The organism is Micromonospora sp. DT31 (assembly GCF_049841795.1).
GTDB lineage: Bacteria > Actinomycetota > Actinomycetes > Mycobacteriales > Micromonosporaceae > Micromonospora.
In genome coordinates, this window is record NZ_JBNCKZ010000005.1 from 1 (window position 1) to 56579 (window position 56579).

The window sequence follows — 56579 nt, forward strand, 5'->3', positions numbered from 1 at the left end:
CGGCACGACGCCGCCGGGCCGACAGGCCGCGCGGCGTGTCAACCAACACCGTGAACGTTCGTGGTCACGGCACTAGCTGGCGCGGCGCATCGCGGCGTAGACGTGGTTACCCTCGCCCACGCTGAGCACGTTCACCAACTCCCAGCCGTAGTTCGACAGATGCTCGACCGCCTCCATCAGCGGCGGGAACCCGCTGCTGCCCCACTTGTGCCGCGCGATGATCATCAGGTGCCGATGCGGGTAGGCACGGAGGTCGACCTGGCCGCCGAGGACGGCGTCGGCCTTGATGACGCGCTCCTGGGCGAGCTTCTGCGGGGGTACGAGAGCCATGCCCCGCAGGGTAGGCGGGGCAGTCGAGCAATGCTCGGTGAAGGTGCGCGACCAGCGAGCGCAGGCCTCGGGGGCGAAGATGAGACCCGGGCCGGACGGGTCCTTGCTGTCCCGAACCAGCACCACCCCGGGCAGACCGGCGTGCTCGTCGACCGCCAGCGGCACCACATGTAGTCGCACGGCCGGTAGCTCGGCCAGCTCCAGCAAACCGCGCGAGCTGACCCTCCAGTACCGCCGTCCGCCGACCGGCCGGCGGACGGCCGTCTCGTCCAGCAGGAAGACGCAGTGTGGTGGCTCGTCGCGGTGGAGCAGTTGCTGCCGCTCCATCCGGAGGGCCACAAGTTCGTCCATCATGGTCGGCGAATGAAGGCCACCGGTGGACCTAACAGCACGGGCGTACTCCTCCGTCTGGAGCAAACCTGGAACCAGACATGCCTCGAAGGCGCGCAGTCTGACCGCCTGCTGCTCGTACCCTCGCCAGGGGCACGAACCACGACGGACCCTGCTCCTGGTCGGCGGTCTTGAGCAGGCTTGCCAGGAGGCCGCCGGTGCCGAGGGCCTGGTCGGCGGCGGCCAGGGTTCCATCGTGGGCCGACGGCGGCCGGTCTCGATGGCGGCGACCGTTGACGGACTCCACCGGATCGCCGCCAGCGCCTCCTGCGAGACCTCGGCCCCGGCACGGGGGCCTTCAACGCCCGGATCCACACCTCGATGCCCATCCTCGCCCCCTCCGGTAAGTACGCGACCGCGCTCCGTAGTAACCCCTGGCATCCTCCCCCGCCGGGCGCCCCTTTCCCAGGGAGGCGCACGTGCGAGGAGAGCGCGGAGATCTTGGAAGGAAGGTGCCCCCGGAGGGATCGGATCTTCCAAGATCGGGACAGGGCGGGCACACCTGCCGAGCCGGACGGCACTGCTGTTTCACCTCGGCGGGCTGCTGGCCGAGGCGAACACGCAGCTCAGCGACGCCAAGAACCGGCACGGCGCTTCCGCGGCTGGGTCCGGGGCCGGGGCGGCACAATGTTTCACGTGAATCATGAGCAGCCGGGTGCCGAGATCCACCACATCGATCCGTTCGCGGTGCCGACGGGGCAGCGCTCGCCGGTACGCCGCCTGCGCGGCCGGCTGGCCGCCTCGGTGACGCTCTGGACCGCGCCCGGCCCGGCCGGACTCACCGTCTCCTCCACGCTCGTGGCCGAGGGGGAACCGGACCGGCTGCTCGGCCTGGTGGACCCGGAGTCGGAGCTGTGGGCGGCGGTCGAGGACGCCGGGCGATTCGCGGTCGCCCCGCTGGGCCCGCGCCACCGGCAGCTCGCCGACCGCTTCGCCGGCCTGTTCCCGTCGCCCGGCGGCCTGTTCGCCATCGACGCCTGGACGGAAACGCCCTACGGGCCGGTGCCGTCCGACGCGGGCGGGTGGGCCGGCTGCCGGCTCGACGCCGCCCGGGAGTACGGCTGGGGGCTGCTGATGGAGGCCACCATCGAGACGGTCGACCTGGCCGGGGACACCGCGCCCCTGCTGCACTACCGTGGCCGCTACCGCGACCTGACCGACTAGTCACCTGGCCCCGACTCCAGCAGGCCGCGACCGGCGTGAGCCGGTTTGTGGTCCTGGATGCCGCCGGCCGGCGGCGGCCGTGGTCGGCACCCGGCAGACGGCTGACCCCGCGGCGGAGGTCGAGGTAGCCCGGTCCGTTCTCGCCGGCGCCCTCCTCGATGCAGCGCGCGATCAGCCTGCTGGTGCCCGCTACGGGCCTCGGTCTCCGGCTGCGGAACACCGGTCTGCGACTGGCGGCGCTGCTCGCCCGTCCCTGACGAACGGGTACCCGCTAACGATCATCAGGTTGACGGTGCTCGTCGTCCGACCTGTCGTCACCAAGTTCATGATCAGCGCAGGCGGGTGAACCGGTTAGCGGAGTGACCTGGGTCACTGGGCGCAGTGGAGGCGCCATTGGGCGCACCGGACGACCGGCACCCGTCCGAGCCTTTCGCGACGGGTTCCGCACTCCTAGCGTGCGCGGAAATCCCCCATGCCTGCGAAGGTGGTGATCCACAGATGTCCACGGACACACCCGCGTCCGCACCCGCCGAGTCGACGGCGGAACGGTACGTCGCCGTCCAGCGGTCCGACGAGTTCGCCGGTTTGCGGCGCGCGCTGCGCGGTTTCATCTTCCCGATGACTGTCGCGTTCTTCCTGTGGTACGCGCTCTACGTCATCCTCTCCGCGTACGCGCGGGGATTCATGGGCACCAAGCTCATCGGCAACATCAACGTCGCCCTGGTCTTCGGCCTGCTCCAGTTCGTCTCCACGTTCGTCATCGCCTGGCTCTACTCGCGGTTCGCCAACCGCCGGATCGATCCGGTCGCCGACCGGATCCGCGACGAGATGGGGGAGGTGACCCATGAACACGGTCCTCGCGGCTGAGGCGGGCAGCACCACCGCCCGGAACCTCACCATCACGCTGTTCCTGGTGTTCGTGGCGATCACGCTGGCGATCACCGTCTGGGCCAGCCGGCAGACCAAGACCGCCACCGACTTCTACGCCGGCGGTCGTTCCTTCTCCGGCTTCCAGAACGGCATGGCGATCGGCGGCGACTACATGTCGGCGGCGTCCTTCCTGGGCATCGCCGGCATCATCGCGCTGTACGGCTACGACGGCTTCCTCTACTCGATCGGCTTCCTGGTCGCCTGGCTGGTGGCGTTGCTGCTGGTCGCCGAGCTGCTGCGGAACTCCGGCCGATACACGATGGCGGACGTGCTGGCGTTCCGGATGCGGCAGCGGCCGGTCCGGACCGCGGCGGCGGTCTCCACCATCACCGTTTCGATCTTCTACCTGCTGGCCCAGATGGTCGGTGCGGGCGCGCTCGTCGCCCTGCTGCTCGGCATCAAGCCGGGCACCACGTTCCTCGGCATGGACGCCGACACCGCCAAGGTCGCCACCATCATCCTGGTCGGCGCCCTGATGATCATCTACGTGACGGTCGGCGGCATGAAGGGCACCACGTACGTGCAGATCGTCAAGGCGTTCCTGCTGATGAGCGGCGCGCTGCTGATGACGCTGCTGGTGCTCGCCAAGTACAAGTTCAACCTGTCGTCGCTGCTCGGCGACGCGGCTGCCGCGTCGGGCAAGGGCGCCGCCTTCCTCGAACCCGGGCTGCGCTACGGCGTGGAGACACCCGGTGACGCGCTGAAGACGTTCTACAGCAAGATGGACCTGCTCTCGCTGGGCATCGCGCTGGTCCTCGGCACGGCCGGCCTGCCGCACATCCTGATCCGCTTCTACACCGTGCCGACCGCGCGGGCGGCCCGCAAGAGCGTGCTCTGGGCGATCGGCATCATCGGCGCGTTCTATCTGCTCACCCTGGCACTGGGCTTCGGCGCGGCGGCGATCGTCGGCGGGCCGGCGATCACCGCGCAGGACAAGGCCGGCAACACCGCGGCCCCACAGCTCGCCGAGGCGTTGGGGGTGGACTTCTTCGGCGGGAACCTGGGCGGGGCGACACTGCTGGCGATCATCGCGGCGGTCGCGTTCGCCACGATCCTCGCGGTGGTCGCCGGCCTCACCCTGGCGTCGTCGTCGAGCCTGGCGCACGACTTCTACGCCAACGTGATGAAGAAGGGGGAGGCGTCGGAACGGCAGGAGGTGAACGTCGCCCGGATCTCCGCGCTGGTGATCGGCGCGGTCTCGATCGTCCTGTCGATCTTCGCGCAGAACCTGAACGTGGCGTTCCTGGTGGCGTTGGCGTTCGCGGTCGCCGCCTCGGGCAACCTGCCGGCGATCCTCTACAGCCTGTTCTGGAAGCGGTTCAACACCTCCGGGGCGGTCTGGTCGATCTACGGCGGCCTCCTCGCCGCCGTGGTGCTGGTCTTCTTCTCCCCGGTCGTCTCCGGCGCGGCGACGGCGATGTTCCCCGACCACGACTGGCAGTGGTTCCCGCTGTCGAACCCGGGCATCATCTCGATCCCGTTCGGTTTCCTGTGCGGCTGGCTCGGCACGATCCTGTCGAAGGAGAGCGACGAGGAGAAGTACGCGGAACTGGAGGTGCGCTCGCTCACCGGAGCCGGCGCCCACTGAGCACGGCGGTTGTGCGGGGCCCTGCCACAGGCGGGGCCCCGCCTCGCGTGTATAGGCTGACCGCCATGAAGGTCGCTCCCCGCTTCGGTACCGGACACCGCATCCTCGTCACCGGCGGCGCCGGTTTCGTCCCGTCCCACCTGGTCGACCGGCTCGTCGAGCGTCGCTGCACCGTGGTGGTGCTGGACAACTTCGTCACCGGCTCCAAGGACAACGTGGCCCACCTGCTGGACACGCCGACCTTCACCCTCGTCGAGGCGGACATCTCCGAGGGCGTGCCGGCCCACCCGGCGATGGCCGAGCGGTTCGACGCGATCCTGCACATGGCGTCCCCGGCCAGCCCGACCGACTTCGAGAAGCTGCCGGTGGAGATCCTCCGGGTGGGCTCGGTGGGCACGCTGGCCCTGCTGGAGCGGGCCACCGACGACGGCGCCCGGTTCCTGATGGCCTCCACCTCCGAGGCGTACGGGGACCCGAAGGAGCACCCGCAGCGCGAGACGTACTGGGGCAACGTCAACCCGATCGGCATCCGGAGCGTCTACGACGAGGCGAAGCGCTTCTCCGAGGCCGCCACCATGGCCTACCACCGCAGCCGGGGCACCGACACCGCGATCGTGCGGATCTTCAACACGTACGGCCCGCGGATGCGCCCGGACGACGGCCGGGCCATCCCGACCTTCATCTCCCAGGCGCTGCGTGGGGAACCGATCACCGTGCACGGCACCGGCAACCAGACCCGTTCGATCTGTTACGTCGACGACCTGGTGCGCGGCATCCTGCTGCTGCTCGACTCCACCCAGACGGGGCCGATCAACTGCGGTACCGAGCACGAGATGTCGATGCGGCAACTCGCCGAGACGATCGTGTCACTCACCGAAAGCACGTCCGAGGTGAGCTACATCACTCGATCATCCGACGACCCGGAGATGCGTCGCCCGGATCTGACGCTCGCCCGCGACCTGCTCGGATACGAGCCGAGCGTCACACCCGAAGACGGTCTCCGGCGCACGATCGACTACTTCCGGGGCCGGCTCGGCTACTGAAACCGGGCGGCTGCCGGCTGACATCGGCGCGCGTACCACGGCATCGGTGGCTCGGCCGACCTACCCTCGGTTACATGTCCGCCACTTCGTCTGCCGGCGCCCCGCTTCCCCGCCCCCTCAACCGGGGCGCGGGGCGTGCCCAGGTGCCCGACTCCGGTCGGGCCACCGCGCGCGCTCGCGCCACGGATGCCCGCTGGTACCCCCCGTCCGACGAGGCACCGCGTTCGGGCGGCCCGGGCGGCCCGGGTGGGCCGAGCGGCCCCGGCCGCCCCGGCGGCGGTCCGGGTGGCTCGGGCCGCCGTGGCCCGCGACCGCGCTGGGGGCGCATCGCTCTGGTGACCGGCGTCGCGGTGCTGGTGCTGGCGCTGCTCGGCGGCGTCGGCGCGTGGTTCTACGCCCGCAACCTCGACGACGACCTGGCCCGCACCGACCCGTTCGCCGGGCTCACCGGGGGACGGCCGGTCAAGAAGGTCGACGGCGCGTTCAACATCCTGCTCGTGGGCAGCGACTCGCGGGATCCGGACGCCCCGGTCGACGGGAGCGGAAAGTGGCGCGCGGACACCGTGATCGTCATGCACATCCCGGCCGACCACAAGAGCGCCTACCTGGTCTCGGTGCCGCGTGACCTGTACGTGCCGATCCCGGAGAACGCCGGCGCGTCCTGCGACTCCGGCTCCCGCAACAAGATCAACGCCGCGTTCGCGTTCGGCGGGTTGCCGCTCGCCGTGAAGACCGTCGAGTGCTTCACCGACGTACGGATCGACCACGTGATGGCCATCGACTTCGGCGGCTTCAAGGAGGTCACCGACGCCCTGGGCGGGGTCGACCTGAAGGTCGAGCGGACCGTCACCTCGATCCACAAGCCGTACCGGACGTTCACCAAGGGCGTGAACCACATGAACGGCGCCGAGGCCCTGGACTGGGTCCGGCAGCGCAAGCAGTTCCCGGACGGCGACTTCGCCCGGATGCGCCACCAGCAGGATTTCCTGAAGGCACTGATGGACAAGGCGGCGAGCACCGGCACGCTGACCAACCCGAAGAAGCTGAACGACTTCCTCAAGGCGGTGACCGCCGCCGTCACGGTCGACCAGGGATTCTCGTTGACCGACATGGCAGTGCAGTTCCGCAGCCTGCGCGGCGAGAACCTGACGTTCGTCACCAGCCCGCACCTGGGCGGTCAGACCGTCGACGGCCAGTCGGTGGTGGTGTCCGACCGGGCGAAGGCGCTGACGATGTATCAGGCCATCGCCGCCGACAAGATGGCCGAGTGGATGCAGGCCAACCAGAAGGGCTCGGGCGACAACACCGGCGGCTGACGGCAGCGCGCGGCACGGCGTAAGCCCACGGTGAAACGCTTCGTACCACCGAGGCCAACCGCCGACCAGGCCCTTACCCCTACCCCTACCCATTCGGCCACATCCCTGGGGGGTAGGCCGGTATTGACGGGAATGACCGCCTCGCGAGGTCGCCAGAACGCGAGCAGATACGTAAAGTGGTCCCGCCCCCGATCACCGAGCTGGAGCACGCATGTCGGTCCAGACCAGCCGTCGCCCGCACTCACCGGTACCCGGATCATCCGGGCGGGTCCCTCCGGTCGTTCCCTCGCAGCCCGGTCCCGGCGGTCGCGGTCCCGGCGGCGGGAAGAAGAAGCGCACCAAGCGCAAGGACCCGCTCTGGGCGAAGCTCACGCTTGTGCTCGGCGCGGTGCTGATGGTGACCAGCGGCGTCGCGATCGTCGGCAGCAAGGCGGTCATCGGCCAGGCCACCAACAACATCGCCCAGCGTGACCTGCTCGGCGGGGCCGGCAAGAGCCAGGCCGAAGGTGGCAGCAGCCTGGAAGGCCCGATCGACATGCTGCTGCTCGGCGTGGACGCCCGGGAGCGCTGGGCCGCCGACGACGTCCGCTCGGACACGATCATCATCCTGCACATCCCGGCCAGCCACGACCAGGCGTACCTGATCTCGATCCCCCGGGACACCGAGGCGCGCATCCCGGCGTTCCAGAAGAGCGGCTACCGGGGCGGCACCGACAAGATCAACGCGGCCTTCTTCCACGGCGCCCAGAACGGCGGCGGTTGGGAGGGCGGTGCCCAACTGATGGCCAAGACGATCAAGTCGATGACCGGGATCGGCTTCGACGGCGCGGCGATCATCAACTTCGGCGGCTTCAAGAACGTGATCGACGCGCTCGGCACGGTGCGGATCTGCGTGAGCCACGAGGTCCCGTCGCACCACATGTCGTACGTCGACGGCAAGCCGATGTGGAACGCGGACGCGAAGAAGACCGGCAAGCCCTACAAGACCGTGGTGCACAAGAAGGGCTGCCGGGAGATGGAGGGCTGGGAGGCGCTCGACTACTCCCGCCAGCGCTACGGCCTGCCCAACAGCGACTACGACCGGCAGCAGAACCAGCAGCAGCTGATCAAGGCGATGGCGAAGAAGGCCACCGACGGCGGCATGCTGTCCAACCCGATCAAGCTGAACGGCCTGATGAAGGCCGCCGGCAAGGCGTTCGTCCTGGACACCGGCGGCGTGCCGATCGCCGACTTCATCTACACCCTCAAGAACCTCAGCGGCAACGACCTGGTCACGTTGCGCACCAACGGCGGGACGTTCGCCGGCAACAGCAACGGCCGGGAGACGTTCAACCAGACCAGCATGGAGATGTTCCAGGCCGTCAAGAACGACAAGCTGGCCGACTTCGTGATCACCAACCCGGAGGTCCTCTCCACCCGCAAGTGACCCGCTGACCTGCGCGAAAGCGGCACCGGCCGGCCGATCCCCCCGTAGCGTGGACGTGAGCGAGTCTCATGCCGCGGCTACGGGGGGATCGTCACGTCCAGACCGGCACGGAACCGACGCGGGCGGGGTAGATCCGCCCGCTGGCCCCGGTTCCTGCTCGGCACCGGCCTCGTCCTGATCCTGCTCGCCGCGCTCGGCGTCGCCGGCCTGAACTGGCTCACCCACCGCTACGACCGCACGGTCGCCAAGGAGCAACTGCTCGACCCGGCCGCCCGCAAGCAGCGGACCGACCTGGACGGCGCGCTCAACTACCTGCTGATCGGCTCCGACCAGCGGCCCGGCGCGCGCGCCGAGGACCAACGCTCCGACACCATCCTGATCGTGCACGTGCCGGCCGGGATGCGGCAGGCATACCTGATCTCCGTACCGCGCGACCTGCTGGTGGCGCTCCCCGCGGCCCCCGGCTTCCCCGGCGGCCAGGACAAGCTCAACGCCGCGTACGAGCACGGCGGCGGCGGCGAGGGCGGCGCACGGCTGCTCAGCACCACCCTGAGCCGGCTCACCGGCATCCGCTTCGACGGCGCGGCGCTCGTCGACTTCTCCGGCTTCAAACAGGTCATCGACCAGCTCGGCGGCATCCGGATGTGCGTGGACACGCCGGTGCGCTCGATCCACACCCAGACCCAGTTCAACCCCGGGTGCCAGCAGATGGACGGGGCGCGGACGCTCGACTACGTGCGGCAACGTTACGACCTGCCCGGCGGCGACTACGACCGGCAGCGGCACCAACAGCAGATGCTCCGGGCGGTGCTCGACCGGGCCGGGGAGACGCGCCTGCGCACCGACCCGGTCAAGCTGGACCGGGTACTGCGCGCGGCGGGCGGGGCGCTGACCGTGGACACCAACGGCGTACCGCTCGACGACCTGTTGTTCGCGTTGCGCGGGCTGCCCGCGGACGCCCTGCACGGGGTCCAGGTGCCCTCCTACCCGCAGACCATCGACGGGATCTCTTTCGTGGTGCTCGACAACGGCGGCGGCGGGCTCTTCGCCGCGGTGCGTGACACCCGGATGCCGGAGTGGGCCGGGGCGAACCCACGCTGGGTCAACCGACTCTGAGCCGCCCGAGCGACTAGGCTTGGCTACCGTGTTCGGAGCCCAACTTCCCAGCGTCCCCGCGTCGGCCGTGCCCGACGACGTCTACCTGCTCGACGTCCGGGAGGACGACGAGTGGGCCGCCGGCCACGCGCCGGCCGCCCACCACCTGCCGATGACCGAGTTGCCGGCCCGCCTCGCCGAGATCCCTGACGACCGCGACGTCGCGGTGATCTGCCGCTCGGGCGGCCGATCCGGGCAGGTCGTCGGCTACCTGCTGCGCAACGGCTGGGACCAGGTACGCAACGTCGAGGGTGGGATGGGTGGCTGGGCCACGGCCGGTCGCCCGGTGGTCACCGACGACGGGCAGCCGGGCCGGGTCCTCTGAGGCGTGGCACGGCCATGACCACCCCGCTGGTCTTCGCCCACCGGGGCGCCTCGTACGACCTGCCCGAGCACACCCTCGCTGCCTACCTGCGCGCCCTCGACGAGGGCGCGGACGGGCTGGAGTGCGACGTCCGGCTGACCCGCGACGGGCACCTGGTCTGCGTGCACGACCGGCGCCTGGACCGGACCAGCAACGGTCACGGGCTGGTCAGCGCGCGTACGCTCGCCGAGCTGGACGCGCTCGACTTCGGCTCCTGGCACCGGGCCGACGCACCCGCCGACGACGACCCGCTCGACGAGTCCCACACCCGCCTGCTCACGCTGGAGCGGCTGCTCGACGCGGTGCGGTCCGCCGGGCGGCCGGTCCGGCTGCTGATCGAGACCAAGCACCCGTCCCGCTACCGGGGCGAGGTCGAGCGGAAGCTGGTCGCGCTGCTGCGCCGGCACGGGCTGGCCGAGCCCCGGCCGGACCACCCGGTCCAGGTGACGGTGATGTCGTTCTCCCCCCTGGCCGTACGCCGGATCCGGGAACTCGCGCCGGCGCTGCCCACGGTGTTGCTGCTGGAGGTGCTGCCGCGCTGGTGGCCGGTGGGCCGGCTGCCCTTCGGCAGCCGGATCGCCGGCCCGGGCGTGGATCTGGTCCGGAACCGCCCGCGCCTCGTGCCCGCGCTGCGGGCCGCCGGCAACTCGGTCTACGTGTGGACCGTGAACGAGCCCGCCGATCTGGAACTCGTGCTGGCCACCGGGGTGGACGGCGTGATCACCGACCGCCCGGCGCACGCGTTGGCGCGGTTGGGCCGGTGAGCCCCGGCGACCGGACTTCGAGACGTTCGCCCGGCCGGGGGTGTCCGGGAAGCGGACCGCGCGGCACACTCGGGACATGCCGGAGCTCACCGACTACCCCGCCCTCATCGCCGGCCACACCACCGCGATCAAAATGATCAACTCGGGTGAGTCGGGCCTGGCCGTGCTCACCCGCCTGCTGCGTGAGGTCGAACCGGCGGTCGGGGCGACAGGCATCGTCTTCGTCGAGTTCACCCAGGCGGGCGGACGGGTGATCGCGGCGACCGGCACCGCCGAGTTCCTGCTCGGCCGTCCGCTGCCCGCCACCGACCCGGCCACCGTCTGCCTGCTCGCCGGCCCTCCGGTGCGTGAGGTCCGGGTCGACACGGTCCCCGGCGCGCTCGCCGACGAGGTGGCCGGCCGAGGGCTGCACCGGATGATCGTGGCACGTGCCGAGATCGGCGGTCTGACGGTGGGCAGCCTGCACGCGCTCTACCCGGCGGCCGAGCCGCTGCAACCCGCGCAGCAGGCCGTCATCGGCTACGTGGCCGCCTGCGTCGCGCACATGTACGGCGGCCAGGCCGGCCTGCCCGTGCACGGCGACGGCCCGGTCGTGTCCGCGCTCGCCGACGGGCTCGCGGTGGTGGACCGCGACGAACACGTCCGGCTGTGGAACCCGGCCGCCGCCCAGCTGACCGGTCGGACGGCCGACGAGGCGCTGAGCCGCCCGCTGCCGTTCCCGCTGCCGCCCGCCGGTCAGGCGCTCGACCACCGGACACCGGACGGCCACTGGCTGCGGATCACCTCGGGCGGGCCCCCCGGCCCGAACGCGCTGCGCGTGGTGACCTTCCGCGACATCACCGACCAGCAGCGGCGCGACCACGGCCGGGACCTGTTCGTCGCGGTGACCAGCCACGAGCTGCGTACCCCGGTCACCGTGATCAAGGGGTACGCGGACACCCTCACCGACCATTGGGAGTCGCTCAGCGACGAGGACCGGCGGCAGGCCGCCCGGATCATCGGCCAGCGGGCCAACGAGCTGGCCCGGCTGGTCGACCGGCTGCTCACCGCCGCCACCGAGAACCGCCCCGGCGGCGAGCCGACCGCCCCGTTCGATCTGGCCGACGGGCTGCGGGCCGCCGTGGCTGACCTGCCCGCGGACATCCGCCACCGGGTGGTGCTCGACCTGCCGACCGACCTGCCCAAGGCGCTCGGCGACCGGCACACCCTCACCACCGTGCTCACCGAACTGGGCACCAACGCGGGAAAGTACTCGCTGCCGGACACACCGATCGAGATCAGCGCCGAGGCGGACGAACGGACCGTCTCGTTCCGGGTCGCCGACCGGGGCATCGGCATCCGCCCCGAGCACGTGGAGCGGGCATTCGACCGGTTCTGGCAGGGCGAGTCCGGCGACCGCCGGCGCTACCCGGGCGCGGGGCTCGGTCTCTATCTGGTCCGCCGGATCGTTGAGCAGCAGAGTGGGTGGGTGTCCCTCCGGCCCCGCCCCGGTGGGGGTACGGTCGCAGAGGTGCGGCTGCCCCGGGGTTGACCGAGGGCCCCGCGGGTGGAAGGAACGACGTGTCGACTGGTCCCGCCCAACGCTCGTGGTGCCTGGTGGTGCCCCACGATCCGACCGGCGCGCGCCTCGCCCGGCACCGGCTCGCCGACGAGTTGGCCGGTGTCGTCGCCCCGGCCCTGCTGGCCGACCTCGTCGCGGTCCTCGCCGAACTGGTCGGCAACGCGGTCCGGCACGCCGACGCCCTGCCCGGCGGGGTGATCCGGGTCGCCTGGCGGTTGCGGCTCACCGAGCACGGTCCCAGCGTCCAGGTGCGGGTCACCGACGGCGGCTCCGGCGCCGGTCCGCGCCTGCGGACCGCCTCCCCGGACGCGTGCGACGGGCGCGGGCTACACATCGTCTCCGGCCTGGCCACCCGGTGGGGCGTCGAGCGGGACGGCCTGGGCCAGAGCGTCTGGGCGCAGTTCGACCCGGCCTCCGCGCAGCGGCCGGACCTGGTCACCGCCGGCTGACCACCGGCGGCCCGACGGCTCGCGGGCGGGTCCCGGCCTCGCCCCGCCGCCCCGGCATCTAGGCTGTCTCGCCATGAGCAAGCGTCGGAAGAACCAGCGGGCGGGCGAGGCCACCGGCAAGCGGGAAAAGGTACGCGACGTCTTCGTGCCCCGGCCGTTCGAGGGCCTGACCGACGAACCGGAGTGGATCGCCCTGCGCGAGTTGGTGCCGGCCGCCTCCGCGCCGCTGCGGCTCACCCCCGAGTTGGTCGAGGAGTACGGGGACCGGCCGGTCATCCTGGCCACCGTGCTGCCGATGGCCGCGCCGGCGATGACCAAGCCGGACGGGCGGATCCTCATCGGCCTGCAGCGGCACCAGCAGTCCGGTGACGTCTCGCGGGACATCGCCGACGCGCTGCTGTGCGCGCTGAGGACCGAGCCGGGCGGCCAGGTGACCGTGCCCCCGTTGCCCGGACCCGGTCCCCGCCTCCAGGACGTCCTGGTGGACGGCCCGCTGGAGATCAGCATGCACGACGGGTTCGAGTTCTGGCTCGACCCGGGGGCCGCCGACGACCCGAACGTGCAGGCGTCGCTGGATCGGGCCAACTCGGCGGTCTACCCGACGGTGAAGCTGACCGCCGCGCGGGCCGCGTACTGGTGTCAGGTGCCGGAGAAGGCACACGTGCGCTGGGTGCTCCCGGAGGACGAGGACGTGGCGCTCGACGCGCTGTCCCGGCTCGGTGCGGCCGGCGCGCTGACCCTGGGCGACGACACGAAGTTCGCCGGCATGTTCCGGGCGCACGGACGGCTGGCGCCGGTGTGGGACCTGCCGGAGGGTACCCCGGCCGCCGACTGGGAAGGGCCGGTCGCCGACTTCGGCAAGCGCTACGCCGAGGCGGTCGCGGACCCGGAGCCGTTGGACGCGGCCGGGCGCCGGTCCCGTCAGGGTCTGCTCGGCCGCCAGTTGACGCTGCGCTGAGGCTCGCGCCGGCCGGCGGTGGTCAGGCGGCGGCCCCGCCGGGCTCCCGCACCAGCGGGCAGGACATGCACCGCGGGCCGCCCCGGCCGGAGCCCAGCTCGGAGCCGGCGATGGCGATCACCTCGATGCCGGCCCGCTCCAACTGCGCGTTGGTCTCGACGTTGCGTTCGTAGCCGACGCACAGCCTGGGTGCCAGGGCGAGGGTGTTGTTGCCATCGTCCCACTGCTCGCGTTCGGCGGTGACCGGGTCCAGGCCGGTGTCGATCACCCGGACCTGGTCGAGGTCCATCGCGTCGGCGGCGGCCCGCAGGAACGGCGCCGGGCCGTCGACCCGCAGCTCCTCGCCGTCCGCGCCGGCGATGACCGTGTACGCGGACAGCTCGTCGGCGACGTTCGCGTACATCAGCACGGTGTCGGCGTCGACCATCGTGCAGATCGTGTCCAGGTGCATGGTGGCGCGTTCCTGGGCGATCGGCACCACCAGGATGGTGTGTGCCAGCCCGGCGGCGAACACCTGCCGGGCCAACCGTTCCGCGCCGGCCGGGGTGGTGCGCTCACCGACGCCGACGGCCAGGACCCCCGGGGCGAGCAACAGCACGTCGCCACCCTCCAGATGCTCCATGCGGGGGTGGTAGACGAACTCGGTGCCGACGAAACGCGGGTGGTAGCGGTAGATCGCGTCGGTGAGTGTGGTCTCCCGCCGCCGCGCCGGCATGGCGAGGCTGGTCACGCCGACCCGGTCGCCGATCCAGACCGACGAGTCGCGGGTGAACAGCAGGTTGGGCAGCGGGTCGATGACGAAGTCGTGCCGGTTCATGAGTGTCCAGACGAGACCGCCCGGACGGTCGGCGCCGAGCCGCAGCTCCTCGTGGGCCAGCCCGGCGGTGAGTACGTCGGCCAGCCCGGCCGGGTCGAGGTACGTCAGGTGGTCGGCGACCCGCCGTCGCAGGGTCTGACCGAGCCGGCGGGAGCGCAGCACCTGCTCGGTCAGCTCGGCCCGGGCCTCGGGCACGGCGAGTGTCTCGGTGAGCAGGTCGGCCAGGTAGAGCACCTCGACGCCGCGGGAGCGCAGGGCCGCCGCGAAGGCGTCGTGCTCCTCCTGCGCACGTCCCACCCATGGGATAGCGTCGAACAGCAGACTGTCGTTGTTGCGCGGGGTGAGGCGGGCCAGTTCCGGTCCCGGGCGGTGCAGGAGCACCGTCCCGAGTTGGGCGACCTCGCTGTCCACATAGTGGGTCACCCTCGCAGCGTAGGGCAGGCTGGCGCACCATCCGGAAAAGTAGTGGGAATGAATATGGCATTCATCCGCACTCACTCCGGTGCTGCAACTTGCCGAGCCCCCGGGTGGGCAACGTAGGGTAGTGGAGACATAACTTCGAGAGACCTTTTGCCGGAGGTCGCGATGACTGTCTTTCCCGCTCGTCGGGCCGTACCGAGTCGGGCGCTGCCGCCCCACCCGGCGCCGCCCCCTAGGGTCGAGACCACCTCGGTGCTCGAACCGGCGCGGCCGACCCCACTGGAGTGGGCGCGACGCCGCCGGGCCGAGCGCGGTGCCCGCCGGTTGGAGGCCGCCGGGGCCCGCGCCCTGGGCCAACTCGACCACCTCGGCCCCGCCTGGCACGTCATCGAGTGGCCCCGGACGGACCCGGCGGACATGCTCCCCCTCGACCAGGGGCGCGACGATCGGGCCGGTTTCCTGGCCATCGGGCCGAGCGGTCTGTTCGCGGTCACCATCGCCGACCACGGCCGCGCCCGGGTGCTCGTCGCCGGTGACGTCGTGCAGATCAACGGGAAACGCCCGCCGTACGTGGCCGAGGCCCGCCGGGACGCCAAGCGGGCCAGCAAGGCCCTCTCCGAGGCGGTCGGCCTGCCCATCCCGGTCAGCCCGGTGCTGACGTTCGTCGGCTCCGGCGTGATCAGCGTCTACGGACTGCCGAAGGACTGTCTCATGGCCACCCACCGGGAGCTGGACCGGCTTCTCGTGGCCGGTGGCAACCGGATCAGCCCGGCCACCGCCGAGAAGCTCTCCCGGGTCGCCCAGACGCCGTCGACCTGGCTCAACGGCACGTACCGTCCCACCGCCGACTACCGGTGGTACGACGAGGGCCGAACGGCCGCTGACAAGCGAGCCGCCCGCCGGTAACGTCTCCGGCGACGCCACGCGGCCCACGGCTCCGCCCCCGACTGGTTCCGTCCGTCCGCGTCGTCGCCGGCCGCCCGGGCAGCCGAGGGCTCGCACCACACCGACCGGCTAGCGTGGACAGACCGTCGGTGTACATAGGAGGCGCGGTGGCCCACGTCGAACTCTCAATCTCGGACGTGTTCGTGCCCGCGGCGGAGACACCCACCGAGCCGGGGTCCGACAACTTCGGGCAGTGGTCCGCGATGGTTTTCCGGGCCGCCGAGCCGTGTCTGCTGATCGACACTTACACCACGGTCGTGGCGATCTCCTCGTCCGGCTGCGGCATGCTCTGCCTCGGCGCGCCCGAGGACGTGATCGGCCTGCCACTGCTGGAGGGCAGCCTGCGCCTGGTCGACTTCACGGCCAGCCCGAGCGAGCTCACCGAACAGGAGACCGACAAGATTCCACCGCTCCTGGCACTGCACTCCGGCCGCCTGGCCCGTGGGCTGCTCCGGGTCCAGGGGCCGGGCTCCGACGCCGGCCGGACGGTCGACGCGATCTCCACGCCGGTGCTCACCGACGGGACGGTCGCCGGCTCGCTCACGTTCCTCTCCGTGGTGTGAACCGACACCCCTCGACGCGGAGGACATGACACGTGCCCCGCACCCCTCACCACCTCGCGGTGGCGCTACTCGTCCCGCTCACGCTCGCGGCCTGCGGCACCCCGCCGGAACTGCGGACGCCACCGGCGAGCCCCACCGCCGCGGTGACCACCGCACCGGCGTCCGCCACACCGACGGCCGCACCGAGCACGACACAGGTGACGCCTGTCGTGCCGGCGCCCACCGTCTCCCCGTCAGGCCTCCCGGCGACGCCCTGCCGAAGCGGGCCGTCCGCCGATCGGATCGTCGCGGTGCTGCGCGGCTCCGCCGGAGTGCTGCCCCGCGGGGTACGCGTCACCGTGACCACCGGTCCGCTCTGCGCCGAGGACTGGCACTACACCGTGCTGGCGATCGCCGGCCACGAGGAACTCCAGGTCGTCACCCGGGGCGGCCGCGGCACGCCGATCCTGGTGACCGCCGGCACGGACGTGTGCGGCGTCGAGGTGCGGACCGTGGCCCCGGCCGGCATCCGCACCCTGGCCTGCGACGCCGGCCCGGGTGCGTAGGCTGGCCGGTATGCCGGGAACACCACCGACCCGCTTCGTCTACCTCGGTCCCGAGGGCACCTTCGCCGAGCAGGCGTTGCGGACCGTGCCCGCCGCCGAGCGGGGGGACCGCAGGCCCGCCCGCAGCGTCGGTGAGGCGCTGGACGCGGTACGCGCCGGCGAGGCGGACGCGGCGCTGGTGCCACTGGAGAACTCCATCGGCGGGGCGGTCGGGGTGACGCTTGACGAGCTGATCGAGGGCGACCCGTTGGTGATCACCCGGGAGGTGGTCCTGCCGGTGGAGTTCGTGCTGGCCGCCCGGCCCGGGATCGCGCTGGCCGACGTGCGCGGCGTCGCCGCCCATCCGCAGGCGTCCACCCAGTGCCGGGGCTGGCTGCGGGACCACCTGCCCGACGCCGCCGTGGTGGACGTGCTCTCCAACGGCGCCGCCGCGGCCGGCGCGGCGACAGGCGAGTACGACGCGGCGATCTGCGCCCCGATCGGGGCGATCCGGCACCGGCTGACCGTCCTCGCCGACAAGATCGCCGACCACCCGGACGCGGTGACCCGGTTCGCGCTGGTGTCCCGCCCGGCGCCACCTCCGCCACCGACCGGGGACGACCTCACCTCGCTGGCGGTCTGCCTCGCACACGACCGGGTGGGCGCCCTGTTGGCGGTGCTCATGGAACTGGCGGTACGCGGGGTGAACATGACCCGGATCGAGTCCCGCCCGACCGGGGAGGCGCTCGGCAGGTACGTGTTCTTCCTGGACTGTGCCGGGCACGTCGCCGACGTGCGCTTCGGCGAGGCGTTGCAGGGGCTGCGCCGGGTCTGCGCCGACGTGCGCTTCCTCGGGTCGTACCCCCGGCACCGGTGGAGCGCGGCGGCCGGTGACCGGCCCGCCCCGGCGCCGGCCGGGCTCTCCGACGGCGACTACGCCGACGCGGCGGCGTGGGTGGCCCGGCTGCGATCGGGCGAGTTGAGCTGACCTGCCCGGGGCGGCCCGCACGGGCGCCCCGGGCACCGTACGGTCACTGCAGCAGGCCGCCGAGCATGCCACCGCTGGACTGCTGGGAGCCGCTGCCGGCCGTCGGCGGCTCCTCCGAGGGCTGGACCACCACGAACCCCTGGCCGGCGAAGCTCATCGTGAACGCCTCACCTGTGGTGCGGCCGAGGAGCGTGCCCAGACCCAGTTGCTCGGCCCGGTGGTAGCCGGTCTGCAGGTTCGCCGACCAGCAGACCGCCGCCTGCGGGTCGACGTACGTCGGTGCGTCCACGTTGAGCACCACCGGGTGCCCCTTGGTGGTGATCGCGATCCGGCCGTGGCCGGTGAAGACGCAGTTGAACAGGCCAGCGGAGGAGGCCATGCCGGCGCCGCCGACCATCTTGATGTCGTACTTCAGGGTCGAGTCGAACGCCAGCACGCTGGAGCCATTGATGGACAGCGCGTCGCCGGGCTCCAGGTCGATGATGTGCACCTCCTTGGCGAAGTCGGCGAGGAAGACGTCGCCGCGCCCGGAGACCTTCATCAGCGGCACGCCCTCACCGGTGAGGCGCTGCTTGATGAACTTGCCGATGCCGCCGGAGCCGAGGGCCTGGAACTGCACCTGCCCCTGGTAGGCAACCATCGAACCGACCCGGGCCATCGCCTCGCCGTTGAGCTCGATCTTCAGCATTTTGGAGTTCTGCAGCCGCATGCCCGGCTGCTGGGACTCCTTCTCGAGGTTCTCCGCGGAGAACAGGGCGCTGCGCATGGGTTTCCTTCCCGGGTCAGGATGTGCCTGACCAGCAGGTTAGTGCACCGACGCAACCGCAGGTCAGCCGAAGCGTGGCGTGCCGGAACCGGACGAGTCAGCCCCAGCCGAGCTCGTGCAGCCGCTCGTCGTCGATGCCGAAGTGGTGGGCGATCTCGTGCACCACCGTCACCGCGACCTCCTCGACCACGTCGTCGTCCGTGTCGCAGATCGCCAGGATGGGGTTGCGGTAGATCAGGATGCGGTCGGGCAGCACGCCGGAGTAGTCCCAGCCGCGCGCGGTGAGCGCATGACCCTCGTAGAGCCCGAGCAGGTTCTCCCCCCGCGGCGGGTTGTCCTCGACCAGGATGACCACGTTGCTCATCAGCCCGAGCAGTTCCTCGGGCACCTCGTCGAGCGCCTCGCCGACCAGTTCCTCGAACCGGTCCCGGCTCATCTCCACGGCCACGCGCCCGGTCACTCCCTCACGATCGGCACGCACCACGGCCGGGGCGTCCGCGCGGAACGCCCCGCCGTGTCGTACGTGGTGTCAGGCCAGACGGGCGGTGAGTGTGATCTGCGCGCCCGGCGAGAGCAGGCGGGAGATCGGGCAGTTCTCCTTGGCCGCCTCGGCGAGCTTGGTGAACTGCGCCTCGTCGAGGCCGGGAACCTGACCCACGGTCTCCAGGTCGATGCGGGTCACGGTCATGCCCGCGTCGGTCTTGTCGAAGTGCACCTTGGCGGTCGTCTCCACCGCCGTGTCGGCGGCGCCCGCGTCGGCGAGCTGCTTGGACAGGGCCATCGAGAAGCAGCCGGCGTGCGCGGCCCCGATCAGTTCCTCGGGGTTGGTGCCCTCGCCCTCCTCGAACCGGGACTTGAAGGAGTAGTTGCCGGACAGGCCGCCCTTGCCGGTGCGGAGCGTTCCGGCACCCTCGGTGAGGTTGCCCTGCCAGCGTGCGGAAGCGGTACGGATAGGCATGGCACCGACGCTAACCGAAAGCCCGCCGCCCCGCACCGTACCCGCACGCCTCGATCCGGGCGGGCGGGTGCCGGCTGTGCCATGATTTCGACGCAGGCCCGCGTACGGGAAGGGTGGCCATGTCGCAGGATCTCCCCGTCCCCCGGCAGAACGAGCGGATCTCCACCCGGGACGACCGGCCCGACGACACCACGGTCGTCCAGTGGGGTGACGCAGAGTCGGCCCGCCCGGGCCGGGTGAGCCGCTCGCTGACCGCGCTGGGCCGCGACCGTCGCCTGCCGGCGGTGCTGGCCGGGCTCGGCGCGGTGGCTGCGGTCGCCTCGCTGATCGGCGAGTGGGTGGTGATCACGGTGCCGGTCCCCGAGAACCCGAGCGACGGCGACGCGCCGAGCCGGTTGACCAACGGGGTCTCCGAGATCGGCGGTTTCGGGGCGGCGTACCTGGTGGGGCTGCTCGGGCTGGCGGCCGTGCTGGCGCTGGCGTTGCGCGGCGCACCCGGGGTGCGACGGCATGCCCGGCTCGCCGGGCTGGGTCTGGTGGTGGGCCTGTTCGGCGTGCTCGGCGCCACCGCCTCCGCACTTGAGCAGATCGCCCGGCGGATCCTCTACTTCCTGGCGGACCAGCCGATCGAGGCCGAGCACGGGCGCGGGCTGGTCACCGGCTTCCTCACGGTCGCGCTGCTGGCCGCCGCGCTGCACCTGGCCGGCCGGGATGCGGAGCCCAGCGACGGACGGCCGACGGACGGCGAACCGGCCGACGACCGGCCCGCCCGGCGGCTCCGGGCGGCCGACGACGACCTCCCGCCGGCACCGGCCGATCTGACCGTGCAGCCCACGGTGCCGTTCGCCGGCCCCGAGCGGACCCGCTGAGCCGGCCACCGTCGCGCTTGAACCGGCCGCCGTCGCGCGACGGCCGTGGACCCGGCCGCGGTGGTCATCGGATGGCCGCCACCGGTTGGCCGCCGATTCGCCGGAAAGCCGTGGTTGCCGCCTCTGGGGCGAGATACGGTTGCTGCCCGCCGTTCGACGGTCGCGGCACCGAGGACCTGACCGACCGGTGTGACGGCGGCGGGCGAAGGAGGAACGATGACCCGCCCGGGGCTGCCCAAACTGATCGCCACCGACCTCGACGGCACGCTCGTGCGCAGCGACGAGACCGTCTCCGCGTACACCCACCAGGTGCTGGACCGGGTGCGGTCGGCGGGCATCCCGGTGGTCGGTGCGACCGGGCGCGGCCCCCGCCTGACCGAACTCACCCGTAACGACATCCGGGCCGCCGACTTCCTGGTGCTGGCCGGCGGTGGGCGGGTGGTGGACCAGAGCGACCCGGACGGGCCGGTGGTGCTGCGCGACGAACGCCTGTCCGGCGCGGTGCTCGCCCGGATCCTCGCCGACCTGGAGGCCGCCGTCGGGCCGCTTACCGTCATGGTGGAGGCATCGGACGAACACGACGCGCCCCTCTGGGGCGACTACCACCCGAGTTGGCCGTACCCGGACCGGTTCGAGGCACGCACCCGGGCCGACTGCCTCTCCGGTGAGGTGATCAAGGCGTTCGCCCGGACCGCCGACCACCACGTCGACGAACTGCTGGCCGCCGCCCGCCGGATCGTGCCGCCGCAGGTGGCCACGCTCACCCAGGCCGGGCTGGGCTTCGTCGAGATCTGCCCGCCCGACACGGACAAGGCCAGCGGGCTGACGGTGATCGCCGAGCGGCTCGGGGTGGACCCGGCCGACGTGCTCGTCTTCGGCGACCAGCCCAACGACCTGCCGATGTTCGACTGGGCCGGGTGGGCGCGGGTGGCCGTGGCGAACGCCCACCCGCAGGTGCGCGCCGCCGCGGACGAGATCACACTGCGCAACGACGACGACGGCGTCGCCGTCTACCTGGACCGACTACTCTCCCGGTGATGGGAGATCAACCTCGGCTCGTCGCGAGTGACATCGACGGCACGCTGCTCCGCGACGACCGGACCCTCAGCTCGCGTACCGCGGCGGTGCTGGCCCGCATCTCCGCCGCCGGCACGCCTGTCGTGCTGGTCACCGGCCGCCCGATCCGCTGGCTCCAACTGGTGTACGACCAGCTCGCCGCGCCGCTGCCGGCGATCTGCGCGAACGGCGCGGTGGTGTACGACCCGGCCACCGACGAAGTGTTGCGGGCCGACCCGCTCGCCCCGGAACTGCTGGCCGAGGTGGCCCGGCGGCTGCGCGCCGAGGTGCCCGGGGTGAGTTTCGCGGTGGAGATCGTGGACAGTCGACAGATGCGGCACGAGACCCACTACCCGATGCGGTGGGACGCCGACGCGGAGGCGATCCGGGCCATCGAGTCGCCTGAGGAGCTGCTGGCCGCGCCCGCGGTGAAGCTGCTGGTCCGGGCCGGTGAGCAGGACCCGGACGTGTTCGTCCGGGTGGTGGCCGGCGCGTTGGAAGGGCTGGCCGAGGCGACCCACTCGTCGTACAGCGGGCTGATCGAGATCTCCGCCGCAGGCGTGACCAAGGCCGCCGGCCTGGCCTGGTACGCGGCTCGGCTGGGCATCGACGAGCGGGACGTGCTGGCGTTCGGCGACATGCCCAACGACCTGCCGATGCTGACCTGGGCCGGACGGGCGGTGGCGGTCGCCAACGCCCACCCGGCCGTGCTGGAGATCGCCCACGAGGTCACCGGGCCGAACACCGAGGACGGTGTGGCGGCGTACCTGGAGCAGGTCTTCGAGGTGGACTGACCGGCGGCGCGCCCCGGCCGGCGGGGGTCACAGGTACTGACCGGGGGTGTGGCCCTCGGCGGCGCCGGGCATCCCGGGCATGCCCGGCATCATCGCGCCGGGCCCGCTGGGCAGCGCCTGGCGACCCGAGCGCATCTGTTCGAGCTGGACGCGGGCGGCCATCTGCTGGGCCACCAGCGCGGCCTGGATGCCGTGGAACAGCCCTTCCAGCCAGCCGACCAGCTGGGCGTGGGCGATGCGCAGCTCACCCTCGCTCGGCGCCTGCTCCTCGGTGAACGGCAGCGAGATCCGTTCCAGCTCCTCGCGCAGCTCGGGGGCGAGGCCGTCCTTCAGCTCGACGATCGAGCGTTCGTGGATCTCCCGCATCCGGTGCCGGCTCGCGTCGTCGAGCGGCGCCGCCTTCACCTCTTCCAGCAATTGCTTGATCATGCTGCCGATCCGCATCACCTTGGCCGGCTGCTCGACCAGACGGGTGGGATCCTCACCCTTGCCCTCGTCGGTCTGCATCGTGCCGACCGGGCGGCCGTCCGGCCCGACCACTACCACGGTGCCGGGGATGCCGTCGTTGCCCTGTTCGTCGTCGTGTCCGGCGGAATGCGCTTGGGTCATGGCTCCCATCTTTGCCCACCCCGCCGACGCCCACGCGCCGGGTCCGCCGGGCACGCTACGGTCGCCGCATGCCCACCGACCCCCGCGAGGTGCTGACCCGACCGTCCCCGCCCCCGGACGCGACCGTCGTCTACGGCGACCACCCCGACCAGTGCGCGGACCTGCGGCGGCCGGCCGGCGAAGGGCCACCCCGGCCGCTTGTGGTCGTGGTGCACGGCGGCTTCTGGCGGGCCGAGTACGACCGCGGGCACACCGGTCCGATGGCGGCGGCGCTGGCCGCGCTCGGTCATCCGGTCGCCCAGCTCGAATACCGCCGTACCGGCCGGCCGGGCGAGGGCTGGCCACACACCCTCACCGACGTGCGCGCCGGGATCGCGGCACTGCCGGCACTGGCCGCCGCGGCGCTGCCCGGCGTGGTGTCGCCGGTCCCTCCGATCGTTGTCGGCCACTCGGCCGGTGGGCACCTGGCGCTGCACGTGGCCGGGCACGCCCCGGACACGGTGGGCGGGGTGCTTGCCCTGGCACCGGTGGCCGACCTCGCCGAGGCGTACCGGCTGGATCTGGACGGTGGGGCGGTGGCCGCGCTGCTCGGCGGCGGGCCGGCCGACGTGCCGGACCGGTACGCCTTCGCCGATCCGTCGGCATCCGTGCCCATTCGATCACGCATCGTAGTCATGCACGGAAAGTTGGACGCCCAGGTGCCGGTGACGATCAGCCGCTCCTGGGGGGCTGCGGACCGGGCGGCGGGTGGCAGCGCCACGCTCGTGGAGCTGTCCGAATGCGAGCATTTCGGGCTGATCGCACCGGACTCGGCGGCGTGGCCACGTGTGGTCCAGGCGTTGCGGTCCCTTCACTATGCTCTTCCCACCATTGACGCAGCGTCGCCCAGCAGGTAGAACGCCGAAGGGGCGTGCACCATGGCCGCCCCGTCGGGAAGGAAATCGGTGGCACAGATGAACCGCAGGCGGGCCCTGCAACTGCTGGCCGCGCTGGGCACCACCGGGCTCGCGGCGGGTTGCGGCCCGGGCGACGACGCCGACGAGGAGGCCGGGTCCGGCAAACCGATCAAAATCGGCCTGATCGTGCCCGGTAGCGGGGCGAACAAGGCCATCGGCGACGATCTCGCCAACGGCCTCCAGCTATTCCTCAACATGCGCGACGAGCGCATCGGCGGGCACCCGGTCACCGTCGTGACCGCCGAGGAGGGCACTACCGCCGCCAGCGGCAAGGCCGCCGTCGACCGGCTGGTCAAGGAAGGCGTGCTCGCGCTCACCGGCGTGGTCAACCCGGTCGTGATGGACGGCATCAAGAACGCCGTCGAGCAGGCCCGGGTGCCGCTTCTCGGCTCCAACGCCTCCCCCTCGACCCTGCAGGGCGCCTTCTACATCTGGCGCACGTCGTACGTGCTGACCGAGCCCGGCGAGGCACTCGGGCAGTACCTGCGGGAGAAGCTCGACGAGTCCAGCCGGATCGCCGTCTTCGGCACCCGCGGCCCCGGCAGCGAGGACGTCATCGAAGGGCTGCGCCGCGCGTACGAGCAGGGTCGGCGGCTCACCGGGGACCCCGTCCTCACCGAGGACGACCCCAACCCGCCGCGCACCCTCTACTCTGGACCGATCCGCAAGGCGCTGGAACGCAAGACCGACGCGGTCTTCTGCCACTACTCCGGCGCGCAGGCCGTGCAGTTCGTCAGACAGCTCTACGCCCAGGGCTACCGGGGGCCGATCTACGCCCCCGGGTTCCTCACCGAGGGCGCCACGCTCGAACAGCTCGACGACGGCGAGAAGGGCCGGGAGCGAGGGCTGATCCAGGCGAACGGCATCGAGACGGCGCTGAACTACTCGGCCGACCTCAACAACACCGCGAACCGGATCTTTGCCTCGGCGTACCGGAAGACGTTCAACGCCACCCCGACCACGTACGCGATGGCCTCCTACGACGCCGCGCTGGTGCTGGACAAGGCGATCCGGCTGGCCGGGGTGAACCCGTCGGCGCAGCAGGTCAACCTCGCGCTCGGCAAGATCGGGCAGGTGGACAGCCCGCGTGGCACCTGGCAGTTCAACCAGACCCGCACCCCGCAGCAGAAGTGGTACCTGCGCCGGGTGCAGACCGACGGCCGGCTGCTGGCGAACGTGGTCATCAACGAGTTGGCCACGCTGGGCTGACCGGACCGGCGGCCGCCCGCCGGTCCGCGGTGGGCGGCGCGACGACGTCGGTCAGTGGCGCAGCTCCGCGATGCAGCACTTCACGCTGCCGCCGCCCTTCTTCAGCTCGGTCAGCTCCACCGGCAACGGCTGGTAGCCGGCTGCTTTCAGCTTGCCGGCCAGTCGGCTCGCCTCGTGGTTCAACACCACGTGGAGGCCGTCGCTGACCAGGTTCAGGCCGAACGCCAACGCGTCCTCGTCGTCGGCGACGAGCGCGTCCGGGAAGAGCTGCGCCAGCACCCGCTGGCTGGCGGCGGAGAACGCGCCCGGGTAGTAGGCGATGTTCCCGTCGTCGATCGACGCGAGCGCGACATCCAGGTGGTAGAAGCGCGGATCGACCAGCCGCAGGGAGACGACCGGACGGCCCAGCGCCTCCTGCGCCTCGGCGTGCGCGGCCGGATCGGTCCGGAAACCGTGACCGGCGAGGACCAGGCCGCCGTGGGCGCCCGGCAGGTAGGCGAAGTCGCCCTCGCCCTCGTTCGTCTCGCTCGGCGCGATGAACCGCCAGCCCCGCGCCTCGTAGAAGGCCCGGTGCACGCCGGCCTCGGCGGTCCGCTGCTCGTGCTTGAACCGGGCGCCGTAGACGGTGCCGTCGACCACGAACGCGCCGTTGGCCGCATAGACCATGTCCGGCAGTCCGACCCCCGGGGTGAGCACGTGCACCTCGTGACCCAGCCCGAGCAGCGTCTCCCGCAGCCGGTCCCACTGCTTGACCGCCAGGTCGGTGTCCACCGCGGTGGTCACGTCCATCCACGGGTTGATCGCGTACTCGATCGTGAAGTGCTCGGGCGAGCACATGAGATATGTCCGCTTTCGCGGGACTCGCTGCTGGTTCACGGTCACCAAGGGTAGGTAGGGTACAACTTTGGTAACAGCCACGAGCATTGCTTCCCCGGAGCGGAACGTTGCAGATAGACGCGGTCGACCAGCGAATCATTGCGTTGCTTGTGGCAGACGCCCGAGCCTCGTACGCGGACATCGGCACCCGGGTGTCACTCTCCGCCCCCGCCGTCAAACGACGGGTCGACAGGCTCCGCGCGACAGGCGTCATCCGCGGATTCACCGCCGTCGTCGACCCCGCCGCCGTCGGCTGGACCACCGAGGCGTTCGTGGAACTGTTCTGCGCCGGCCGGACCACCCCGGCGCAGATCGGCGCCGCCGCCCGCCGACACCCCGAGGTGGTCGGCGCGTACACCGTCTCCGGCGAGGCGGACGCGCTGGTTCACCTGCGCGCCGCCGACATCTCGCACCTGGAGGACGCGCTGGAACGGCTGCGGGCGGAGTCGTTCGTCACGTCCTCCCGCAGCACGATCGTGCTCTCCCGGCTGGTCGAGTCCCCCGGCGTCGGGCCGTCCACCACCTGACCTCACGCCCGCGGCGTCGACGGTGAGCGGCGTCGACGGTGGGGCCGCATCGGCGGCCGCCGACGGCTCAGAGGTACATGCCGGTGCGGGGCTCCTGCTCCGACGACCGGGCCGGCTTGTCGCCCTCGCCGAAGAAGCGCTTGCCGCCGAACTCCCCGTGCAACCGGTCGTCCAGTTCGTCGGCCAGACCGGTCATCACCTGCACCGCGAGCATCAGATGGGTGGCCTGGAAGTTGCGGCCGAACACCGGAATCGACGCCCACACCGTGTCGTCGGCGCAGTAGAGCCGGCCGATCGGCATCCGGTTGGTCAACTCGGACAGCTTCACGTACAGCCGCTCGGTCGGCTCCACCTCGGTCAGCACCGGCGAGAACACGTCGACGAGCGGCGGATTGTCGCGGACCCGCACGAACACCATCGCCGAGCCGGCCCGGATGTTGATGTCACCGTCGGAGTCGACCTGGATCTGGTCGGACTTCGACTTCAGCATGGTCGACACCACCGTGCGTACCCGTTCCTCAAGGGCCAGCACGTCGTTCTCGTCCGCCTGGGCCGCCGCCGCGGCGGCCAGCGCCTCGTCCAGGTCGGCCTCCACGTCCGAGTCCGGGCCGAACTCGCTGCGGGCGGTGCCCAGCGCCTCCACCGGCAGCGGCTCGTCCTCGGCGTCGTGCACCAGATAGACCAGGAAGGCCGGATGCGGTGCGCCGTAGACGTCGCGCAGGGTCCGGGACAGCACCGCCGACAACCGGGTGGCCTCGTCGACGCCGCAGTCCAGACCGAACCGTTCGCCCGAATCCGGCACCACGCCGGGCGGCGACCAACCCAACGCGACCATGTCCGCCACCGCCGCCCGGTCCAGCCGGTAGCCCTGCGGCAGGGTGGCGTTGCCGACCGCCCGAGCCGAACGACGCCCCTCCTCGCCCGCGTCCACGCTCACCGAGTAGACGGCGTCCCCGGTGCCGGAGGCGGTCGGGTCGAGCGTGACCTCCAGGTGCGCCCCGGCGGGCAGCTCACGCAGCCGGTCGGCCAGCGCCCGGGCGAACTCCCGCCAGGCCTCCGTCACCTTGGACCGGAGGTCGGCCGTCGTCGGTTCGTCAAGCAGGATCGACTCGTGATGCTCCGGCGTACCGCCGGAAGGCTGCTCGACCGGCGCCGAGGGGTGGTCTGCCGTCATGATCGCCTCCGTCCGTTCCCGTCACCCTACCCACGCGCGGTGGTCACGGACCCCCTGCGCTCGGCGACACGGCCGGGCCGGGCGCGCGGCGCGGTCAGGGCGGCTCCACGAGGCGGCCGGAGCCCTGTCGGGGTGACCGGGCGGCCGCTACTCGGCCGGGGTCGTCCCGTCCAGGCCCACCGGCCAGGAGCCGGCCAGCCCGCTGAGCCGGTCGGCCACCACGGCCGGGTCCGCACCACGCCCCACGGCCAGCCCCAACAGGTACGCGGTGACCGGCGCTCCCGGGCGGGCCACCTGATGCGCCACGTCCCGGGCCACATCAAGCACCGTCGACACGGGCACCTCGGCCCGATCCAGTTCCAGTTCGGCGCAGACCGCCGTGACCCAGTCGTCCAGCACCGTCATTGCGCCCACTCCTCCGCCCGGCGTACGTCCTCGTCAGTGTCGCAGTCGAACCAGGGCGGCGGCCCCGAGCCGGGCCAGGACAGTTCGCGGACGGCGGCACCGGCGAGCAGCCCGCGCACCGGCGCTCCGTCGACACCGCCACCGCGCTGTGCCGCGAGCCGGCCCAGGGCGGCCCGCAGTTTTGGCGCCCGCCACACCGCGCAGAGCTGCTGCCGGCGACCCTCGCCGTCCACGTAACAGGCCAGCGCGGCGGTCGACGCCTCCAGCGCGTACCGCAATTCGGCCAGCGCGGCGGTCGTGAGCAGGGGCAGGTCGGCGGCGAGCAGGGCGACCACGCGGATGCCAGGGTCGACAAGCGCCAGCCCGGCCGCCGCCGCGGCCACCGGGCCACCACCGGGCGGCACCTCACGAGTCACCCGGACGCCCTGCGGCACCGGCCCGACCGGGCCGACGACGATCCGCTGGTCCGCGTCGGCCACCGCGGCCAGCACCCGGCGCAGCATCGGTCGGCCACCGACCGGGCGGGCCGGTTTGTCCACACCGCCCATCCGTCGCGCCGCCCCACCGGCGAGCACGACCGCCGCGTACGCCGTCACCGCCCCACCCTATCGACGGCCGGCACGCCGGACCCGAGGCGCGGCCGGGCCGCCACGCCCCGAAGGCGGCGGCGCGAGAGCGGAACAGGCCGGGTGCGGGTGCGGGGTGGGCGGGGCCGGGGAAGGATGGCGGCATGGGACGGGCGACTGACCAGCGGGGCGTACTCCGGATCGACCTCGACGCGGCGGGCGGCGGCGGCCGGACGCGGATACGCCGGCAGGACACGCTCGCGGTCGAGGAGCCGCTGGAGATCCGGGTCGGGGCCGCCGGGCCGGGTCGACGCCGGCCGCTCGCCGTGACGATGCGTACGCCCGGCGACGACCTGGACCTGGCCATCGGGTTCCTGCTCACCGAGGGACTGATCCGGTCGGCGGAGGATGTGCACACCGCGCAGCTCTGCGCCGGGGCGGAAACCCCGAACACCTACAACGTCGTGGACGTCGTGCTGTCCCCGGGTGTGCCGGAACCGGCCACCGACCCGGCGCGCAACTTCTACACCACCAGTTCCTGCGGCGTCTGCGGCAAGGCCAGCATCGAGTCGGTGCGTACCCGGTCGCAATTCGCGGTGCGGGACGACCCGCTTGTGGTCACCGCCGAACTGCTGGCCGGGCTGCCGGACCGGCTGCGTGCCGCCCAGCGCGCGTTCGACCGCACCGGGGGACTGCACGCGGCGGGTCTCTTCACCGCCGACGGTGAACTGGTGGTGCTGCGCGAGGACGTCGGGCGACACAACGCGGTGGACAAGGTGCTCGGCTGGGCCACCCGGGAGGGCCGGCTGCCGCTGGCCGGGCACGTGCTGCTGGTTTCCGGCCGGGCCAGCTTCGAACTCACCCAGAAGGCCTGGATGGCCGGGGTGCCGCTGCTCGCGGCGGTGTCCGCGCCCAGCACGCTCGCCGCGGAGCTGGCCGAGGAAGCCGGGATGACACTCGTGGGGTTCCTGCGCGGCCCCACCATGAACGTCTACGCGGGTGCGCAGCGCCTCGCCGAGTGAACCGAGGACACCCGCCGGCTCACCGGCGGGGGCGTCGGCGGCGAGGTCGCAGCACCCCGTCACCGGCCGACGCGGGCCAGTCGTCCAACCGTGACGGTGCCACCCCGCGACGCAGCACGTCATCGAGCAGCACCGCCAGGGAATAGGTGGGGTGGGCGGTCAGCACCCGTTCCAGGGCGACCGCGGCCAGCGCGCCGTGCCCGGCGCGCCAGGCGGCGAACGCGAGCAACGTGCCGGGCGCGTCGATCAGGTCCGGCTCGGCGCGACGCAGCACGTCGGTCCAGAGGCTGATGTCCTCGTCCCGACCGTCGGTGCGGGACCAGGCGTGGTCGCGCACCGGAACGTGGGTGAGCAGCACGGTCAGCCACGCCACCTCGTCGTCGTCGAGCCGCTCGCCGCGCCGCTGCCGGCGGAGGGCGGCCCGCACCGCCGCCGCGCCGGCGGCCCGCACGGCACGCGCCTGCCCGCCCCGTCGGGGGTCGTCGGCCGGTCGGGGGTCGTCACCCGGTCGGGGGTCGTCACCCGGTCGGGGGTCGTCACCCGGTCGGGGGTCGTCGCCCGGGCCGCTGCCGGGCAGGGTCCCGGTCAGCGCGGCCAGGCGGCGGCGGGCCCGACCGGTGGCCCGGCGCATGGCGAGTCGGACCGGCCCGTCGATCGGGGACACCTGCGCCGCCAGCGCCGCCCGGTCGGGCAGGGCGACCTGGCCGGCGAAGACCGCGGCGGCGCTGACCTGGCTGGCCGACGGGTCGTACGGGGTGCCCTCGGCGGGGCAGCAGGTCGGCTCGGCACAGAGGTAGGACCACCACCGGCCGTCGGTCACCCGCAGGACGTCGAGGACGACGAGCCCGGCCGCGTCCAGCGCCTCGCCCAGGGCGTCCACGGCACTGGTCACCCGGGTCGCCGGACCGTATCCGACGACGGTCGCGGAGTCGGCGTCCTGCCGGGCCACCACCTGCGCCAGGTGCCGGACCGCCGGGCCGGGCTCCGCGTCCGGCTCGGGCAGGTCACCGCGGGCGGCGAAGACCACCCGTCGATCCCGTACGGCTATCACGACGACGCTGTCGGCCGGGTGGAAGCCGAGCAGGTAGGGCACGGCGGCGACCAGGTCCGCCGGCGAGCGGACGGAGAGGTGGGGGCGCTCGGTCGAGTTCATGCCGGGAGACTGCGCCGCCGCGAACCACCCCGGCAGCCCCCTGTGGACGACACGCGGTTCGTCCACAGATACGCACCGTGTTCTTGCAGGTCGGCGGCGAACGTCACCGGTCGCGATGACGACCAGCCCGCGAGTTGTCCCAGGTACCGGCTACCTTGCGCTCATGGACGTGGCGTACCTGCGGGCACACCCGGAGCATCTACCGGCCTTCCTGACCCACCAGCGGATCCGGGAGACGCCGGTCGCCGGGGGTGACATCTGCACCGCCTCCCGGCTGACCCTGGAGGACGGGCACTCCCTGTTCACCAAGGCCTGGCCGGAGCGGTCGACCCGCCCTCGGCCGGACGACTTCTTCGCCACCGAGGCGGCCGGGCTGCGCTGGCTGCGCGAGGCCGGCTCGGTGCCGGTGCCCGAGGTGCTGGTCGCGTTGCCCGACCTGCTCGCGCTCGACTGGGTGGAACCCGGCGAGCCGACGCGGGAGGCCGCGGCGGCGTTCGGTCACGACCTGGCCGGGCTGCACCGCGCCGGCGCGCCCGCCTTCGGGGCGGAGTGGACCGGTTTCATCGGCGCGCTGCCGCAGGACAACACGCCCGACCCCGGTCCCTGGCCGGACTGGTTCGCCCGGTCCCGTCTCCTGCCCTATCTGCGGATGTCGGTGGATCGCGATGCGCTCGACCCGTCCGGGGCGGCGCTCGTCGAGCAGCTGGTCGACCGGATCGGCGAGTTCGGCGGCGACGAGCCGCCGGCCCGCGTGCACGGCGACCTCTGGCCGGGCAACCTGCTCTGGGGCGCCGACGGGCGGGTCTGGTTGGTCGACCCGGCGGCGCACGGCGGCCACCGGGAGACCGACCTGGCTCAGCTCGCCCTCTTCGGCGGCCCACCCCACCTGGACCGGATCATGGCCGCCTACCGGGAGGCCTGGCCACCGGCCGACGGCTGGCGTGAGCGGGTGCCGCTGCACCAACTGCACCTGCTGCTGGTGCACACCGCGCTCTTCGGCCCGGCATACGCGGACGCCGTGGTCTCCACCGCACGGGCCGCCCTCAGCGGCGTCCGACGCGCTACGGTCGACGGATGACCGCCCCGCGCACGACGGCCGGCGTTCTCGCCGACCGGTACGGTCGCGTTGCCCGGGACCTGCGGGTCTCGCTGACCGACAAGTGCAACCTGCGCTGCACCTACTGCATGCCTGCCGAAGGGCTGCCCTGGCTGGCCGGTCCGCAACTGCTCACCGACGAGGAGATCATCCGCCTGGTGAGCGTCGCGGTGTGCCAACTCGGTGTCACCGAGGTGCGCTTCACCGGCGGTGAGCCGCTCATCCGGCCGGGCCTGCCCACCATCGTGGCGGCCGTCGCGGCACTGACGCCCCGACCCCGCATCTCGCTGACCACCAACGGCATCGGTCTGGCGCGGCTGGCCCCGACGCTGCGCGCCGCGGGGGTGGACCGGGTCAACGTCTCGCTCGACACGCTGGACCGGGACCGCTTCACCGCGCTCACCCGTCGGGACCGGCTCGCCGACGTGCTCGCCGGACTGGCCGGTGCCGCGACCGCCGGGCTGACCCCGGTGAAGATCAACACGGTGCTGATGCGGGGGGTCAACGACGACGAGGCGCCGGCGCTGCTCCGGTTCGCGCTCGCGCACGACTACGAGCTGCGGTTCATCGAGCAGATGCCGCTGGACGCCCAGCACGGCTGGGACCGTTCGACGATGGTCACCGCGGACGAGATCCTGGCCTCCCTGCGTACCGGCTTCACGCTCGCGCCGGACCCGTCGGAACGGGGTGCCGCGCCCGCCGAGACCTGGCTGGTGGACGGCGGGCCGGCTCGGGTCGGCGTGATCGCCAGCGTGACCCGGCCGTTCTGCGGCGACTGCGACCGTGCCCGGCTCACCGCCGACGGCCAGGTGCGCAACTGCCTCTTCGCCACCGAGGAGTCCGACCTGCGGGGCGCGCTGCGCGCCGGTGCCGACGACGAGGAACTGGCCCGGCGCTGGCGGGCCGCGATGTGGACCAAGCGGGCCGGGCACGGCATCGACGATCCGACGTTCCTGCAACCCGCGCGGTCGATGTCGGCGATCGGAGGATGAGGGTGGAGCTGACCGTCCGCTACTTCGCCGGCGCCCGCGCGGCTGCCGGCCGGGCCGAGGAGACCGCATCCGCCGGCCGGTCACTCGACGAACTCCTGGATGAGCTGACCGCCCGGCACGGTGAACGCCTCGCCGTGGTGCTGAAGGCGGCGAGTTTTCTGGTCGACGGGATCGCCTGTCATGATCGTCAGGTGCTGTTGCCGGCCGGGGTGACGGTGGACGTGCTGCCCCCCTTCGCGGGCGGCTGAGGGAGGCTCGCGTGCTGGCGATGGCAACATTCCTGGGTGTCGTCGTGCTCGTGATCGCCCTCATCCACTACTACCTGTGGCGGCGGCTGGTCCGGGACACCACACGCCCCGGCCGCTGGCGCCGGACCGGTGCGGTGGCGCTGACGGTGCTCGCCGTGCTCATCCCGGTAACCATGGCCGGCACGCGTTCCGGCTGGTACTGGCTGGCCTGGCCCGGCTACCTCTGGCTGGCGCTGATGTTCTACCTGCTGGTGCTGCTGGTGGTGCTCGAAGTGCCGACCGCGCTGGCCCGGTTCGTGCTGCGACGGCGGGCCCGCTCAGCCGCGGTCCCGGAGCCCGAGCCGACGCTCGTGGGTGTCGGCGCCGACACGGCCACGCCGTCCACCGCCGACCGGCCCGCCACGCCGCCCACCGCCCCCGACCGGGTCGGCGCACCGTCCGCCGCCGGCGGGACCGGGACGCCACCGGACGGCACGTCGTCCGCCACACCGCCGGTCGAGGGGTCGTCCACCGCCGGGACTACCGACCACGACCCGTCCCGCCGCCTGCTGCTCGCCCGTGGGGCGGCCATCTTCGCCGGGCTCACCGCCGCCGGCCTGACCGGCTACGGCGTGCGCACCGCGATGGGCCCGCCTCAACTGGACCGGGTGCGCATCCCGCTGGCCAAACTGCCCCGGAGCATGGACGGTCTCCGGATCGCCACCGTCTCCGACATCCACCTCGGGCCGCTGCGCGGCCGGGCGCACACCGAGCGCATCGTCTCGATGATCAACAAGCTGGACGCGGATCTGGTCGCGGTGGTCGGCGACCTGGTCGACGGCACGGTGGCCGAACTGGGCGAGGCGGCCGAGCCGCTTCGCGACCTGCGTTCCCGCTACGGGAGCTTCTTCGTCACCGGCAACCACGAGTACTACTCGGGCGTGGAGGAGTGGGTCCGCGAGGTGGACCGGCTCGGCCTGCGCGTGCTCCAGAACGAACGGCAGGAGATCCGTGCGCGCGGTGGCGTGCTGGATCTGGCCGGCGTGAACGACGTGAGCGCCGACGGCACCGGGTTGGCGGCACCCGCCGACTACGCCGCCGCGCTCCGTGACCGCGATCCGAGCCGACCGGTGGTGCTGCTGGCCCACCAGCCGGTGGCCGCACACGAGGCGGCGAAGTTCGGCGTCGACCTGCAGCTCTCCGGGCACACCCACGGCGGCCAGATCGTGCCGTTCAACCTGGCGGTGAAGCTCGAACAGCCGGTCGTGTCCGGTCTCGGCGAGGTGGACGGCACGAAGGTCTACGTGACGAACGGCGCCGGTTTCTGGGGTCCGCCGGTACGGGTCGGCGCGCCGCCCCAGGTGACGCTCGTCGAACTGCGCGCCCCATAGCGCGCCGGGGCCGTCGAGTCCAGCACCGCATTGCTCAGGTCACGCGTTCGCGTGGCGACGGGCGGGCGGCGGACCCGACGTGACAGGATGCGGCGTGCCTCCGTTCAGTCCCGCACCCCCCGGTGGCCTCCCCCCGTACGTGGCGGATCTGCACATCCACTCGAAGTACTCCCGCGCGTGCAGCCGCGACCTCACCCTGCCGAACCTCGCCTGGTGGTCCCGGCGTAAGGGCATCGCGGTGCTGGGCACCGGCGACTTCACCCATCCCGCCTGGTACGACCACCTGCGGGAGACGCTGCGTCCGGCCGAACCGGGCCTGTACCGCCTCGCGCCCGAGGCGGAGCGGGACGTCGCCCGGCGGCTGCCGCCCCGGCTGGCCAGCGAGGCGGAGGCGGACCCGGTCCGGTTCATGCTGAGCGTGGAGATCTCCACGATCTACAAGCGGGGCGACCGGACCCGCAAGGTGCACCACCTGATCTACCTACCGGACCTGGACGCGGTGGCCCGGTTCAACACCGCGCTGGGCCGGATCGGCAACCTCGGCTCCGACGGCCGGCCGATCCTCGGGTTGGACTCCCGGGACCTGCTGGAGATCACCCTGGAGGCGAGCCCGGACGGCTACCTGGTGCCGGCGCACATCTGGACGCCGTGGTTCTCCGCGCTCGGCTCCAAGTCCGGCTTCGACGCGATCGCCGACTGCTACGCCGACCTGGCCGACCACATCTTCGCCGTGGAGACCGGCCTGTCCTCCGACCCGGAGATGAACTGGCGGGTCGGCAGCCTGGACCGCTACCGGCTGGTGTCGAATTCGGACGCGCACTCGCCGCCGGCCCTGGCCCGGGAGGCCACCGTCCTCACCGCGAACCGGGACTACTTCGCGATCCGCGAGGCGCTGCGCACCGGCGACGGGCTGGCCGGCACGGTCGAGTTCTTCCCCGAGGAGGGCAAGTACCACGCCGACGGGCACCGGCTGTGCGGGGTCAACTGGTCACCGGAGCGGACCCGCGAGGCGGGCGGGCGCTGCCCGGAGTGCGGCAAGCCGCTGACCGTGGGCGTACTGAGCCGGGTCGAGGAGCTGGCCGACCGGCCGCTCGGGCACCGTCCGGCGCACGCACTCCCGGTGGCGCATCTGGTGCCGCTGGGCGAGATCCTCGGCGAGCTGAACCGGGTGGGCGCACGGTCGAAGAAGGTCGAGGGCAAACTCCACGATCTGGTCGCCGCGCTCGGCCCGGAGCTGGAGATCCTGACGCGTACCCCGCTTGCGGAGATCGGCCGGGTCGGCGGCGAACTGCTCGCGGAGGGCATCGGCCGGCTGCGCCGTGGCGAGGTCCACCGGGTGCCCGGCTACGACGGCGAGTATGGGGTGATCACGCTGTTCGACCCGGCGGAACTGGGTGGTCCGGGGGGCGGGGCCGGGCAGGAGACGCTGTTCGACGTACCCGTGCCCGCGCAGCGTCGGCCCGTGGAGCCGGCGCCGAAGCCGAAGGGCAAGCGCCCGGCGGCGGCCCGCCCGGAGCCGAAGCGGACCCCGCCGCCGCCGATCGCGCCGCAGCCGTCCCCGCACGAGCCGTTCGAGCCGATGCTCGCCGGGATGGAGGAGGTCGGCACCGGTCTGCTGGACCGGCTGGACGCGATGCAGCGGGTGGCCGCGTCCGCGCCGGGTGGGCCGCTGCTCATCGTGGCCGGACCGGGCACCGGAAAGACCCGGACGCTCACCCACCGGATCGCCTACCTGTGCGCGGAGCTGAACGTCTTCCCGGACCAGTGTCTGGCGATCACGTTCACCCGGCGGGCCGCCGAGGAGCTGCGGCACCGGCTGGACGTGCTGCTCGGCCCGGTCGCCGAGGACGTCACCGTGGGTACGTTCCACTCGCTGGGCCTGACCGTGCTGCGGGAGAACGCGGCGGCGGCCGGCCTGCCGGCGGACTTTCGGATCGCCGACGACACCGACCGGGCGACGGCCCGTGCCGAGGCCGGCGACGACGCGCAACGGTACGTGGCGCTGCTGCGCAAGCGGGACCTGGTCGATCTGGACGAGCTGCTGACCCTGCCGGTGGCGTTGCTCAGGGGCGACCGGAAGTTGGCCCGGGAGTACCGCGAACGGTGGAAGTGGATCTTCGTAGACGAGTACCAGGACGTCGACGCGGTGCAGTACGAGCTGCTGCGGCTGCTCAGCCCGCCGGACGGCAACCTGTGCGCGATCGGCGACCCGGACCAGGCGATCTACTCGTTCCGGGGCGCCGACGTCGGCTACTTCCTGCGTTTCTCCCAGGACTTCACCGATGCCCGTCTGGTGCGGCTGAACCGCAACTACCGTTCCTCGGCGCCGATCCTGGCCACCGCCGTACAGGCCATCGCGCCGTCGTCGCTGGTCCGGGGTCGACGCCTCGACCCGGCCCGGCTCGACCCGGAAGCGCCACTGGTCGGCCGGTACGCGGCCGGCTCGGTCGCCGACGAGGCCGACTTCGTGGCCCGCACCGTCGACGAGCTGGTCGGTGGGCTGTCGCACCGGTCGCTCGACACGGGTCGGATCGACGGCCGGGCCACCTCGCTGTCCTTCTCGGACATCGCCGTGCTCTACCGCACCGACGCGCAGGCCGCGCCGATCGTCGACGCCCTGACCCGGGCGAACATCCCGGTGCAGAAGCGCTCGCACAACCGGCTGCGCGACCGGCCCGGCGTGGCGGCCATCGCCCGCGAGCTGCGCCACGCCGGCCCGGACGGTTCGCTGACCGCCCGGGTACGCCAGGCCGGGCAGGTCCTGGCCGAGCGTTTCGCCGTGCCGACGCTCGACGGCTCCGGCGCGGTACGCCCGGAGGACGTCCGTACCGCGGTGGACCTGCTCGCCCCGCTGGCCCGCCGCTGCGAGGACGACCTCGGGTTGTTCCTCCACCAGCTCGCCACCGGCGCCGAGGTGGACGCGCTGGACCCGCGTGCCGAGGCGGTCACACTGCTGACCCTGCACGCCGCCAAGGGGTTGGAGTTCCCGGTGGTGTTCCTGGTCGGTGCGGAGGAAGGGCTGCTGCCGCTGCGCTGGCCCGGCACCGAGCCGGACGAGGACGCGGTGGCCGAGGAACGCCGGTTGTTCTTCGTGGGGCTGACCCGGGCGCAGGACCGGCTCTACGTCAGTCACGCCGTCCGGCGGGCACGGCACGACGCGGAACGGGAGACCCGACCGTCGCCCTTCCTCGACGTGATCGACCCGGCGCTGTTCGAACGTCTCAACGCGGCCGAGCCCCGCCGCGCCAAGGACCACCAGCTCCGCCTGATCTGAAAGGAAGGGCCCCTTCTTAACGCCTCCGGTAGAGGAGGGCCCCTTGCTAACACGGAGTGGAGGGGGGCCCGCTCAACACCCGCCGGTCGGGCGCAGCGGCGGGCACGCGGCGTGACCGGAGGCCGCCGGCGGGAGCAGCAGCGTGACCGCCGGCCGGCCGGCGGGCGCGGTGGCGGCGTCAGGTCAGCACCACGGCGAGCCAGGCGCCGGCGAGGATGGCCGGGCCGAACGGCACCGGCGTGTCCCGGCGTATCCGGCCGGCGGCCAGCAGCACGAGGACGGCCGTGCCGGCGAGCACGTGCGGCAGGAGCAGCCCGAGCCGCAGCGTCGGCCAGCCGAGCCACCCGAGCGGCAGCCCGAGCGCGGCGGCGAGCTTCACGTCACCGAAGCCGAGCCGGCACCGGGGCAGCAGTGCCAGCAGGGCGTGCCCGGCGAACGAGAGCAGAGCCGCGACCATGGCGAGCGCCAGGCGACCCGGTTGGCCGGTGGCCAGCGCGGTCGCGGCCAAGCCGCACCCACCACCGAGGACGGTGACGCCGACCAGCCGGTCGGGCAGCCGCAGGGCGGTCAGGTCGGTCACCACGAGGGCCGGCCCGACGGCGGCGACCGCCAGCAGGGCCGGCAGCGCGGAATCGTCGCCGCGGGTGAGGGCCAGCCCGCCGAACGCCACGGCACCGGCGAGGGCGAGGGCTGCCCGCCTTGGCACCCGCCCCCGCACCGCACCCCCGACGGCAGCGGGGACGCCGACCGCGGTGGGGACGGCGACGGCGGTGGGGACGGCGACCGCCTCGGGGACGGCGACCGCAGCGGTGGGGACGGCGACCGCAGCGGCTCCCGCTGCCGGGGTGGCGAGGAACTGCCGGGCGACCGGGACCGCGACCCATCCGGCAAGCGCCCCGAGGAGCGCGACCGAGGTCATCAATCCCGTCGACACGGCACGGGACGCTACGGGCCGGTCGGTTCCCGGGTCGTCCCGTTCACGGCTGGTGGTGCGGATCGGCGGGGACGCTCGGTGCTCACCACCACCGCCACGCCGGCCACGATGACCGCGCCGCCGAGCAGCACCTGCGGGGTGATCGGTTCCGCCGCCAGCAGCGCGCCGAGCGCCACCGCGACCGCCGGGTTCACGTACGCGTACGTGGAGACCAGGGAGATCGGCGCGTTGGCGAGCAGCCAGACGTACGCGGTGAACGCGACGAGTGAACCGGCCACCATCAGGTAGGCGAGCGCCGCCCAGGACCGCCCGGTCACCTGGGCGATGCTGAAGCCGCGCAGTTCGCCCCGGGCCGCCCCGAGAGCCGCGAGCGCCGCCGCGCCGGCCATCATCTCGTAGACGGTGGCGACAAACGGGTCGGCGGGCATCGGGATCCGCCCGGCCAGGTACGAGCCGACGGACCAACTGGTGGCGGCCACCACCACGATCGCCGCTCCGGCAATCGGCACCCCGTCCACGCCGTCGCGGGGCAGCACCAGCAGGACCAGGCCGACGAAACCGAGCGTCACTCCGGCGAACGTCCACGGTCCGGGGCGGTCCCCGCCGGCCGTGCGCAGCAGCACGACGAGCAGCGGCACGGTGGCCACCAGCAGCGCGGCCACTCCGGACGGCACCGCGGTCGCGGCCGGGCCGGATTCGGCGAGCACCACCAGGCCGTTGCCGCCGGTGAGCAGCAGCACGCCGATCAGCGCGGCGGAGCCGAGTCGACGTGCCGGCACCCGCAGTGCGCCCGGTCCGCGACGCAGGCGCAGGACCACCGCGAGCACCGCGGCGGCGGCGGCGAACCGCATGGCGGCGGAGATGAGCGGCGGCAGCGACTCGACCGCGACCCGGATGCCCAGGTAGGTCGAGCCCCAGAGCAGATAGACCAGCACCAGCGCGGTCCAGATCAGCGCGGTGCTAGCCGGCGGCGCGGGGGGATCGACGGCGTTCGTCGCGGTGGAAGGGCGTGAGCTCATCGTGGGACCACGCTACGGTGGCCACGGCGTCGGCGTCTCCGGTTGGTGGCTGCCGTCTCAGCACTGACGTACGCGGGAGGCGTTCATGTCGAACTACGGACCACCGGGTGGCGGCTCTTCGGAGCCGTGGACGGGGCACCGCCCGGGGGACGGCTACGTCCCGCAGCCCGATCCGCGTTACGCACCACCACCCGATCCTCGCTACGCCGAACAGCCGGACCCGCGTTTCGGTCCGCCGGCCGACCAGTACGGCCCACCCACCGACCAGTACGGCCTGCCCACGCAGCAGTACGGCGGGCCGGCCGACCGCTTCGGCCCGCCGACGCAGCACCACGAGCCGGCCTGGTCCCCGACCCCGCCCGCCCAGGGGCACCCGGCCGACCCGGGATACGCGGGCGCGCCGTACCCCGGAGGGCCGCCGACCTATCAGGACGGAGCACCGGCGTACCCCGGTGGGCCGTCGTACGCCCGGCCGACGCCGCCGAAGCGCGGACGGGGTCCGCTGCTGGTGGTGGTGGTCGTGCTGGCGGTGCTGCTGCTCGGCGGCGCCGGGGCGTACTGGATGCTCGGCCGGGACGAGGGAACGCCGACGGCCGGTACGACGACGCCCACCGCGGCGGCCGCGGAGCCGACCGAGGCGGCGCCGAGTGAGCCGGCCGCGACACCCACGGCGGCCCCGGCCGCGTCGAACGATCCGCGTTTCGTGAAGGCGGGTCAGTGCGTCGCGAACGAGGGCGGTGGTGGTCAGCCGAAGTTGGTGATCACCGACTGTGCCCCGAAGACGTTCGAGGTGCTGCGCCGGATCGACGGCGCGACCAGCGGCAAGAAGGACGCCGAGGCGAAGTGCGGGAAGGTCGCCGGCTACACCGACTGGTATTTCTTCGACAGTGAGCTGGACACGCTCGACTTCGTGCTGTGCCTGAAGCGGCGGTAGGCCGACCGGCGGTTCCGTAGGCGAAACTAGGGCTGTCTAGCGTGAATGCTAGACAGCCCTAGTTTCTGGTCGAGGCCGACACGCGCTTGTCCGCTCTACGCACATCTAGCCTGGCCGCTAGACAACCCGATACTGTGCGATTCGTGGATCCGGTCCGCAACCCGTACGCGCCGGGCGCCGGTCAGCGCCCGCCCGAACTCGCCGGGCGGGGGCGGGAACTGGACGTCTTCGACGTGGTGCTGGAACGCATCGCCCGCGGTCGACCCGAACGCAGCCTGATGCTCACCGGCCTGCGCGGGGTGGGCAAGACGGTCCTGCTCAACACGCTGCGGTCCGAGGCGATCAACCACCTCTGGGGCACCGGGAAGATCGAAGCCCGGCCGGACCAGTCGCTGCGCCGCCCGGTCGCCGCCGCGTTGCACATGGCGGTCCGGGAACTCGCCCCGCGACACCGCGCCCCCGACCGGATCGACGCCTTCCTCGGCGTCCTCAAGGCGTTCGCGCAACGCTCCACGCCCACCACGTCCGCCGGGCGGGGTCGGGCGGCACCGAAGCTGCGCGACCGCTGGCAGCCCGGCATCGACGTACCCGCAAGCAGTGGCCGCGCCGACTCCGGCGACATCGAGATCGACCTGGTCGAACTGCTCACCGACGCGGCGGCGGTCGCCACCGACGTGGGCACCGGCATCGCGATCTTCATCGACGAGATGCAGGACCTCGGCGCCGAGGACGTCTCCGCGCTCTGCGCCGCCTGCCACGAACTGTCCCAGCTCGGCGCGCCACTCATCGTGGTGGGTGCCGGCCTGCCGCACCTGCCGGCCGTGCTCAGCGCCGCCAAGTCCTACTCGGAGCGGCTCTACCGCTACCAGCGCATCGACCGCCTCGACCGGATCGCCGCCGACCAGGCGCTCTGCGCACCGGCCGAGCGGGAGCAGGTCGAGTACGAGCAGAAGGCCCTCGACCTGCTGTACGAGTGTTCCGGCGGATACCCGTACTTCGTGCAGGCGTACGGGAAGGCCACCTGGGACCACGCGCCCCGCTCACCGATCACGGCCGCCGACGTGCGGGTGGCCGCGCCGGAGGCGGAGGCGGAACTGGCGGTGGGGTTCTTCGGCTCCCGGTTCGAGCGGGCCACCCCCGCCGAACGCGAATACATGCGGGCGATGGCCACGCTGGCGCATGTCGACGGCGAGGACGCCGGACGCGACGACATGGACGCCGCGGTGCCCACCGCGGAGATCGCCCGCGCGCTCGCCCGCAAGCCGGCCAGCCTCTCCCCGGCACGCGACGCGCTGATCAAGAAAGGGCTGATCTACTCCGGTGAACGGGGGACGGTGGCGTTCACCGTCCCGCACTTCGGCCGCTACCTGCGCACCCAGCCGGCCTGAACCGAGCAGCGGCCGGGCCCGAGCAGCGACCCGGTCACACCCGTGACCAGGGCGGCGGGAAGACCACCTCGCCGGCCGGGGGTGGCGGGTCCTCGCCGGCCGACGGCGGCAGCACCAGCGCCTGCCACGGCTCTCCCAGCCCGGACCAGGGGCTGGTCAGGCCCAGCCGGTCCGCCGGGCCGAACCCGAACCGCCGGTAGTAGGCCGGGTTGCCCAGCACCACCACCAGCCGTTCGCCCAACTCGGTGGCGGCGTCCAGCGCCGCCTGCACCACCGCCGCGCCGTGGCCGACCCGCCGGCGGTGGGGCGCCACCGCCACCGGCCCGAGGGCCAGCGCCGGGAAGGTGCCGCCGTCGGTGCGTACCCCCACCCGGCTGAGCAGCGCGACACCCACCACCTCGCCGCCGTAGTCGGCGATCATGGCCAGTTCCGGGATCCAGGCCGGGCTGCGCCGCAACTCCTCGACCAGGCCGACCTCCGGAGGGGCGGGCACGTCGGGACGGGCGAAGGCGGCGGCCAGCAGGCGGGCCACCGGCGCCTCGTCCGCCGGCCACTCGGGGCGCAGTCGCAGCGTCGTCACCCGCGCGACCTTACCGAAAACCGCAGGTCCATCAGCGACGGTCGCTGAAACCGATACCGTTTCGGACGTCCACGTCGACCGATACCTTTCGTGTGTTGCGGGGATGACCGGGCCGGGGACGGGGTATGACTGAGCCATGAAGCCCGTGCGCTCCCTCGCCCGCCTCATGTTGGGCAGCATCTTCGTGGTCAGTGGTGTCCGCAATCTGCGCGAGCCGGAACGCCTGGTTCCCACCGCGGAACCGGTCGCCGGCAAGGTCGCCCCGATGATCCGGAATCTGAACCCCCGCCTGCCCACCGACACCCTGACGCTCGTGCGGGCCAACGCCGCCACCCAACTGGTCGGCGGCCTGATGCTGGCCACCGGCCGGTTCACCCGCCCGGCCGCGCTCGTGCTCGCCGGCAGCCTGGTGCCGACGACCGCCGCCGGGCACCCCTTCTGGAAGCACGACGAGCCGGCGACGCGCAAGAACCACCAGATCCACTTCCTGAAGAACGTCGGGCTGATCGGCGGTCTCCTCCTCGCCGCCTCCGACACCGAGGGCAAGCCCGGGCTGCGCTGGCGCGCCAGCCACCGGATCGACCACTCGCGCCGGTCGGTCACGCGCGCCGTCCGTACCGCCCGCCGGGAGGCGAAGATCGCCGTACGCTCGGCAGCGACCGCACGACGCATGCCCGGCTGACCCGCACCACCCCCGGCCGCCACCCCCCGCGGGCCACCAATCACCTGAACCGTCCGACATCCGTTAACGCGGTGGAAATGTCAAGAAGACGTGTGGGATCGGACACGGTCGCGTAACGCGGGAGGCACCGACATGAGGCGCCGCTCTAGGCTCCGTTCCGGACCTGGACGGGTACGACGACCTTGGTACGGGGGTGGCCACGCCATGCCGACGCCAGTCGGTAGACGGACCGACCGGCCCGCCCCGGCCTACCGCGTCGACCGTCGGATCGTGGTGCGCCTGAGCATCGTCGCCGCCGTGTCGTACGTCGCCTGGCGTGCCATCGGCGCCTTCGGCCGACCGTACAACTTCTTCGACATGAAGATCTACCACGGTGCGGTGCTGTGGTGGGCCGAGGGCAACGAGCTGTACGACTTCGTCGCGCCGTCCACCACGCTGGGCTTCACCTACCCGCCCTTCGCCGGCCTGGTCATGCTGCCCATGTCCCTCCTGCCGATCGACGGCGCCGGGTTCGTCAACGCGCTGGCCAGCATCGCCGCGCTCGCGGTCGTGCTCGCGGCGCTGCTGCGTCCGATCGTGGACCGGCTCGGCTGGCCACTCTGGTTCACCGTCGGCATCGCCACCCCGATGGCCGTGGCCATCGAACCGTCCCGGGAGACGCTCGGCTACGGCCAGGTCAACCTGCTGCTCTTCGCACTGATCATGGCCGATCTGATCGGCCTGCGGTGGCGGGCCAAGCGGGGCACCCATCACGAGACCGCCGACTCGCCGCTGGCCCGGTTCGTCTACAGCGGCGCCTGGGCCGGCGTGGGCATCGGGCTCGCCACCGCCGTGAAGCTCACCCCGGCGCTGTTCGTGGCCTACCTGATGCTCACCCGGCAGTGGCGGGCCGCGCTGGTCGCGGTCGGCACCGCCATGGGCGTCACGCTCGCCACGTTCGGTGTGGTCGGTGGCGAGTCGCGCGCGTACTTCACCACCGTGCTCTGGCAGACCGAACGGGTCGGCGCCGCCGACATGACCGCCAACCAGTCGCTCGCCGGCCTGCTCGCCCGGTTGTACGACTCGATCGAGACGCCCGGCCTGCTCTGGCTCGCCTTCTCGGTGCTGCTGCTCACGCTGGGCCTGTCCCGGGCGATCAGCGCCCGCGCCGACGGCGACGAGCTGACCGCGTTCACGCTTGTCGGGCTCACCGCCAACGTGATCAGCCCGATCTCCTGGTCACACCACCTGATCTGGGTCATCCCGGCGATCATCGTGCTGGCCGACGCCGCGGTACGCCGCCGCGACGCCAGCCGCGCCGTACCCCTGCGCGGCAACGGCGTGCTCTCGGCCAACGGCGTGCCCACGCTGCGCCCGCCGATCTGGTATCCGACGTTGACCGGGCTCCGGCACGGTGCCGGCGCACTCGGGCTCTACCTGCTGTTCCTGATCTCGCCGATCTGGCCGTACGAGCACCAACTCCCCGAGGTGTCCCACTACCAGGACGGCCTTTTCGGCGCGCTCATGGAGAACTCCCTGGCCATCGCGCTGATCGTGCTGGCCGCGACGCTGCCGTGGCGGCCCGGCGCCGAACCGGCGTTCTATCACGACCGGCTGAACCGCGCCGCCGCGCTCACCGCCAGGCGTTGAACCGCGCCACCAGGCGTTGAACCGCGCCGGTCACGGGCAGTTCACCCACTCTTCAGTGCCGTCGTCGAACACCTGGCGTTTCCAGATCGGCAGCCGCGCCTTCACCTCGTCGACCAGCCGGGCACAGGCCGCGAACGCCGCCGCCCGGTGCGCCGTGCTGACCGCCGCCACCAACGCCACGTCCCCGATCTCCAGCGGACCGATCCGATGCGACACCGCCACCGCGTACACCGTGGGGTCGGCGGCGATCTCCGCCGCCACCTCCCGCAGCACCGTCTCGGCGCTGGGGTGGCCCTCGTACTCCAGATGGGTGACCGCCCGCCCGTGGTCGTGGTCGCGGACCACGCCCTGGAAGGACACCACCGCGCCGGCCCGGCGGCCGGCGACCGCCGCCTCGTGCGCGGCCAGGTCGAGCGGCTGGTCGGTCACCGCGCCGAGCACGACGTTCACGAGCGTTCCCCCGGGGTCAGTGGCAGCGGCACGAACGGCACCCGGTCGCCGGGAGTGCCACTGGTGCCGGGGTGGATCACGGCGAAGCCGTCCGCGCCGGCCAGGCCGCGCAGCATCGCCGAGCCGACGTGGCGCACCGGGTGCGCGACGCCGGTTACCCGGTCCCACCGGGCCAGCGCCAGGTGGGTGTGGTCGCCGCGGCCGGGGATCGCCTCGGCCAGGGTGACCTGCGGAAGTACCGGCATCGGCCGGCCGGTCAGACCGGCGAGCAGCGGCGCGACGAGCGACACCAGCGCCACCACCGCGGATTGCGGGTTGCCGGGCAGACCGGCCACGAAACGCACCCGCCCGTCGGCGTCCGCCAGCCGGGCCAGCAGCATCGGGAAGCCCGGACGGACCGCCACGGTGTTGACCACGTAGTCGGCGCCGAGCGCCTCCAGCGTCGGATGCAGGTGGTCGACCGGGCCGTGCATGGTGCCGCCGGTGGTGCAGACCAGGTCGGCGTTGGCGAGCGCGCCGCGCAGCGCCGCCACGTGCGCGGGGAGCGTGTCGGCGACCGGGCCGACCACGTCGGCCGCGCGCACCTGGCAGCCGTAGCGGCGCAGCCAGGCCGGCACCGACGGGCCCAGCGCGTCGCGGACCCGCCCGGCACCCGGCGGGCCGGAGGTGAGCAGCTCGTCGCCGAAGACCAGCAGCGCGGCCCGGGGCGGGCGGCGGACCCGCAGCGTGTCGTGCCCGCAGGAGGCGGCCAGCCCGATCACCGCCGGGTCCACCGGCGTGCCGGCGGGCAGCAGTTCCTCCCCGAGGTGCGCCTCCTCACCGGGCTCGCGCCATTCCGCCTGCGGGCGGGGCGTGCCGGCCACCCGGCCGTCGGCGGTACGTGTCGACTCCTCGATCCGCAGGATCGCGGTCGTGCCTCGGGGAACCATCGCGCCGGTGGCGATCTCCACGGTGCTGCCGTCGGACTCCAGCGGTGGCGCGACGTGCCCGGCGAGCACCCGCCCGACCACCTGCCACGGCCCGTCCCCACGCACCGCCCAACCGTCCACGCTGGAGGTGGGGAACGCCGGCAGGTCGGTACGCGTGGTCAGCGGCTCGGCCAGCGTGTGCCCGTCGGCGTCGGCCAACGGCCGGGCGACCGCGGCAAGCGCGGCGGACAGGCCGACGGCGTACACCCGGCAGCGGGCCTCCTCCCACCCGGCCGGCGGTGGGACGGCGGCCTCGCCCGCGGCGGCTGCGGTTTCCGTGCTCATCCGGCGAGCCTAACGCCGGTGCACGCGGCCCGGGGGTTCAGTGGTCGCCGCCGCGAAGCTGGTCGACCGCGTGCCGCAGGATCGGCCCGAGCACGGCCAGCCCGTCGCGCGCGCCACCCCGCGAGCCGGGCAGGTTGACCACGAGCATCCGGCCGATCACCCCGGCCAGGCCCCGGGACAGCGCGGCCGTCGGCACCGCGTCGCGGCTGTGCGCCCGGATCGCCTCGGCGATGCCGGGAACCTCGTGGTCGAGCAGTGGGCGGGTCACCTCGGGCGTGCGGTCGGTCGGTGTGATGCCGGTGCCGCCGCTGGTCAGCACCACATCGATGCCGTCGTCGCGGGCGGCCAGCAGCGCGGCGGCGACCGGCTCGCCGTCCGGCACCACCACCGGGTCGCCGACCTCGCAGCCCCACTCCCGCAGGCCGGCGGCCAGCAGCGGGCCGCTGGTGTCCTCGTACACCCCGGCGGCGGCCCGGTTGGAGGCGACGATCACCCGGGCCCGGATCACGGCCGGTCCTCCGGCCGGACCCACTCGCCGGTCTTGCCGCCCTCCTTGCGGAGCACCCGGACGGCGTCCACCTCGGCGGCCGGGTCGACGGCCTTGACCATGTCGACCAGGGCCAGGCCGGCGACCGCCACCGCGGTCAGCGCCTCCATCTCCACACCCGTCCGGTCGGCGGTCCGCGTGGTCGCGGTGATCTCCACCGTGTCGGCGGTGAGCGTCAGGTCGACGGTGACGCCGTGCAACGCGATCGGGTGGCACAGCGGGATCAGGTCGGGTGTGCGCTTGGCCCCCATGATCCCGGCGAGCCGGCCGACCGCGAGCGCGTCACCCTTGGGCAGGCCGTCGCGGCGCAGCAGCTCCACCACCTCGGCGGTGGTGCGGAGCCGCCCGGCGGCGACCGCGAGCCGGCCCGAGACCGGCTTGGCGGAGACATCGACCATCCGGGCCGCACCGGCCGGGTCGACGTGGGTGAGCTGCGCGGGTTCGGTCACGGCCCGACCCTATCGGCCGGGTACGACGCCGCGCGCGACTCGCGCCCTCGGCGGGCGGTTCGCGGCGGTGCCGATGCACCACCTGCCTGCCGCACCTACCCACCGCGGATTGACCGGGGGAATTGACTGCGGGGCCCTCGGGCGTCGGTGCGGACTCGTGCGATTGGCCCCGGGCGACTGACGGGTCGCCGCTAATCCGTCACCGTTCGTGGCAACCAATTGTGCTTATGACCGGCATCACCGATCCGGCCGCCGATGCCACGGCTCGTACGGCACGGGTGCCGGGGCTCCGCCCTCGTCCGACCCGGCCGCACAGGTTGCCCGAAGCACCCTTGTATTGCGTGCCCGGCAAAGCGAGGCTACACATGGCGCTTGTCGTCCCGGCCATTGCGATGGCACTGAGCGACGACCTGGGTACCTGAGGAGACAGCCGGCTTCGCTCCGCATGCGAGCCGTGGACAGAACGTCATTTAATCCGCGATAGTTACTTATATTGCGCATACCGACATTAATGCTTCCTTATTTCCCTTCTCTCGCCCTAGCCTCTCCTCACCGGCAGGGGGCGCCCACGGCGCCGGAGACGCGAGGAGGTCGTGACAATGCGCAGCACCGAGTGGAACTGACGGACCTTTTGGTCACCGGCAATCACGACCCGTCGACATCCGAGGAGGCCCACAATGCGCAGCACCGAATGGAACTGAGAGTTCTCGCCTTCCCGGCGAAGGAGTAGGCTGCCGCTCATCGCATTCCGACGGTGAGCGGCGGGTGATGCCGGTTTGAGCCGAACGGCGGACGACCGACGGGCTGTCGAACCGTCGCTGCGCACACTCGTGTACTCCCTGGGCGTGTGCGCCGGGTTCGTCGCGCTCGCCGCCCTGCTCGCCCTCCGGAGCCGACCGCCCGACTCCGCCCGCGACATCGCGACCATCACGGCCCTGGTGGTGACGGTCGCGCTGGCCACGGTCATCAAGACACCGTTGCGAATCCGGTCGACCACCCTGGCCTTCGCCTGGGTCGAGACCGTGATCGTCATCGGCCTCGCCACCGCCCCGGCCCCCTGGGTCATCCTGGCCACCGGCCTCGGTGCCGCCTGCGGATCCGTCACGCGACTCGCGCCCATCAAGACGACGTTCGCCGTGGCGAAGCACACGATCGTCGCCGGCGGCGGCACGCTCGTCACCCTGCTGCTCGGCGAGGCCTGGCCGCCCCGCGAGCCGCTCCACATCGTGCTGCTGCTGGGAGTCGTCTACCTCGTCGCGGCACTGCTCGACGACCTGCTGGCGATGCCCGTCATCGCACTCGCCTCCGGGACGCCCATCCTCCGGCAGTTCCGGACCGACCTCGACCTGCGGGTCGCCGGGTTCGCGGTCCGCTTCCTGGTAGCCGTCTGCACCGTACTCATCCTGCGGGTCGACGCCCGCCTGCTGCTCGCCGTGCCGCCGCTGGTGCTCAGCCTGCACCTGGCCTACTCCAGCCGGATCCGCGCCCGCACCGAGCAGCAGGCATGGCAACGACTCGCCCGCGCCACCGACGCCCTCAACGTGGTCGACCTCGACCAGGTGCTCACCACCGCCGTCACCGGGGCCGGCGAACTCTTCTCCGCCGACGAGGTCGAGATCGAGCTGCGCGGGGGCGAACGCACAGTCCGCGGCAACGGCACCGGCATCGTGTACGACGGACCGTCGCCCCGGCCCAGCGACATCGACGGCCGGGTCATGCCGGTCGCGCTGGAGGGCCACGACCGCGCCGACGACCTCGGCGTGCTGCGGCTGCGGTTCGCCGGTCCGGTCGAACTGTCCGAGCGGGAGCAGTACACCCTGCGCACCTTCGCCTCCGCGCTCTGCACCGCGGTGCGCAACGCCCAGGCGTACGCCGAACTCGCCCGCATCGCCGAGGCACACGCCTACGCCGCCACCCACGACGCCCTCACCGGCCTGTCCAACCGCCGCCACCTGCTGGACGAGGGCACCACCCACCTCACCATCCGGCACGCCGACGGCGTCACCGCCCTCGTGCTGATCGACCTCAACCACTTCAAGGAAGTCAACGACACCCTGGGCCACGCCGCCGGTGACCGGGTGCTGATCCAGGTCGCCGAGCGGCTACGGGCCGCGGCCCGCCCCGACGACCTGGTCGCGCGGCTCGGCGGCGACGAGTTCGCCGTACTGCTGCGCGGCCTGCCCGCGCCGGCCGTCGCCGCCCACCGCGCCGACGCCCTGCTCGCCGCCCTGCACGACCCCCTCGACCTGGACGGCATGCGGATCAGCGTGGAAGCCAGCGGCGGCATCGCCGTCGCCCCCGCCACCGGCGGCATGCCGGAGCTGCTGCGCCGCGCCGACGTCGCGATGTACCAGGCCAAACGCGCCGGTCACCGCATCGCCACGTACGCGCCGGCCCGGGACACCGCCGACCTGAGCCGGCTCACCCTGGGTGGGGAACTGCCCCGGGCCGTCGCCGACCACGAGTTCACCGTCAACTTCCAACCCATCGTCGACCTGGGCAGCGGCGAGGTCATCGGCGCGGAGGCCCTGGCCCGCTGGCACCACCCCGCCCACGGGCTCATCGACCCGCTGCGCTTCCTCGAAGCGATCGAACGGTCCGGACTGCTGCCGGCGTTCGCCGGGACGATCCTCGACCAGGCGCTCATCGCCGCCGGCACCTGGCGCGACGCCGGCTTCGACCTGCCCGTCTCGGTGAACGTCTCGCCGCGCAGCCTGCTCGACGCCCGCTTCCCCGGTGCCGTGCTGGCGCGGCTACGGGCCCACGACCTCCCGCCGGACCGGCTCGTGCTGGAACTCACCGAGACACTCACCCTGAGCCAGCTCGACATCGTCGACCGGGTCCTCAGCCGGCTCCGTGACTCCGGCGTACGCCTGGCCCTCGACGACTTCGGCACCGGCTACTCCTCGCTGTCGCTGCTCTCCCGGATCCCCGTCCACGAGCTGAAGATCGACCGCAGCTTCGTCACCGCCATGGAAACCGCACCCGAGGCCGCCGCCGTGATCCGCTCCACCCTCGACCTGGGCCGCAGCCTCGACCTCACCGTCGTCGCCGAGGGTGTGGAGAGCGAGCCCCAGCGCCGCGCGCTCTGGGAGCTGGGCTGCGCCGCCGGGCAGGGTCACCTGTTCGCGCGCCCCCTGCCCGCCGGCGCGCTGCTCGCCGCCCTGCACCGCGGCGCGGGTGGCCGCCCCGGCGCGCTCGCCCCGGCGCTGCACGACGCCGGGGCGGTGATCCGCCTGCCCGGACGCCGCACCGGCGGCAGCCGCGCCCGTCCCGCATCACCCGACGCCCGCGGCGGCTGACCCACCGGCACCCGACCGGGCCGGCCCCGGCGGTCTGCCAGACTGGCCCGCGTGACCGCCCACGCCGACCCGGCCACCTCCGCCGCCCGCCGCTGGTCGGCAGTCGACACCGCCGCCGGTGGCCTCGGGCTCGGGCTCGACCTGGGTCTCTACGCCGCCGCCACGTTGTTCGCGGCGGTCACCGCCGTCACCTCCAGCCTGCCCCCGCACCGCGCGTGGGGTGCGCTCGCCACCATCGGGTACGCGCTTGCCGCACTCGCCGCGACCACGCAACTCCTCGCCCGACGTCGCGCCCCCCGCACGCTCCTGGCCACGCTGCGCGCGCGCTGGACGGTCACCGGTCTCACCTGGGTGACCACCGCGCTGCTGCCGGTCGTCGCGCAGAGCGTCGAACGGGCCGGCGGACGCACCGACCGGGCGCAGGAGGAGGTGATCGTGGCGGAGCACGCCGGCACCCGCCTCGCCGATCACGGCACCCCCTACCTCGGACCAGACGCCATCGCCGCGCTGCCACCCGGCGAGCAGCTCCTCGGCTACACCCCCTACCAGCCGGGGATGGCCCTGTTCGGGCTTCCCCGGGCCGCCGTCGACGCCTGGTGGACCGACGCCCGCGTCTGGTTCGCCGTGGTCACCGCGCTGACCCTGGTTGCCATCGTCACCACCCTGCGCGCCGTCGACGCCCCGGCCACCCCCCGCCGCGACGCGGCACTCCTGCGCGCCGTACAGGCCACCACCGTCCTGCCCGTCTGCGCGCTGACCCTGGCCACCGGCGGCGACGACCTTCCCGTACTCGCGCTCTGCCTGCTCGCCCTCGCCCTGGTCGCCGCCGGCCGGCCCGGCCGGGCCGGACTGGCCATCGGCGCCGCCGGTGCGCTGAAGCTCCTCGCGTGGCCGGTCGCGATCGTGCTGGTCTGCTGGGCCGCCACCCGGCGGGCCGCACCACGCACCGCCCTGGGCGCCCTCGGCCTGCCACTGTTCGCGCTGGTCCCGGCGCTCATCGTCGACCGCGATGCCCTCGTCGAGAACGTGCTGCGTTTCCCGCTCGGCCACGGCCTGGTCACCAGCCCCGCCCAGACGCCGTTCCCCGGCCACCTGATCGCCGAGGCCCTCCCCGCCGGCCGGGTCGTCGCCGCCGCGCTGCTCGTCGTCGCCGGCCTGGCCATCGCCGTGCGGCTGCTGCGCCGACCGCCGCGCACCGCCGCGGCCACCGCACTGATCTGCGGGTACGGGCTGCTCGCCGCGATCCTGCTGATGCCCTCCACCCGCTTCGGCTACCTGCTCTACCCGGTCGCCCTGCTGGTCCTCGCCCCCGCGCTCGCGCTCGCCGAAACGCCGGCTTTCCCGGCATCCGACCGGCGCGAACCGGTCGGAAGGCGTACACCTGAGACATGACCACCTACCGCGACCGCGCCGAGGCGGGACGGGACCTCGCCGAACGGCTCACCGACCTCGCCGGCCGACCCGATGTCATCGTCCTCGGCCTGGTACGCGGCGGCGTGCCCGTCGCCCGGGTCGTCGCCGACCGGCTCGGCGTCCCCCTCGACGTGCTCGTCGTCCGCAAACTCGGCGTGCCCTGGGCCCCCGAGGTCGCGTACGGCGCGCTCGGCCCCGGCGTGCAGGTGAGCAACGAGATGGTCGCCGGCCGGATCAGCGAACACGACCGGGGCCAGGTCCACCGCCGCGAACAGGCCGAGTTGGAACGCCGCGAGCAGCGCTACCGTGCCGGCCGCCCACCCCTGGACCTGACCGGACGCACCGCCGTCATCGTCGACGACGGGCTGGCCACCGGCGCCACCGCCCGCGCCGCCGTCCAGGTGGCCCGCCACCTCGGTGCCACCCGCGTCCTGGTCGCCGTCCCGGTCGGCTCCGAGCAGGCCCACCAGCTGCTCGCGGCGGAGGCCGACGCGGTGGTGACCTGCCAACTTCCGCGCGACTTCGCCGCCGTCGGCGCCTACTACGACGACTTCCACGAGGTCCCGGACGACGAAGTGACGCAGGCGCTGACCGCCACCGCGTGAAAACACCCGGTACCGTCTTTGTCATGCAGCTCACCTGTCCCAAGTGCCGCGGGGAGATGCGCCAGTACGAGCGCAGCGGCGTGCACATCGACCAGTGCGGCGAATGCCGCGGCATCTTCCTCGACCGCGGCGAGCTCGAGAAGTTGTTCGACGCAGAGGCCAACTGGAACCAGCAGCAAGGCGCCGGCCGTCAACCGGCACCGTCGGGTGCCGGCTACCCGCCACCACCGCCGCCCCCGCCCGCCGCGCCGCACCAGCCCGGCTACGGCGCCGTCCCCCCACCTCCGCCCCCGCCGCCCGGCCACGGCTACCCGCAGCCCGCGTACGGCTACGGTCAGCAGCAGCACCACGGCTATCACGGCCACTACCGCCGCAAGAAGAAGCACGGCTTCCTCGGCGAACTGTTCGACTGATCCACCAGCGCGGGCGGTGCCCCTTCTCGACAGCTCAGCGTGAAGGAGGGGCACCCGCCCGACGGTGCACGCCGCGCCGAGGGCGGCCGGGCGTGGCAGGCTGCACGACATGATCCCGATCCGGCAGCACGAGGCGCTGGCCCAGGCGTACGCCGGCATCACCGCCGTGCTCACCCCGCTCGACGACGCCGGGCTGCAACGGCCCACCCGATGCCACGGCTGGCTCGTCGCCGACCTGCTCTTCCACGTGCTCTGCGACGCCCAGCGCGCGCTCGTCGCCCTGGCCAGTCCGGCACCCGGCCCGGCCGACCAGGACGACGTCAGCTACTGGCGCGCCTTCACCCCCGGCGACGACGACGCGAGCGCCCGGCATGCCTGGTGGGCCCGCCGCTCCGCCGCCGCCTTCGACCGGCCCACCGGCGTGGTCCGCCTCTGGGCCGACACCGCGCCCGCCGCCGTCCGTGCGGCCACCGCTTCCGACCCCGACGGATACGTGACCACCCAGGGGCACGTGCTGCGCGTATCCCATCTGCTCGCCACCCTGACCACGGAGGCGGTCGTGCACCACCTGGACATGGTGGTGGACCTGCCGGACGCGCCGCGGCCTGCGGCGGAACCGACGCGGGTCGCGGTGACCACGATGGATGGCCTGCTCAGCGACGAGGCGGTCCGGCCGGCCGGCTGGGACGACCACGAATACCTGCTGAAGGCCACCGGCCGGGCGCCGCTGACCGACCGGGACCGGTTCGAGCTGGGCGAGGCGGCCGGCTGGTTCCCGCTGCTCGGCTGAGAGCGGTCAGACGATCGCCATGTCCACGAAGCGCGACAGGTGCAACTGGGCCGCGACCGTCACGGTGTCGGTCGGCCCGTTCCGGTGCTTGGCGATGATGAAGTCCGCCTCGCCCGCGCGCGGCGACTCCTTGTCGTAGTAGTCGTCGCGGTGCAACAGGATCACCACGTCCGCATCCTGCTCAATGGAGCCAGATTCCCGCAGGTCGGACAGCTGTGGCCGCTTGTCGGTGCGCTGCTCGGGGCCACGGTTCAGCTGACTCACCGCGATCACCGGGCACTCGACCTCCTTGGCCAGCAACTTCAGGCCACGGGACAGGTCCGCGACCTCCTGCTGCCGGCTCTCGGTGCGCTTCGGCGAGGTCATCAGCTGGAGATAGTCGACGACGATCAGCTTCAGGTCGTGCTTCTGCTTGAGCCGCCGCGCCTTCGCCCGAATCTCCATCAGGTTCATGCTGGGCGTGTCGTCGACGAAGAGCGGCGCCTCGCTGATCTCACCCATGCAGCGGGCCAGCTTGGTCCAGTCGTCGTCGGAGAGCTGACCGCTGCGCAACACGTGCAGCGGGACGCGCGCCTCGGCCGAGAGCAGTCGCATGACGATCTCGACCTTGCTCATTTCCAGCGAGAAGATCGCCGCCGCCTGGTTGGCCCGGATGGCCGCGTTACGGGCGAAGTCCATGCTCGCCGTCGACTTTCCCAGGCCGGGTCGACCGGCCACGATGATCAACTGCCCCGCGTGCAGGCCGTTGAGCAGGCGGTCGAGGTCGGTGAACCCGGTCGGCACGCCGGTCATCATCCCGCCCTGGGCACCGACCGCCTCGATCTCGTCAAGGGTCGGCTGGAGCATGTCCGCCAGGACGGCGAAGTCCTCGCTGACGCGCTTCTCGGTGATCTCGTAGACCGCCTGCTGGGCGAGGTCGACGATGTCGTCCACGTCGCGGCTGCCGCCCTGGCCGGTGCCGTAGCCGAGTTGCACGATCCGGGTGCCGGCCTCGACCAACCGCCGGAGCACCGCCCGCTCGCCGACGATCCGGGCGTAGTAGGCGGCGTTCGCGGCGGTGGGCACACTGGCGATGAGCGTGTGCAGGTATGGCGCGCCGCCGATGCGGGCGAGGTCGCCGGAGTCGGCGAGCGCGGCGGCCACGGTGATCGGGTCGGCGGGTTCGCCGCGCCCGTAGATGTCGAGGATCGCGTCGAAGATGGTGGCGTGGACCGGGCGGTAGAAGTCGTTGGTCTTGAGGATCTCCACGACGTCCGCGATGGCGTCCTTGGAGAGCAGCATGCCGCCGAGCACACACTGTTCGGCGGCCACGTCCTGAGGTGGGGTCTTCTCGAACGGCGCATCGCGGCGCGACGGCTCGGACGGTTGCCCCCCGGTCCGTTCCGCGCGCGTCTCGTCGGTGACCGACACGGGTGGCCCCCCTCGCTGCGTCGGATCGGTCCAGCTGTATCGCTGGGGTATGACACTTCCGCCGACCCCACCGGTCGATCGGGGGTCATCGTCCGGACGGTCGGGGGACCACGATACGGAACCCGAGGTCAGCCGCTCAACAAGGCCGGTGGATGAGCCTCGGGACAACCTGTGGACGCCCGGGGACAGGCATGTGCGCAGGGTGTGCACAGGATGTGGACAACTGATGGGGATTTCCGGGATTATCGCGTCTGACCTGGGGTTTCATCGTCCCCACCCTGTGGATGGAAGATTTCCGGCCAAGCTTTGCCGCCGATCGTCCCGTACTATCGCTGCGAACGGCGACACCTGGGACAGCGGGTTGCACTTTTCGGGTTGAGAGAGGTCACGCTCCGGCCGTGAGACACCGGGACTGGGCAGGCGGGGAGGACAGCCCGCGCGAGCGTCGACCGAGCGGTTCCTGGGACGAGCCCGCCGGTCCGCGCCGGCTCGGCGCGTATCCGTCGGACAGCCACCGCACGCCGAGCCGGCGACGCGCCAGTGAGCGCGGCCAGGACGAGCCGGTGGACGCCTACCTTCCCCGATGGGCCGTGGAGTCCGGGGTGAGCCGGGCGGACGGCGGTGGTCGGCATGCCGCGCCGGACGACGAGGTGGAAACGCCGCCGTCCGGCGGCGGTTGGCGGACGGACAGCGGTTGGCGGACGGACGGCGGTTGGCGCCGGGACGAGCCGCGCGGGCCGGGGCAGGTCGGCGCAGGCCCGCTGTCCGACCACACCGCCGAGTGGACCGTGGACACCCCGCAGGAACGGGGATACGTGGGGAGCAGGCGGGCCGACGACGAGCCGGTGTCCGGCGTGACGCCCCGCAGCCGCCCCCGGCGGGCGGCGTCACGGCGGCCGGAGGTGACCTGGTCCGGGCTGCCGGAGCCGACCGGCCCCGGTGACGACCGGGGCGCCACCGCCGAGCGGCCGGCCGGGCAGCGACGGACCTTGCCCGGTTCCTCCTGGCCGCCCGCGATGTCGACGTCGGAATCGGCGTGGTCCCGGCCGGTGGAGTCGGAATCGGCGTGGTCACTGTCGACGGCGAACTCCCGGCAGACGGATCCGTGGGAGCGGCCGGCGGATCCGTGGGAGCGGAGCCGCGCGGTCGAGCGGGACCCGGCGGAG

General features: G+C 72.8%; 56 protein-coding genes and 1 pseudogene (1 of these 57 running past the window's edge). 38 read left to right on the forward strand and 19 right to left on the reverse strand.

Translation table 11 applies throughout. The annotated features are described in order from the left end of the window. Positions 1-72: 72 nt before the first annotated feature. Positions 73-1101 (reverse strand): Scr1 family TA system antitoxin-like transcriptional regulator, encoded by a 1029-nt coding sequence (locus ACLQ2X_RS10305; RefSeq protein ID WP_425680755.1) that lies wholly within the window; start codon positions 1099-1101, stop codon positions 73-75. A gap of 160 nt (positions 1102-1261) precedes the next feature. On the opposite strand from ACLQ2X_RS10305, the pseudogene ACLQ2X_RS10310 reads away from it, so the two are divergent. The 12 genes and pseudogenes from ACLQ2X_RS10310 to ACLQ2X_RS10365 all read left to right on the forward strand — a co-directional run bounded on the left by ACLQ2X_RS10310 (position 1262) and on the right by ACLQ2X_RS10365 (position 13438). Continuing rightward, positions 1262-1884: pseudogene (locus tag ACLQ2X_RS10310) on the forward strand (flavin reductase family protein). 498 nt (positions 1885-2382) lie between these two features. After that, positions 2383-2751, forward strand: coding sequence for a DUF485 domain-containing protein (locus tag ACLQ2X_RS10315; RefSeq protein ID WP_425680756.1), 369 nt, complete (start codon positions 2383-2385; stop codon positions 2749-2751). After that, positions 2729-4402: a solute symporter family protein gene (locus tag ACLQ2X_RS10320; RefSeq protein WP_425680757.1), complete on the forward strand. Its 1674-nt coding sequence runs from the start codon at positions 2729-2731 to the stop codon at positions 4400-4402. Before ACLQ2X_RS10315 ends, ACLQ2X_RS10320 begins: the two co-directional genes overlap by 23 nt. 65 nt (positions 4403-4467) lie before the next feature. After that, on the forward strand, positions 4468-5445 hold the full coding sequence (locus tag ACLQ2X_RS10325) for an NAD-dependent epimerase/dehydratase family protein (protein ID WP_425680758.1): 978 nt from the start codon (positions 4468-4470) through the stop codon (positions 5443-5445). Positions 5446-5519: 74 nt separating this feature from the next. After that, a complete protein-coding gene (locus ACLQ2X_RS10330) occupies positions 5520-6761 on the forward strand; it encodes an LCP family protein (RefSeq protein WP_425680759.1) in 1242 nt (413 codons plus the stop codon). 211 nt (positions 6762-6972) lie between these two features. Continuing rightward, positions 6973-8187, forward strand: a complete 1215-nt coding sequence (locus tag ACLQ2X_RS10335; RefSeq protein ID WP_425680760.1) for an LCP family protein — start codon at positions 6973-6975, stop codon at positions 8185-8187. A 177-nt stretch (positions 8188-8364) separates the two neighbouring features. Then, positions 8365-9303: an LCP family protein gene (locus ACLQ2X_RS10340; RefSeq protein ID WP_425681071.1), complete on the forward strand. Its 939-nt coding sequence runs from the start codon at positions 8365-8367 to the stop codon at positions 9301-9303. 28 nt (positions 9304-9331) lie between these two features. Beyond that, positions 9332-9667 (forward strand): rhodanese-like domain-containing protein, encoded by a 336-nt coding sequence (locus ACLQ2X_RS10345; protein ID WP_425680761.1) that lies wholly within the window; start codon positions 9332-9334, stop codon positions 9665-9667. A 14-nt stretch (positions 9668-9681) separates the two neighbouring features. Beyond that, positions 9682-10470: a glycerophosphodiester phosphodiesterase gene (locus ACLQ2X_RS10350; protein ID WP_425680762.1), complete on the forward strand. Its 789-nt coding sequence runs from the start codon at positions 9682-9684 to the stop codon at positions 10468-10470. Between the two features lie 76 nt (positions 10471-10546). Beyond that, the gene (locus ACLQ2X_RS10355) at positions 10547-12001 is read left to right on the forward strand and encodes an ATP-binding protein (RefSeq protein ID WP_425680763.1); all 1455 of its coding nucleotides are present in this window, start codon (positions 10547-10549) and stop codon (positions 11999-12001) included. A 29-nt stretch (positions 12002-12030) separates the two neighbouring features. Beyond that, positions 12031-12480, forward strand: a complete 450-nt coding sequence (locus ACLQ2X_RS10360; RefSeq protein WP_425680764.1) for an ATP-binding protein — start codon at positions 12031-12033, stop codon at positions 12478-12480. A gap of 73 nt (positions 12481-12553) precedes the next feature. Beyond that, entirely contained in the window at positions 12554-13438 is an 885-nt protein-coding gene (locus tag ACLQ2X_RS10365) for a DUF5926 family protein (protein WP_425680765.1), read from the forward strand. A gap of 22 nt (positions 13439-13460) precedes the next feature. Here the strand turns inward: ACLQ2X_RS10365 and ACLQ2X_RS10370 are convergent, their stop codons facing one another. Next, positions 13461-14678, reverse strand: coding sequence for an arginine deiminase (locus ACLQ2X_RS10370; RefSeq protein ID WP_425680766.1), 1218 nt, complete (start codon positions 14676-14678; stop codon positions 13461-13463). Positions 14679-14840: 162 nt separating this feature from the next. Here ACLQ2X_RS10370 and ACLQ2X_RS10375 point away from each other — a divergent pair, with 162 nt between their 5' ends. From ACLQ2X_RS10375 to pheA, 4 genes are all read left to right on the forward strand, one after another. Beyond that, positions 14841-15581 (forward strand): hypothetical protein, encoded by a 741-nt coding sequence (locus ACLQ2X_RS10375; protein ID WP_425680767.1) that lies wholly within the window; start codon positions 14841-14843, stop codon positions 15579-15581. A gap of 146 nt (positions 15582-15727) precedes the next feature. Beyond that, positions 15728-16183, forward strand: coding sequence for a hypothetical protein (locus ACLQ2X_RS10380; protein WP_425680768.1), 456 nt, complete (start codon positions 15728-15730; stop codon positions 16181-16183). Between the two features lie 32 nt (positions 16184-16215). Continuing rightward, positions 16216-16728 (forward strand): hypothetical protein, encoded by a 513-nt coding sequence (locus tag ACLQ2X_RS10385; protein WP_425680769.1) that lies wholly within the window; start codon positions 16216-16218, stop codon positions 16726-16728. A 10-nt stretch (positions 16729-16738) separates the two neighbouring features. Continuing rightward, positions 16739-17695, forward strand: a complete 957-nt coding sequence (gene pheA / locus ACLQ2X_RS10390) for a prephenate dehydratase (protein ID WP_425680770.1) — start codon at positions 16739-16741, stop codon at positions 17693-17695. 43 nt (positions 17696-17738) lie between these two features. On the opposite strand, the gene ACLQ2X_RS10395 is transcribed toward pheA, so the two are convergent. The 3 genes from ACLQ2X_RS10395 to ACLQ2X_RS10405 form a co-directional block, all read right to left on the reverse strand. Further along, complete coding sequence (locus ACLQ2X_RS10395) at positions 17739-18461, reverse strand: AIM24 family protein (RefSeq protein ID WP_425680771.1); 723 nt, start codon at positions 18459-18461, stop codon at positions 17739-17741. A 97-nt stretch (positions 18462-18558) separates the two neighbouring features. Beyond that, positions 18559-18903 (reverse strand): metallopeptidase family protein, encoded by a 345-nt coding sequence (locus ACLQ2X_RS10400; RefSeq protein WP_425681072.1) that lies wholly within the window; start codon positions 18901-18903, stop codon positions 18559-18561. A gap of 87 nt (positions 18904-18990) precedes the next feature. Beyond that, on the reverse strand, positions 18991-19419 hold the full coding sequence (locus tag ACLQ2X_RS10405; protein WP_425680772.1) for an OsmC family protein: 429 nt from the start codon (positions 19417-19419) through the stop codon (positions 18991-18993). A 119-nt stretch (positions 19420-19538) separates the two neighbouring features. Between ACLQ2X_RS10405 and ACLQ2X_RS10410 the strand changes: the two genes are divergently transcribed. The 3 genes from ACLQ2X_RS10410 to ACLQ2X_RS10420 all read left to right on the forward strand — a co-directional run bounded on the left by ACLQ2X_RS10410 (position 19539) and on the right by ACLQ2X_RS10420 (position 22138). Next, complete coding sequence (locus ACLQ2X_RS10410) at positions 19539-20288, forward strand: hypothetical protein (protein ID WP_425680773.1); 750 nt, start codon at positions 19539-19541, stop codon at positions 20286-20288. A 216-nt stretch (positions 20289-20504) separates the two neighbouring features. Then, the gene (locus ACLQ2X_RS10415; RefSeq protein ID WP_425680774.1) at positions 20505-21326 is read left to right on the forward strand and encodes an HAD family hydrolase; all 822 of its coding nucleotides are present in this window, start codon (positions 20505-20507) and stop codon (positions 21324-21326) included. Then, positions 21326-22138 (forward strand): HAD family hydrolase, encoded by an 813-nt coding sequence (locus tag ACLQ2X_RS10420; protein WP_425680775.1) that lies wholly within the window; start codon positions 21326-21328, stop codon positions 22136-22138. Before ACLQ2X_RS10415 ends, ACLQ2X_RS10420 begins: the two co-directional genes overlap by 1 nt. Before the next feature lie 27 nt (positions 22139-22165). Here ACLQ2X_RS10420 and ACLQ2X_RS10425 read toward each other — a convergent pair whose 3' ends face one another. Beyond that, positions 22166-22756 carry a bacterial proteasome activator family protein gene (locus tag ACLQ2X_RS10425; protein ID WP_425680776.1) on the reverse strand — a complete coding sequence of 197 codons (591 nt, stop codon included), beginning with the start codon at positions 22754-22756 and terminating at the stop codon, positions 22166-22168. A gap of 59 nt (positions 22757-22815) precedes the next feature. On the opposite strand from ACLQ2X_RS10425, the gene ACLQ2X_RS10430 reads away from it, so the two are divergent. Both ACLQ2X_RS10430 and ACLQ2X_RS10435 read left to right on the forward strand, forming a co-directional pair. Further along, entirely contained in the window at positions 22816-23643 is an 828-nt protein-coding gene (locus tag ACLQ2X_RS10430; protein WP_425680777.1) for an alpha/beta hydrolase family protein, read from the forward strand. Positions 23644-23691: 48 nt separating this feature from the next. Continuing rightward, the gene (locus ACLQ2X_RS10435; protein WP_425680778.1) at positions 23692-24912 is read left to right on the forward strand and encodes an ABC transporter substrate-binding protein; all 1221 of its coding nucleotides are present in this window, start codon (positions 23692-23694) and stop codon (positions 24910-24912) included. Between the two features lie 51 nt (positions 24913-24963). On the opposite strand, the gene ddaH is transcribed toward ACLQ2X_RS10435, so the two are convergent. Continuing rightward, positions 24964-25797 (reverse strand): dimethylargininase, encoded by an 834-nt coding sequence (gene ddaH / locus ACLQ2X_RS10440; RefSeq protein WP_425680779.1) that lies wholly within the window; start codon positions 25795-25797, stop codon positions 24964-24966. 59 nt (positions 25798-25856) lie between these two features. Between ddaH and ACLQ2X_RS10445 the strand changes: the two genes are divergently transcribed. Beyond that, complete coding sequence (locus tag ACLQ2X_RS10445; RefSeq protein WP_425680780.1) at positions 25857-26315, forward strand: Lrp/AsnC family transcriptional regulator; 459 nt, start codon at positions 25857-25859, stop codon at positions 26313-26315. Positions 26316-26382: 67 nt separating this feature from the next. Here ACLQ2X_RS10445 and ACLQ2X_RS10450 read toward each other — a convergent pair whose 3' ends face one another. From ACLQ2X_RS10450 to mobA, 3 genes are all read right to left on the reverse strand, one after another. Beyond that, on the reverse strand, positions 26383-27489 hold the full coding sequence (locus ACLQ2X_RS10450; protein ID WP_425680781.1) for a T3SS (YopN, CesT) and YbjN peptide-binding chaperone 1: 1107 nt from the start codon (positions 27487-27489) through the stop codon (positions 26383-26385). A 147-nt stretch (positions 27490-27636) separates the two neighbouring features. After that, positions 27637-27894 (reverse strand): DUF6457 domain-containing protein, encoded by a 258-nt coding sequence (locus ACLQ2X_RS10455; RefSeq protein WP_425680782.1) that lies wholly within the window; start codon positions 27892-27894, stop codon positions 27637-27639. After that, positions 27891-28490 (reverse strand): molybdenum cofactor guanylyltransferase, encoded by a 600-nt coding sequence (mobA, locus tag ACLQ2X_RS10460; protein ID WP_425680783.1) that lies wholly within the window; start codon positions 28488-28490, stop codon positions 27891-27893. Before mobA ends, ACLQ2X_RS10455 begins: the two co-directional genes overlap by 4 nt. 134 nt (positions 28491-28624) lie before the next feature. Between mobA and fdhD the strand changes: the two genes are divergently transcribed. Continuing rightward, positions 28625-29482 carry a formate dehydrogenase accessory sulfurtransferase FdhD gene (fdhD, locus tag ACLQ2X_RS10465; RefSeq protein WP_425680784.1) on the forward strand — a complete coding sequence of 286 codons (858 nt, stop codon included), beginning with the start codon at positions 28625-28627 and terminating at the stop codon, positions 29480-29482. Positions 29483-29501: 19 nt separating this feature from the next. Here fdhD and ACLQ2X_RS10470 read toward each other — a convergent pair whose 3' ends face one another. Next, positions 29502-30635: a DUF4192 domain-containing protein gene (locus tag ACLQ2X_RS10470; RefSeq protein WP_425680785.1), complete on the reverse strand. Its 1134-nt coding sequence runs from the start codon at positions 30633-30635 to the stop codon at positions 29502-29504. A 163-nt stretch (positions 30636-30798) separates the two neighbouring features. On the opposite strand from ACLQ2X_RS10470, the gene ACLQ2X_RS10475 reads away from it, so the two are divergent. The 5 genes from ACLQ2X_RS10475 to ACLQ2X_RS10495 all read left to right on the forward strand — a co-directional run bounded on the left by ACLQ2X_RS10475 (position 30799) and on the right by ACLQ2X_RS10495 (position 37615). Then, a complete protein-coding gene (locus ACLQ2X_RS10475; protein ID WP_425680786.1) occupies positions 30799-31713 on the forward strand; it encodes a fructosamine kinase family protein in 915 nt (304 codons plus the stop codon). Next, the gene (moaA, locus tag ACLQ2X_RS10480) at positions 31710-32723 is read left to right on the forward strand and encodes a GTP 3',8-cyclase MoaA (RefSeq protein ID WP_425680787.1); all 1014 of its coding nucleotides are present in this window, start codon (positions 31710-31712) and stop codon (positions 32721-32723) included. The genes ACLQ2X_RS10475 and moaA overlap by 4 nt, the downstream gene beginning before the upstream one ends. Beyond that, positions 32720-32971: a MoaD/ThiS family protein gene (locus ACLQ2X_RS10485; protein WP_425680788.1), complete on the forward strand. Its 252-nt coding sequence runs from the start codon at positions 32720-32722 to the stop codon at positions 32969-32971. The genes moaA and ACLQ2X_RS10485 overlap by 4 nt, the downstream gene beginning before the upstream one ends. A gap of 11 nt (positions 32972-32982) precedes the next feature. Beyond that, positions 32983-34341, forward strand: a complete 1359-nt coding sequence (locus tag ACLQ2X_RS10490) for a metallophosphoesterase (RefSeq protein ID WP_425680789.1) — start codon at positions 32983-32985, stop codon at positions 34339-34341. 94 nt (positions 34342-34435) lie between these two features. Then, complete coding sequence (locus ACLQ2X_RS10495) at positions 34436-37615, forward strand: UvrD-helicase domain-containing protein (RefSeq protein ID WP_425680790.1); 3180 nt, start codon at positions 34436-34438, stop codon at positions 37613-37615. Between the two features lie 178 nt (positions 37616-37793). Here ACLQ2X_RS10495 and ACLQ2X_RS10500 read toward each other — a convergent pair whose 3' ends face one another. After that, positions 37794-38549: a prepilin peptidase gene (locus ACLQ2X_RS10500; RefSeq protein ID WP_425680791.1), complete on the reverse strand. Its 756-nt coding sequence runs from the start codon at positions 38547-38549 to the stop codon at positions 37794-37796. A gap of 11 nt (positions 38550-38560) precedes the next feature. Further along, the gene (locus tag ACLQ2X_RS10505) at positions 38561-39568 is read right to left on the reverse strand and encodes an EamA family transporter (RefSeq protein WP_425680792.1); all 1008 of its coding nucleotides are present in this window, start codon (positions 39566-39568) and stop codon (positions 38561-38563) included. A gap of 85 nt (positions 39569-39653) precedes the next feature. On the opposite strand from ACLQ2X_RS10505, the gene ACLQ2X_RS10510 reads away from it, so the two are divergent. Continuing rightward, positions 39654-40502, forward strand: coding sequence for an LppU/SCO3897 family protein (locus ACLQ2X_RS10510; RefSeq protein WP_425680793.1), 849 nt, complete (start codon positions 39654-39656; stop codon positions 40500-40502). A 143-nt stretch (positions 40503-40645) separates the two neighbouring features. Then, a complete protein-coding gene (locus ACLQ2X_RS10515; RefSeq protein ID WP_425680794.1) occupies positions 40646-41890 on the forward strand; it encodes an ATP-binding protein in 1245 nt (414 codons plus the stop codon). 34 nt (positions 41891-41924) lie between these two features. Here the strand turns inward: ACLQ2X_RS10515 and ACLQ2X_RS10520 are convergent, their stop codons facing one another. Further along, positions 41925-42470, reverse strand: a complete 546-nt coding sequence (locus ACLQ2X_RS10520) for a GNAT family N-acetyltransferase (RefSeq protein WP_425680795.1) — start codon at positions 42468-42470, stop codon at positions 41925-41927. Between the two features lie 136 nt (positions 42471-42606). Between ACLQ2X_RS10520 and ACLQ2X_RS10525 the strand changes: the two genes are divergently transcribed. Beyond that, entirely contained in the window at positions 42607-43152 is a 546-nt protein-coding gene (locus ACLQ2X_RS10525; protein ID WP_425680796.1) for a DoxX family protein, read from the forward strand. Positions 43153-43356: 204 nt separating this feature from the next. Beyond that, entirely contained in the window at positions 43357-44781 is a 1425-nt protein-coding gene (locus ACLQ2X_RS10530; RefSeq protein WP_425680797.1) for a glycosyltransferase 87 family protein, read from the forward strand. A 30-nt stretch (positions 44782-44811) separates the two neighbouring features. Here ACLQ2X_RS10530 and ACLQ2X_RS10535 read toward each other — a convergent pair whose 3' ends face one another. The 4 genes from ACLQ2X_RS10535 to moaC are packed head-to-tail and all read right to left on the reverse strand — an operon-like array spanning position 44812 to position 47480. Next, positions 44812-45231 carry a molybdenum cofactor biosynthesis protein MoaE gene (locus ACLQ2X_RS10535; RefSeq protein ID WP_425680798.1) on the reverse strand — a complete coding sequence of 140 codons (420 nt, stop codon included), beginning with the start codon at positions 45229-45231 and terminating at the stop codon, positions 44812-44814. Continuing rightward, positions 45228-46484 carry a molybdopterin molybdotransferase MoeA gene (locus ACLQ2X_RS10540; protein ID WP_425680799.1) on the reverse strand — a complete coding sequence of 419 codons (1257 nt, stop codon included), beginning with the start codon at positions 46482-46484 and terminating at the stop codon, positions 45228-45230. The genes ACLQ2X_RS10535 and ACLQ2X_RS10540 overlap by 4 nt, the downstream gene beginning before the upstream one ends. A gap of 37 nt (positions 46485-46521) precedes the next feature. Further along, positions 46522-46992, reverse strand: coding sequence for a MogA/MoaB family molybdenum cofactor biosynthesis protein (locus tag ACLQ2X_RS10545; protein WP_425680800.1), 471 nt, complete (start codon positions 46990-46992; stop codon positions 46522-46524). Further along, complete coding sequence (gene moaC, locus ACLQ2X_RS10550; RefSeq protein ID WP_425680801.1) at positions 46989-47480, reverse strand: cyclic pyranopterin monophosphate synthase MoaC; 492 nt, start codon at positions 47478-47480, stop codon at positions 46989-46991. Before moaC ends, ACLQ2X_RS10545 begins: the two co-directional genes overlap by 4 nt. Before the next feature lie 830 nt (positions 47481-48310). Between moaC and ACLQ2X_RS10555 the strand changes: the two genes are divergently transcribed. From ACLQ2X_RS10555 to ACLQ2X_RS10575, 5 genes are all read left to right on the forward strand, one after another. Then, a complete protein-coding gene (locus tag ACLQ2X_RS10555; RefSeq protein WP_425681073.1) occupies positions 48311-50782 on the forward strand; it encodes a putative bifunctional diguanylate cyclase/phosphodiesterase in 2472 nt (823 codons plus the stop codon). Between the two features lie 51 nt (positions 50783-50833). Continuing rightward, the gene (locus tag ACLQ2X_RS10560) at positions 50834-52174 is read left to right on the forward strand and encodes a glycosyltransferase 87 family protein (RefSeq protein ID WP_425680802.1); all 1341 of its coding nucleotides are present in this window, start codon (positions 50834-50836) and stop codon (positions 52172-52174) included. Further along, the gene (locus ACLQ2X_RS10565; protein WP_425680803.1) at positions 52171-52800 is read left to right on the forward strand and encodes a phosphoribosyltransferase; all 630 of its coding nucleotides are present in this window, start codon (positions 52171-52173) and stop codon (positions 52798-52800) included. The genes ACLQ2X_RS10560 and ACLQ2X_RS10565 overlap by 4 nt, the downstream gene beginning before the upstream one ends. A 23-nt stretch (positions 52801-52823) precedes the next feature. Beyond that, positions 52824-53213, forward strand: a complete 390-nt coding sequence (locus ACLQ2X_RS10570; RefSeq protein ID WP_425680804.1) for a zf-TFIIB domain-containing protein — start codon at positions 52824-52826, stop codon at positions 53211-53213. Positions 53214-53322: 109 nt separating this feature from the next. Then, positions 53323-54003 (forward strand): maleylpyruvate isomerase N-terminal domain-containing protein, encoded by a 681-nt coding sequence (locus ACLQ2X_RS10575; RefSeq protein ID WP_425680805.1) that lies wholly within the window; start codon positions 53323-53325, stop codon positions 54001-54003. Between the two features lie 6 nt (positions 54004-54009). Here ACLQ2X_RS10575 and dnaB read toward each other — a convergent pair whose 3' ends face one another. Next, the gene (dnaB, locus tag ACLQ2X_RS10580) at positions 54010-55413 is read right to left on the reverse strand and encodes a replicative DNA helicase (protein WP_425680806.1); all 1404 of its coding nucleotides are present in this window, start codon (positions 55411-55413) and stop codon (positions 54010-54012) included. 398 nt (positions 55414-55811) lie between these two features. Between dnaB and ACLQ2X_RS10585 the strand changes: the two genes are divergently transcribed. Beyond that, positions 55812-56579 carry the 5' portion of a hypothetical protein gene (locus ACLQ2X_RS10585; RefSeq protein WP_425680807.1) on the forward strand. The gene runs 822 nt beyond the window's last position, so the window shows 768 of its 1590 coding nt (coding positions 1-768); it begins with the start codon at positions 55812-55814; the stop codon falls past the right edge of the window.

Excerpts from the sequence above, each read along its gene's own strand:
- ACLQ2X_RS10405 (WP_425680772.1), bottom strand. The coding sequence starts at position 19,419 with ATGCCTATCCGTACCGCTTCCGCACGCTGGCAGGGCAACCTCACCGAG.
- ACLQ2X_RS10505 (WP_425680792.1), bottom strand. The coding sequence starts at position 39,568 with ATGAGCTCACGCCCTTCCACCGCGACGAACGCCGTCGATCCCCCCGCG.
- ACLQ2X_RS10365 (WP_425680765.1), top strand. The coding sequence starts at position 12,554 with ATGAGCAAGCGTCGGAAGAACCAGCGGGCGGGCGAGGCCACCGGCAAG.
- ACLQ2X_RS10375 (WP_425680767.1), top strand. The coding sequence starts at position 14,841 with ATGACTGTCTTTCCCGCTCGTCGGGCCGTACCGAGTCGGGCGCTGCCG.
- ACLQ2X_RS10455 (WP_425680782.1), bottom strand. The coding sequence starts at position 27,894 with ATGACGGTGCTGGACGACTGGGTCACGGCGGTCTGCGCCGAACTGGAA.
- ACLQ2X_RS10315 (WP_425680756.1), top strand. The coding sequence starts at position 2,383 with ATGTCCACGGACACACCCGCGTCCGCACCCGCCGAGTCGACGGCGGAA.
- ACLQ2X_RS10575 (WP_425680805.1), top strand. The coding sequence starts at position 53,323 with ATGATCCCGATCCGGCAGCACGAGGCGCTGGCCCAGGCGTACGCCGGC.
- moaA (WP_425680787.1), top strand. The coding sequence starts at position 31,710 with ATGACCGCCCCGCGCACGACGGCCGGCGTTCTCGCCGACCGGTACGGT.
- ACLQ2X_RS10530 (WP_425680797.1), top strand. The coding sequence starts at position 43,357 with ATGCCGACGCCAGTCGGTAGACGGACCGACCGGCCCGCCCCGGCCTAC.
- ACLQ2X_RS10570 (WP_425680804.1), top strand. The coding sequence starts at position 52,824 with ATGCAGCTCACCTGTCCCAAGTGCCGCGGGGAGATGCGCCAGTACGAG.
- ACLQ2X_RS10420 (WP_425680775.1), top strand. The coding sequence starts at position 21,326 with ATGGGAGATCAACCTCGGCTCGTCGCGAGTGACATCGACGGCACGCTG.
- ACLQ2X_RS10410 (WP_425680773.1), top strand. The coding sequence starts at position 19,539 with ATGTCGCAGGATCTCCCCGTCCCCCGGCAGAACGAGCGGATCTCCACC.
- ACLQ2X_RS10415 (WP_425680774.1), top strand. The coding sequence starts at position 20,505 with ATGACCCGCCCGGGGCTGCCCAAACTGATCGCCACCGACCTCGACGGC.
- ACLQ2X_RS10450 (WP_425680781.1), bottom strand. The coding sequence starts at position 27,489 with ATGACGGCAGACCACCCCTCGGCGCCGGTCGAGCAGCCTTCCGGCGGT.
- ACLQ2X_RS10470 (WP_425680785.1), bottom strand. The coding sequence starts at position 30,635 with ATGAACTCGACCGAGCGCCCCCACCTCTCCGTCCGCTCGCCGGCGGAC.
- ACLQ2X_RS10475 (WP_425680786.1), top strand. The coding sequence starts at position 30,799 with ATGGACGTGGCGTACCTGCGGGCACACCCGGAGCATCTACCGGCCTTC.
- ACLQ2X_RS10510 (WP_425680793.1), top strand. The coding sequence starts at position 39,654 with ATGTCGAACTACGGACCACCGGGTGGCGGCTCTTCGGAGCCGTGGACG.
- ACLQ2X_RS10425 (WP_425680776.1), bottom strand. The coding sequence starts at position 22,756 with ATGGGAGCCATGACCCAAGCGCATTCCGCCGGACACGACGACGAACAG.
- fdhD (WP_425680784.1), top strand. The coding sequence starts at position 28,625 with ATGGGACGGGCGACTGACCAGCGGGGCGTACTCCGGATCGACCTCGAC.
- ACLQ2X_RS10320 (WP_425680757.1), top strand. The coding sequence starts at position 2,729 with ATGAACACGGTCCTCGCGGCTGAGGCGGGCAGCACCACCGCCCGGAAC.
- pheA (WP_425680770.1), top strand. The coding sequence starts at position 16,739 with ATGCCGGGAACACCACCGACCCGCTTCGTCTACCTCGGTCCCGAGGGC.
- ACLQ2X_RS10305 (WP_425680755.1), bottom strand. The coding sequence starts at position 1,101 with ATGCCAGGGGTTACTACGGAGCGCGGTCGCGTACTTACCGGAGGGGGC.
- ACLQ2X_RS10485 (WP_425680788.1), top strand. The coding sequence starts at position 32,720 with ATGAGGGTGGAGCTGACCGTCCGCTACTTCGCCGGCGCCCGCGCGGCT.
- ACLQ2X_RS10565 (WP_425680803.1), top strand. The coding sequence starts at position 52,171 with ATGACCACCTACCGCGACCGCGCCGAGGCGGGACGGGACCTCGCCGAA.
- ACLQ2X_RS10335 (WP_425680760.1), top strand. The coding sequence starts at position 6,973 with ATGTCGGTCCAGACCAGCCGTCGCCCGCACTCACCGGTACCCGGATCA.
- ACLQ2X_RS10350 (WP_425680762.1), top strand. The coding sequence starts at position 9,682 with ATGACCACCCCGCTGGTCTTCGCCCACCGGGGCGCCTCGTACGACCTG.
- ACLQ2X_RS10525 (WP_425680796.1), top strand. The coding sequence starts at position 42,607 with ATGAAGCCCGTGCGCTCCCTCGCCCGCCTCATGTTGGGCAGCATCTTC.
- ACLQ2X_RS10325 (WP_425680758.1), top strand. The coding sequence starts at position 4,468 with ATGAAGGTCGCTCCCCGCTTCGGTACCGGACACCGCATCCTCGTCACC.
- ACLQ2X_RS10540 (WP_425680799.1), bottom strand. The coding sequence starts at position 46,484 with ATGAGCACGGAAACCGCAGCCGCCGCGGGCGAGGCCGCCGTCCCACCG.
- ACLQ2X_RS10395 (WP_425680771.1), bottom strand. The coding sequence starts at position 18,461 with ATGCGCAGCGCCCTGTTCTCCGCGGAGAACCTCGAGAAGGAGTCCCAG.
- ACLQ2X_RS10355 (WP_425680763.1), top strand. The coding sequence starts at position 10,547 with ATGCCGGAGCTCACCGACTACCCCGCCCTCATCGCCGGCCACACCACC.
- ACLQ2X_RS10330 (WP_425680759.1), top strand. The coding sequence starts at position 5,520 with ATGTCCGCCACTTCGTCTGCCGGCGCCCCGCTTCCCCGCCCCCTCAAC.
- ACLQ2X_RS10430 (WP_425680777.1), top strand. The coding sequence starts at position 22,816 with ATGCCCACCGACCCCCGCGAGGTGCTGACCCGACCGTCCCCGCCCCCG.